Raw genomic sequence first — 55508 nt, 5'->3', positions numbered from 1 at the left:
GCGGCCGAGGCTGCGGCATCGGTTTCGGCAGGTGTGTTGATCACGCCCGGATAGCCTCTCATGTAGCGCAGATCGATCCTTGCGCCATGGGTTTGTGCCACGCCGGTGCAGACCTGCTTCATGGCGGCCTCGACCTGATCCTGTATCCCGGCGTCCAGCGTTCTGACCGTGCCGCGCAATGTGACGATTTCAGGTACCACGTTCCAGGTGTCGCCGCCATGGATCTGGGTGACGCTCACGACGGCGGCGTCCATTGCGCCGATACGGCGGCTCACGATGCCTTGCAGCGCCGAGACGAGATCGGCCGACACCAGGATCGAGTCGATGCCCTTCTCCGGTGTCGCGGCATGGCATCCGCTCCCGGTCACGACGATCTCGAACGTATCGAGGAAGGCAGTCGCAATGCCGGTCCGGATCGCAAATTTTCCTCGCGGGATATTCGGAATATTGTGCATCCCGTAGACCGCATCGGCCGGAAACAACTTGAACAGCCCTTCCTCGACCATCTTCTTGCCGCCGCCTTCATTCTCCTCGGCGGGCTGGAAAACGAAATGGACGGTGCCGCGGAACGGCCGGTGACGGGCGAGCTGGACTGCAGCTCCGAGCAGCATTGTGGTGTGGCCATCATGGCCACAGCCGTGCATCTTGCCGGTACGGGTTGACTTGTGCGCGCGGTCTCCGAGTTCCTGAAGATCAAGCGCGTCCATGTCGGCGCGCAGCGCGATCGTCGGACCTTCGCCGTTCTTCAGCGTTCCAACCACCCCAGTGCCGCCGAGGCCGCGATGGACCGGAATCTGCATCTCCATCAGCGCATCTGCCACGAGCCGGGCGGTGCGGTGCTCCTGAAACGCGGTCTCGGGGTTGGCGTGGATGTCATGACGCCAATCCAGCATCCGGGCACAGATATCGTCGGCGATTCCAAACTTCTCTGACATGCGTTGGTCCACCTGTTCGTTGGTTAGCGATGGAAGAATTCGGCGATCATCGTCGCGCCGAGGAACGTGCCTGCGGCGGCCGTCAGCGAGACCACCACGATACGCCAGCTCAGCCTCCTGAAGATCGGAAGATCCTTGGCAACCGAGAAGCCGGCGAGCGTCAGCACGGGGGTCGTGAAGGCGAGGAAGTTCAACTTGTCGACCGAGCCGATCATGGCGTTGGAGAACGGCAGCAGGCCGGGAATGCCAAGCACAGTGGTGACCGCGACCAGGATCAGGATGTGTGGCACTTTCGGCAGCAGACGGGCAAGCACGTCGACCAGCAGCACGACTGCGAGCACGATCAGCAGACCCGCCCCCGATTGCAGCAGCGGCACCCTGTAGGTAAGCGAATTGCCGATCAGGACACCGCCCGCGATGGTGATCCAGGCGAGCAGCGAGTCAGAGAAGCCGAACGTGCCATGCTTTGTCTCGCCGGCACTGGCGATGGAGGGTCCGAGGTCTCCCGACGAGAAGGTCGAGAACCGACCGAGCACGGGTTCCAGCCTGTCATACAGCCAGGAGCACACTGGCAGCGAGAAGAGCAGGGCGAAATAGAAGCCGAGGACGGCGGTCATCAGGTTCGCCGCCGAGGCAATCGCAATCAGTTCCTTCGCCATCTCGGGCGGGTTGTGGCCGTTGATGGTGCCGATCGCGGCCGCCATCATGCTGCCCGAGCCGACGCCCGCCCCCATCGCGAGCGACCGCGGATCGAAGATGTGCAGGCTAGCGACGAAGCCGGCCAGCAGCGCGATGAACAGCGCACCGAGCACGGTGCCGGTGATGTACTCGGCCAGCACGCCGCGCCCCTCGGCGGAGTTCATGCCGTATTTCTCGCCGATGATCACCATGTTGCCTTCACGGCCGATCGAGAAGGTCGCGCCGACCGCTTCGCGCTTGACGCCGAGCAGGAGCGCGATCGGCAGGCCGAGCATCAGCGTGCCGAAGGTGTGCCCGAGCTCCTGGAAGATCAACGCCCAGCCGGCCTTCTGCACCTCCGGCAGCGCGCCGCCGACCGTGAAAGCCATCTTGATCACGAAGAGCAGCAGGCCTGCGTTGAGCAGCTGTCCCGCGTAGGTCTGCAGGCCGGGCCCGATCCGCATGGCAGCAGGCAGAAAACGCGCCGCGAGGCCCCACGCGGCCGCGATCAGCAGCGCCCATACCATCGGCTGAAGCAGCACCTTGCCCGGACCGATCTGGAACTGGACGATCCCGATCGTCTCGGCGACGGCAACGATGATGAGGACGGCGACGAATAGCGCAAGCCTGCCGTGAGCCGCAGGATCGACCGCCTGGGCAGGAAGGTCTGCGGAAGGAGAAGAGGTCGACGTCATAGTGCTGGACACCTCCAGAAGATGATTGCGAGGCAATGCGGTGAACCAACTTGCCCGCGCAGCATCGGCGAGAAGGCGCCTTGCATCAATGATCGTGGCATCCCATTTCCGTTGCATTTTTTGCAACACTGGCCGAACGAAAATCGGCCGGGCGAAAGCCGGTGTGACCACGATCGTTGCCGTCATGGATACGAGCGGCGCGAGGATGGCCAAGCCGTTCCTCGGGTAAGCCCCCGTGCTAGTCGATCGCTCCGGACGATCCGCCCGCTTCGAGCTTCTGCACATCCGCCACGTTGACGCCAAGCACGACGATGTCGTGTGTCCCGCCCTTGAGGTCTTTCACCTGATCGCGCAGCAACGCCTCGGCACGGAAGCCGAGCGCTTCGAAAATCGCGATCGCGCGGGTCTGGTCGGATGTCATCTGCACGGTCAGGCGCTCGAGGCTCATCGACAGCGCGAGGTCAAATGCCTCATTGGACAGTGCCCGTCCGATGCCGCTGCCGCGCACATGCGAGGAGATCACGGTCCTGATCTCGCCGACATGGGCCGACCATGACATGAGGTCCCGCACGATCGTGCCGCATCCCACCACCAAGTCATCCTTGACCACCAGCAGGCTGACGATTGAGCCCCGCTCGATCTCCTTGATCCACGCCGAGAGCACCTTCGGCTCGCGGATATTCCGCGGCAGGAACAGCATGTCGTGCACGGCAAGCGCGTTGGCAAATTTCAGGACTGCGGCCTCGTCGGCAGGCCCCATCAGCCGAAACTCGACGTCCCCGCTCTCGAAGTTGACGCGACGCGGATAGGATCGCATCTTGGTATTCCTCATGCAGATCGCTCACTCAATCCGAAATCCAGACTTCACCGCAACCACCTGGCGGGGATCGCGGCGCTGTTCCCGCCTGTCCTGCACGCTGGAGCCAGATCAGGCAAGCCGAGTGTAGCAATGTCCTAATATAACTCCTGAAACGGCCCGTTTGCACCTTTCCGTCTCGATATGAGCACATAAGCCTGGCGGCAATGACCATGGGCGCTGCCAACGACGACCTCGAACGACCGCTGCATGAAATGCTGCGGAGACATGCCTGTGAGAGACCGGAGAAACCGGCCTGCATCTGGTATGGCCGCGCCATCACGTTCCTCGAGCTCGACCGCGCGAGTGATGCATTCGCGGCGCGCCTGCAACAGCTCGGCGTCGCCAAGGGCGAGCCGGTCGCACTGTTCATGAACAATTGTCCGCAATACCTGATGGCGCAATTCGGCATCCAGAAGATCGGCGCCGTTGCCTCGCCCTGCGGGGCGCTGAACAAGGGGCACGAACTCGCCTACCAGCTCGACGATCTCGGCGCGCGCGTGATCGTCGCGGCCGAACCGCTATTGCCGATCGTAGGTCAGGTCCGCGACAAGACGAAGCTCGAGCATGTCTTCGTGGTCCGCTACCCGGACCTGCTGCCCGAGCGGCCATCGATCGGCGTTCCCGATGAATTGTTCGCATCGGGCTCCGCGCCGATCGATGCGGCCGGCGAAACCGAGGACTTTCTCGCCGTCGCCGCCAGCGGCGCGTCGCCCCGCGATGTCGCGATCGACATGAACGATACCGCGCTGATGATCTACACGTCGGGCAGCACGGGTCGGCCCAAGGGCGCGATGCTGTCCTATCGCAACGTCATCTTCAAGACGGCCGCGACCGTGAACTGCAACGGGATCGGGACCGATGACATCCTGCTCTCGATCGCGCCGCTTTATCATATCGCCGGCATGGTGATGGGCGTGAATGCACCGGTCTACGCCGGCGCGACGTCTGTGTTGCTGTACCGGTTCGACCCGCTGGTGACGGCGCAGGCGATCGATCGCTATCAGGTGAGCTGGTGGTACAGCGTGGCTCCGATGAACGTCGCGATCACCCAGCTCCCGAACATTTCCGACTTCGCTCTGAGGAGCCTCCGCGTCAATCCCGTGACCAGTTTCGGCATCGACTGGACCGAAGCGCTTGCCAGGCAATGGCAGGCCATCGCGCCGAACTGCGAGAGCTTCGAAGCGGCGTACGGGTTGACCGAGACCCATACAGTCGACACCTTCATGCCGCGCACTTCGGTTCGCTGGGGTACCCATGGCAGGCCGGTACCCGGCAACGAGATCCGGATCGTCGATCCCGACTCCGGCGCAGACAAGCCAGCGGACGTTCCTGGCGAAATCGTGATCCGCGGCCCGGGCGTATTCAAAGGCTACCGCAATCGTCCCGATGCGACCGCCGAGGCGCTGCGCAATGGCTGGCTGCACACCGGCGACATGGGCCGCCTCGATGCCGATGGCTATCTGACCTTCATGGGACGCTTCAAGGAGATGATTAAGGTCTCCGGGTACAGTGTCTTCCCGGAAGAGGTCGAGTCGATACTGAACAAGCACCCCGACGTGACGGCGTCAGCCGTGATCGGCGTGCCCGACGCAACGAAAGGCGAGGTGGTCAAGGCCTTCGTCATCCTGGCTCCGCGCGCCGAACTGGACACAGCCCAGCTGGTGGCATGGGCGCGCCAGAACATGGCGCCCTACAAGGTGCCACGCGAAGTCAGCTTTGTTACCGAGTTGCCGCGCTCACCGGCCGGCAAGCTGTTGCGGCGGCTGCTCAAGGACTGACGCTGGAGCGAACCGCCCCCGACCGGCGGACCGCGCCAGCCAGAATTGTCGATCGGCCTTGTCCCAAAATCACTCCCTGGTCCGACAGCACCTTTTCAGGAATCGATGCCCATGTTGGACATCTCATTTTGATCCCGGCGATTCATCGATAAAGTGCAAATTGCAGCCTGCGACATGTTCAGTCACGACGACGAATGCTCGAGCATCAAGTACCAGCGACGCATGAAACGGATGATCGAAGCGCTCAGAGGAGAACTGACGCTGCAAGGCATTATCGGTCAGGGGACGACCACGGACCTGCGGGTCGACATTGTGAGCCTGGCCGAAACCGCACTTGTGGTGTGTGACTTCGATAAAGTCGCGGACTGACGCGTAATCTGGGCAGAATGAATGAGCCGATCCGGGAGGCATCGGCCTCGCGCTGGACGCTACGGGGAACGGGATGTTCGTGACGGATCTCGCCGGCTTGCTCTATGTCGCGGATCTCGATGGCGCCGGCAAGCGCACGATTCTTGCTGCCCAGGGCAATCTCACCGGCGTCGCCTACGCTGAACTCTAGAAATCGCATTGGAGAACGACATGACCAGCGACAAGACCATTCACCGTATTGCCATCATCGAAACCGGCGTGATCGGCGCGAGCTGGCCGCACAGTTCCTCGCCAAGGGACTTCAGGTCGTTGCGACGGACATTGCGCCCGACGCGGAGGTCGCGCTGAGGCAGTTCGTGAAGGCTGCGTGGCCGGCGCTCGAACGGCTTGGCCTCTCGCCCGGAGCATCGCAATCGAACCTCACATTGACCGCCGATCTCGCCCGAAGCGTTGACAGGCGTCGATCTTGTCCAGGAGAATGGGCCGGAACGGCTTGACTTCAAGCAGAAGCTATACAAGCAGCTCGACGAGCTGTTGCCGCCTGACGTGATCATCGCGTCGAGCTCGTCCGGACTCAAGATGAGCGACATCCAGTCGGCCGTCGCGTCGCATCCGGAGCGCTGCGTCATCGGCCACCCCTTCAATCCGCCGCAACTGATTCCGCTGGTTGAGGTGGTCGGCGGGGCGAAGACCTCGGAAGCGACAATCCAGCGCGCGATTACTTTCTACAAGTCGATCGGGAAGAAAGCGGTACGGCTCAACAAAGAGATGCCGGGCCATGTCGCCAACCGCCTGCAGGGCGCATTGGCGCGTGAGGTCTATTACCTTATCGCCGAAGATGTCCTGAGCGCTGCCGACGTCGACGACGCGCTCTCCTGGGGTCCAGGTCTGCGCTGGGGCATCATGGGCAACATGATGCTCAATCACCTCGGCGGAGGCCCCGGCGGCACCGAGCACTTCTTTCAGCAATTCGCTGGCCCGATGACCACTTCGTGGAAGAGCCTCGGCTCGCCGGTGCTCACACCGGAGCTCCAAACGAAGCTCGTCGACGGCGTCCATGCGGAGGTCGGATCGCGCACCATCGAGGAGCTCGAAGCCGAGAGGGACGAGATTTTGCTTGGTCTCCTTGAGCTGCGCGCCAAGCGTTCGGAGAGATCTCTCCCTACCAGGTCGAGACCGATTATCGAGCCCGGCGAGGACTTCAATAGCTCACAGGATTGCGACGACGTATTTGGCGCACCGCCTTCGCTTTGATGAAGGCAATCTAGACGTCTTCGCTGAGTGAAAGGCGACACTGTGTGGTGAAATGCCTCTGAGACTCCGGACGTGCCTCTATCCGGGTAGCGGCATGATGAGATTATCACGGAGGGCGTAAGGACAACTTCGAGGAGCTGACATACGTTAACATGTCAATGTCGATGAGCCGAACCGAAAACGTGCCGAAGCACGGGTGGTTAGACTTTATCGTTCGTCACCTCGGTCTGGCACTGCGTGGGGCCGGCGAAAAGTTTCGCAAAGCAGCTGATGCTGCCGACGAGAAGAGCGTGCTGCTGCCCAGTGTGGCACCGTCCCCCTTCCGCTACCGCCCCCTCAAGGGTATCGGCGTCTACGATAAGGACAAAAAAGAGCACTCCGGCGCGCCGCCTGAGCCGCGAAGGGATACGGCGTCCTCTTCGGCACGGCTCGAATGTGCGATGATTACATATTAGTTGCGGGTGATTTGAACCTGCGAAGCTAACTTATTGATATTGCTTGGAGGCAAGCTAAAGCCCCACATTCAGGCAACCTTCCCGCTCGAGCAGGCAGCCGAAGCGCTTGCGAGCGTCGAGCGCGGCCATACGGCCGGCAACGTCGTGCTAACTTGTGCCTAAACGGAGCAAGCGATGAATTTACCTGATCGACGCTCCGTGCTCGCCGCCGCAGCCGCGTTCGGTGCGACCACGGCGGCCTCAGCCCAAAGCAGCGAGCCTATCATCGGCAACAAGGGCGCGACCATTATGGTCGACTTGGCCCGGAGTTCCGCTGACCGACGGGGAGCAACGGAAATTTGGTACTGGCCGAAGCGGGCCACGCGCAGGAACAAAGCAGCTCACTAGCGATCAGGGAACTGGTGAATGCTCCGATCCTGCCAAGTCTCGTTTCATTCACCGAGCCAAAGTCCCAGTGCGGCCCCACCGGCAGCGCTGGGACCTTTGTTTGGGGAGAGGCATACTAGAATTCCTCATTCCGTCGACCTCAACTCCAGCGAAGCTGATCCAGGCGGATACCATGACGCTCGCCGATGCCCTGACCGGCGATAGCCGCTCGCTTGCCGGACCGGAACGCCTACATTAAAAAAGCCGGAGGAGCTGGAACTTAGCTGCATTGGGTTTGTTACCCGGCATCATCGGTGATGGCCTGTGGGCGCCGGTGGCTGAGAGACATCTCGTGCTCCCGCCTGCAAAGGGAGCATCTCATGCCGCACCGCAAGCTGATCGCGCGTTTGCTATCCGTTGTTGAGCTCTCGGAGCAGGATCAGGTCCGGCTCCGAGATATGCCTCATTTGATCAAGACATTCCGAGACGGCGACTTCGCTGCACGGCAAGGCGATTCTCCCGTGCATTGCGCAGTCGTGATGAGTGGCTTCCTGTCGCGTCAGAGGATCGTTTCCGATCGCAACCAAATTTCCGCCTTCTATATCCCCGGGGACGTGCCTGATCTCCACACTCTGCATCTGTCGGCAATGGATCATGATCTTTGCAGCGAGGGCGCCTCGACTGTGGCCTTCATACTCCATTCGCATCTCCGGCCAATACTAATGGCCTCTCCCGGGCTGACAAACGCGTTTTGGCGCGAAACCCTCATTCAAGGTGCGATCTACCGAGAATGGGTCGAAAATCTGGGCTCGAGGGCGGCGCTCCCGCGGGTCGCTCATCTGTTCTGCGAGCTCGCCACACGGCTTGAGATGGTAGGCTTGTTCCACAACGGCAGCTTCCATCTTCCCATCACACAACAAGACGTTGCAAACGCCTGCGGCCTCTCAACGGTCCATGTCAATCGCACAATTCAGGAGCTTCGAAAAATGGGCTTGCTCGAATGGCGCGAGCAGATCGTGTCCGTGCTCCGCCGCGACAAGCTCGAGAACGTGGCCGAATTCAGCGCCGAATATCTTCATGCGCTTGAGGCCCCGAAGCCGCACGAGACAATGAGGGCGGCCGAGTGAAGTCGAGCGGCTGGAGTCGTACGTTTTGACTGTTAAAGATGAGGCTGCGCCAGAGAGCCGGGGCTATTCGGCCAGCCGACCCGCTCGCCCCCGAACGACAAAGCCGTGTCCTCACAACACAAAGCCGTGTCCTCACAACCACGCCCTTTATTTGGAGTGATAACGGTTTCTGCTTTTGCAGCACTCCTTGACTCCAGGCTGCGATTTTCTAACTTTTCCCCGTCGGCCCCAGAGCGGGACGGCTACTGGGCGCCACAATCGGGCTCAGGCGAGACGGGCACCGTCGGATCCGGTGCCGCCGTTCATATCGATCTTGCTATGTGAGGATTTGATCAACCCGCGGCATGAGTTGAGGATCTGCAAAGGGCCGGGCACAACCAATTGGCCAGGCGTGGACGCTGTGAAGACGCCGATACGTGCAAAAGACCTGGAGCTGATCGCGCTGCGCGAAATTCGCAGCTTCCCCGGCGGGGAGTACGTCTGCTATCTGGAGGTCGAACCGACGAACGCGGATTGGGGACTTCACGTCACAGTCCGCGACGCACCGATCTGGACCGTGTCCAATACGCGATCCGAGCCACCCCCAACAGGCTAAAGCATCGGTATGAACTCAGAACCGATTGGTAGTCGCCTTGATCGTGGCGCGGTCGACGTAGCCGGTTGAAAAGCCGATAACCATCAGCAGCAGCGTGGTCGCGCCCCGGCCGGCGGCGAGTCGCTCCGAGGATCAAGAGCTCCACAAGATCGATTGCGACGGCTACATCGCATGCAGGAACAAACGTTCGGCCCGGATGATCGCGAGCCGAGCGGCGTAGCCGACATAGGAACCTTTGTAGGAGCCGGCGGTTCGGCCCGAGCAACCAAGCTCAACGAGCACCCATGCCTGCCTGGGTCCGATCCGGCCTTCTCCTCTCCGTCGCGCTGCCGCTCGTTGCTTGCACCGGCTCGCAATCGGCGCTTGACCCGCAAGGTCTCCAATCCGAGCAGATCCGTCACACATTCATGATGTTTCTTGCGGTGTCCGGCATCGTCTGGGCCTGCGTTACCGTCGTTCTCGGCATTGGCCTGTTGCCGCGAAAGCGCATCTCAGACGAGCCGCTCGAACTGCGGCGGCCTTTCGAGACACGAGCCGGGCGTATGATTCTCGGCCTTGGAGCAGCCACCGCGTTGATCGTGCTGGTCCTGTCGTTCGTGAGCTACGCTGGCCAGCGCACGCTGTTTGCCAAGGATCCGAACGCCCTGACGCTCAGGATCGTCGGCCATCAGTGGTGGTGGGAGGTTCATTACGCGGCCGACAGTCCACATAACAGCTTTGCCACGGCCAACGAAATCCGCATTCCCGTCGGCAAGCCGGTCAAGGTGGAGCTCGAATCTGCCGACGTCATCCACAGCTTCTGGGTTCCGAGCCTCACCGGCAAGATGGACCTGATCACCGGACAAACCAACGAGATCCAATTTACGGCGAAAAATCCCGGCATCTATCGCGGCCAATGCGCGGAGTTCTGCGGCTTGCAACACGCCCATATGGCATTCGCGGCAATCGCGCTGCGGCCCGAGGAGTTCGAGCGCTGGCGGGAGCACGAGAACCAGGGCGCAACCAGCCCGACCGACACTCTCGCCAAGCAGGGAGAGCAGCTGTTTCGCGGCCGCGGATGCGCACTGTGTCACACCATCCGTGGCACGCTGGCAGGCGGCCAGCTAGGCCCCGACCTCACCCATGTCGGAAGCCGAACGACGCTAGCGGCCGGGACACTGCCGCAAACGCCGGCAGCGCTGGGAGCCTGGATTGCCGATCCTCAGCACATCAAGCCCGGCAATCTGATGCCTCAAATGCCGCTGCAGTCGGGAGAGCTGATCGCAATCATTCGGTATCTGGAGCAGCTCGAGTGAGCATGGCCGCCGAGCAAAGAGAGATACGGGACGATGCCCTCGATGGGTCGCAACTTGCAGCGCGGTTGGAGAGCATCTGGCGGACGCCATCGGGACTGATCGGCACGCTGATGTCGGTCGATCACAAGATCATCGGCCGGCGCTACATCGTGACGGCATTCGCCTTCCTGTTTCTCGGCGGAATGCTCGCAATTCTGATGCGTATTCAGTTGGCCGGCGCCGAGCAGCGTCTGCTTTCGCCGGATCTCTATAATCAGGTCTTCACGATGCACGGCTCGACGATGATGTTCTTGTTTGCCGTGCCTGTCATGGAAGCCTTCGCGGTCTACCTGGTGCCGCTGATGGTCGGTACGCGCAACATTGCTTTCCCGCGCCTGAATGCCTTCAGCTACTGGATGTTCTTGTTCGGCGGCTGCTTTCTATGGATTTCCTTCGCGTTCAACGTAGGTCCTGACGTCGGTTGGTTCGCCTATACGCCCCTCTCCAGCTTGCAGTTCACACCATCCAAGCGCGCCGACGTCTGGGCCCAGATGATCACCTTTACGGAAGTCGCCGCGCTCGCGGTTGCCGTCGAGATCATCGTCACCGTCTTCAAGCAGCGCGCTCCCGGAATGACGCTTGACCGCATCCCGCTGTTTGTCTGGGCGATGTTGGTTACGGCTTTTCTGATCATGTTTGCGATGCCGTCGATCATGATCGCATCCACCTCTCTGATCCTTGATCGCCTGGTCAGCACCCGCTTCTACGACCCTTCGTCGGGAGGCAATGTGCTGCTGTGGCAGCATCTGTTCTGGTTCTTCGGACATCCGGAGGTCTACATCATCTTCATTCCTGCAACGGGCATGGCGTCAATGATTCTAGCCACCTTCGCACGCCGGCCAGTGATCGGTTATCCCGTGATCGTTCTCTCGCTGATCGCAACGGGATTTCTGTCGTTCGGACTTTGGGTTCACCACATGTTCGTGACGGGACTGCCCCAACTCGGGGCCGGTCTCTTCACGGCGTCAAGCATGTTGATCGCCGTACCGAGCGGCCTGCAGATATTCTGCTGGATCGCAACGCTATGGGACGGTCGCCCGGTATATCGGACGCCGCTGCTGTTCGTACTGGGATTCATCGTGATCTTCGTGATCGGCGGCCTGTCCGGCGTCATGGTGGCGTCGGTGCCGATCGACACCCAAGTCCATGACACCTATTTCGTCGTCGCTCACTTCCATTATGTTCTGATCGGCGGCGCCGTATTCCCGCTGATCGGAGCGGTCTACTACTGGTTTCCCAAGATCTGCGGCCGGATGTTGAGTGAGCGGCTCGGCCATTGGAACTTCTGGCTCGCCTTCTGCGGTTTCAACATTGCGTTTTTCCCAATGCACATCCTCGGCCTGATGGGGATGCCCCGTCGGGTCTACACTTACACGCCCGAGATGGGCTGGGATCGACTGAATCTGCTGTCCAGCGTCGGCGCCGCGATCTTCGCCCTCAGCTTCGCGGTTCTGCTCGCGAATGCGATCTACAGCCTCCGCAAGGGAACGCTGGCCCACGACAACCCATGGGGTGCGTCCACTCTGGAGTGGGCGACGGCATCTCCCCCGCCACCCCAGAATTTCGATCGTATTCCTGCCGTCACTCATCGCGATCCACTATGGGCGGACTCCAACACGTTGCCGGTCATTGCAGGCCTCAGTGCGGAGCGCCGCGAAGTGTTGCTAACTTCGCTGGCCGAGGCCGAGCCGCAGATCCGCGAAGCGTCGCCCGAACCCAGCATCTGGCCGTTGCTCACCGCCATCGCGACGACGATCTTCTTCATCGGTTCGATCTTCACGCCGTGGGCCGTGATGTGGGGAACGCCGCCGATGGCGATTACCCTGATCGGCTGGTTCTGGCCGACCGGCAGCAAAGAGGACGAGGAATGAAGCAGAGCGTCGTGCGCAACGTCGGAGAGCTGCCGACCTTTGGCTTCGGCCCGCAAAGCGGACCCTGGTGGGGGGCGATGAGCTTCATGGCGCTGGAAGGCATGGGCTTCGCCATCGCGATCGGCGCCTATCTCTATCTCTATGCCGTCAACCCGACTTGGCCGATCGGGGCTTTGCCGCCTGATCTCTGGCCCGGAACGGCGGAGACCATCATCTTCCTGCTCAGCATCATCCCCAACCAGTATACCAATCGCGTCGCGCATCGGCAGGATCTTCACAAGGTGCGTGTCTGGCTCGTTGTCATGTCACTTATCGGCATCGTGCTGCTGATCTTGCGCGGCTTCGAGTTCGCCCACCTCAACACCCGCTGGGACAACTCTGCTTATGGTTCAGTTGTCTGGCTGATCCTTGGTCTCCACACCACGCATCTTGCGACCGATCTCGGCGACACGATCGTGCTTGCCGTCCTGATGTTCACAGCACATGCCAAGCCGCGCCGCTTCAGTGACGTGACCGACAACGTGTTCTACTGGAACTTTGTCGTGATCGCGTGGCTGCCGCTCTATGTGTTGCTCGATTGGGTGCCACGGCTATGACCATCAATGAAAGCAATGCCAGATTGACCTATTGGGCAGGCGTAGCGCTCGGACCCGCCGCCTGGGCCGCCAACCTACAGGGCGTCTACGCCATCACCCATCTGGCGTGCGAGAAGGCGAAGTGGGGCGGCATCGCCTTGAGCACCCTTCTGGTACTCGGTGCGCTGGCCGGCGCCGTGATTTCGGCGCGCGCGATTCGCCGCCGTGCCGGGATCGAATGGAACGACACCGCAGGCGGTGGTCCCAGAGCTTTCTTGGCCTGGCTCGGGGTGGGTACCGGCGTGCTGTTCGCGCTTGTGATCGCCGATCAACTCCTTGCCGCGGTCGTGATCAGCCCATGTTTGCGTTGAGTCTGCTGCTGCCGCTTCTCGCACTGCTGCCTGCGTCGGCTTCAGCGCATGGTCTGGCAAACGTGTCGGATCCGACTGCGCTGTGGAGCTACGATCCCTGGCTGCTGGTGCCGCTCTACCTGGCAGGTATTGCATTTTATGTCGGGACACAGCGGCTTTGGCGGAGCGCCGGCGGCGGACGCGGCGTCACATACCGGAAGGTGGCGGCATTCTGGTCAGGATGGCTGGTCATCGCGCTCGCCTTGACTTCTCCGCTTCATTGGCTCGGCGAGCGCCTGTTCACGGCGCACATGATCGAGCACGAACTTTTGATGCTGGTTGCCGCTCCGCTGATCGCCTACGCCCGGACCAACGGTCCGCTGCTGTGGAGCCTACCGTCATCTTTTCGGCCTGCCGGCCGTCTGATGACCACGGCGCCGCTGGCGACGTTATGGGCGTTTCTCAGTCATCCGGTGAGCGCGACCACCTTGCACGGGCTGGCTCTATGGATTTGGCACGCGCCGCCACTTTATGCGCTCGCGCTCGAGAATATTGCAATCCACCGCCTGCAGCACCTCAGCTTCTTTGCAACCGCCCTGCTGTTCTGGTGGGTGTTGCTCTACGGACGCGGGAGAGGACGCGGCGAACGAATGCGTGACGGCATCGGCATTGCCTGTCTCTTCATCACCGTTCTGCATTCCGGCGTGCTGGGTGCCCTCCTGACCCTGTCGACACATGTCTGGATACCGAGCCAGAGCGCACTCGCGGGCGACCTCGGTCTGTCGCCACTTGAGGATCAGCAACTCGCCGGAATTCTAATGTGGGTGCCGATGGGCATTCTCTATACCGGCGCAGCCTTGTTTTTCGCCTATCGCTGGCTGACCGAGTGCCAATCGGCCACCGGCGCCAGCATACTCCGCGATGTGCGCCCGGCCGGTTAGGAACCGCAGCTTTACTTCGAACGTTCGCGGTCGATAGTCCCCACAACGTCTTCTCTCGCGGAGGATACGTGAACAAGCTCTGGACAGGGGCATTGGCCCTATCGATCGCCGGTCTTCAGCTCTCGAGACCGTCCGCCGCCCAAGACCCCTCCCAAGGGTCCAGCGCATCCTGCCCTGTCGATCACGACCATCTGGCCGATATCCTGAAGAAAAGCGTCAAGCCTTCGGGCGGACCGAGCAATGGCGGGCTCGACAATCATGAATGGGCCGCGGTGGTCAACCGGCAGGGTGTCGTCTGCGCCGTCGCATTCAGCGGTACCAAGGCTGACGATCAATGGCCGGGCAGCCGCGCGATCGCTGCGGAGAAGGCCAACACCGCGAATGCATTCAGCCTGAAGAACAAGGCGATGGCGACCGCAAATCTCTACACCGGAGCACAACCCGGGGGCTTTCTGTTCGGCGCAGCGTCGAGTAACCCGCCGATTCCGGACACGATCTACGGGGGCCAAAGCCAGGATTTCGGGACGCAGCATGATCCGATGGTCGGCAAGCAGGTCGGCGGTGTCATCGTCTTCGGTGGCGGATTGGCGCTCTACGACGGCAATGGCATTGGCGGCGCGATTGGCGTCAGCGGCGACAGTTCGTGTGCGGACCATAATGTCGCCTGGCGCGTGCGCCACCTTCTCGGCCTCGATCACGTGCCAGCCGGCGTCAGTCCCAATATGAAGGACGCGATCATCTACGATATCGGACCGGACGGGAAGAGCCCCTCCGGTTTCGGTCACCCGAAGTGCGACGGCAAGGAAGACCAGATCGCAGTCGATCTCGGCGCGGGCGTGTCAGGGAGCGTCGTGCGCTAGCGGGCGGACAAGCCTTTTGGAACCAAGCCAAAGCGCAACGTTTGTACGTCGGTGACCGGCAACGCGACGCGGCACCGGCCGCCGTGGAGACTTTCACCTATGTTAAACCGGAACTACCGCCGCGCGTTGGTCGCAACGGCGAGCATGGCCTGTGCCGCCTGGACCTCCTTTGCCTTCGCGCAGAGTGACCTGCAGAGCCGGATGAAAGATCCCGGACAGTGGCCGATGGCGGCGCGCGACTACGCCAACACGCGCTTCAGCGATCTCGATCAGATCAACGCGAGCAACGCATCTCGCCTGCAGCTTGCCTGGACGTTCTCAGTCGGAGCTGATCGCGGCCAGGAGGCAGCTCCGCTTGTCATCGATAATACCATGTATGTGGTCGGTCCCTACGCGGGCCCCTATCCCAATCGCGTCTTCGCGTTGGATGCGACCACTGGAGAGCTGAAGTGGTCCTATGCACCGAAGCCTGAGCCGGCGGCGGCCGGTGTCGCCTGCTGCGACGTGGTCAACCGCGGCCTTGCCTACGACGATGGCAAGATTTTTCTCAACACGCTCGACAACCATACCGTCGCCATCGATGCCAAGACCGGCAAGGAGCTTTGGCATACGAAGCTCGGCGAAATCAACAAGGGCGAGACCATCACCATGGCGCCGATTGTCGCCAAGGGGAAGATTCTGGTCGGCAATAGCGGCGGCGAAATGGGCGTGCGTGGCTGGCTCACTGCGCTCGACGAGAGCACAGGCGCGATCTTCTGGCGCGCCTACTCCACCGGCCCGGACAAGGACGTGCTAATCGGCGACGACTTCAAACCGTTCTACGCCAATCTCAAGGACAAGGACCTCGGCGTGAAGAGCTGGCCGGCGGACCGCTGGCAGGTCGGCGGCGGCACGGTGTGGGGTTGGGTCTCCTACGACCCGGAACTCAACCTCGTCTACTATGGAACCGCGAACCCGAGCCCCTGGAACGCTAACCAGCGCAGCGGCGATAATCTCTGGAGCAGCACGATCTTCGCGCGCGATGCGGACACCGGTCACGCCAAATGGGCTTACCAACTCAATCCCCATGATCTGTTCGATCACGACGAGATCAACGAGAACGTCCTGGTTGACCTCGTTCTTGATGGGCAAGCGCGCAAGGTACTCATTCACCCCGGCCGCAACGGCTATATGTACGTTATCGACCGCAGCACGGGTGAGGTGATTTCCGCCAACGCCTATGAGTTCATCAACGCCTACAAGGGCGTCGACCTCAAGTCGGGAAGGATCATACCGAACGAAGAGAAGACGCCGCTCCTCGGCAAAACCATTGAGGACATTTGCCCCGCCTCGCCCGGCGCCAAGGATTGGCAACCCACCGCTTGGTCGCCACGAACCAAGCTCCTCTACGTTCCGCATCAGCATCTCTGCATGAACTTCAAGGCGTCGCAGGTCGGTTATATCGCCGGGACTCCCTATGTCGGCGCCGACGTCGACATGTATGCCGGCCCCGGCGGATATCGCGGAGAGTTCATGGCGTGGGATCCTGTTGCGCGGAAGAAGGTCTGGGAGATTCATGAGCGCCTCCCGGTGTGGAGCGGCGCGCTCGTCACCGCTGGCGATGTCGCCTTCTACGGCACCATGGACCGGCTCTTCAAAGGAGTGGATGCGAAGGACGGCCATCTGCTCTGGCAGTTCCGCGCCGGCTCCGGCTTCATCGGTCAGCCGATCTCGTATCGCGGCGCCGACGGACAGCAATATATCGCAATCCTGTCCGGTGTCGGCGGCTGGCCCGGCGTCGTCGCGAATGCAGAAGTCGATCCGAGAGTCCGCAACAGCGCGTTGGGCTTCACGGGGGCGACGCAGGATTTGCCGTTCTACACCGCTGGCGGCAGCGAATTGCTCGTCTTCAAGCTTGGCGGCACAAGTGGTCAGGACAAAGATCATGCGCCGGCTCATTGAGTGTGCCGCCATTTTCCTCGCCATAACGCTCGGCACAGCCGCCGCGGCTTCGGAGCAGAGCGGCGAGCTTCGCGTGTGCGCCGATCCGAACAACATGCCATTCTCCAACCGGCCGGAACAGGGGTTCGAGAACAGCCTCGCCGCCATGATGGCCGAGCAATTCGGGATGCAGCTCTCCTACACCTGGTGGGCGCAGCGCCGCGGCTTTATCCGCAATACGCTCAACGCCGGAAAATGCGACGTCGTGATCGGCGTTCCAGACCAATTCGAAATGACGGAGACGACGAAGCCCTATTATCGCTCTACTTATATTTTCGTGACGCGGCAGGACCGCCATCTCGACTTCACGTCGCTGCTCGATCCGAAACTGCGCCAGTTGAGAATCGGGGTCCACCTGATCGGCGACGATGGAAGCAACGCGCCTCCAGCGGAGGCACTCGGCGAACAGGGCATCGTGGACAATGTGCGAGGCTACTCGATCTATGGCGACTATCGCCAAGCCAATCCGCCGGCGCGTCTGATCGAAGCAGTCGAAAGCGGCGAGATCGACGTCGCCGCGGTGTGGGGTCCGCTCGGCGGATACTTCGCCAAGCGATCGCCGATCAAGCTCGTGGTCGCTCCGGTCCAGGACGGCGAACAATTTGCACCCCAGCGGTTCCAGTTTTCGATCTCGATGGGTGTACGCAAGGGCGATCATGCATTGCGCGATCGCCTCAATGACTTCATCGACGGGCATCGACCGGAAATCGCCTCGCTGCTGCGCAGCTACGGCATACCCTTGGTCGAAACGCCAACGTCCGCTGGAGGAGGTTAGCTCATGCGGACTATCCTCGCACTTGGTGCATTCCTGCTGCTCGCCGGTAGCCCGCCCGCAGTCGGCCAACAGAGCCTGCCGCAATCTCAGGAAGCGCAAACGCCCGTGGTGTCTCCGCGCCCGGATTTCGGACGAAGCGTCGGCAACGGCCGCCCTGGCGTGTTCATGCAGGTCCCCGTCAGCCATCTCTTTCCGGGCGCCCAGCCCAGCAACCCGGCGATCAAGAATCCCGTGCAGGGCGATCCGAAAGCGGAGCAGCGCGGCATGACGTATTTTGTCAGTTTCAATTGCGTCGGCTGCCATGCCGCGAATGGCGGCGGTGGCATGGGCCCGTCACTGAGCAACAACATCTTCATTTACGGCTCGCAGCCCGAGAACATCTATCTCTCCATTTACCAGGGGCGGCCGAACGGCATGCCGGCGTGGGGCGCTGTCTTGCCGGATGCGGTGATCTGGGACCTCGTGACCTATATCGGCAAGATCAGCAACGAACCGAACCGCCATTGGGGCCGCACATTCTCCGCCGAGCCGTTGTCACCTGATATCGAGCAGGTTCCGACTGAACAGGTCTCGACCAGCGATCCCTGGTCCAACACCAAGAAATTCGGTTCGGGTCAGAAGCCGTGAGCATGCGATCGCAGCGTCGGATGGGCGACAAGACGGCAATATTGATGCGCCGCTTGCTCGTTTTGCTTTGCCTTGGATCGGTCTTGACCGGGTACGACAACACTGCCGCGTCGGGTGCCCAGGATTTCGACGGCAATTCGCGGCGCGGTGCAGATTTGGTGAAGCAGTACGGATGCGGCGGCTGCCACGAAATTCCCGGTATTGCCAACGCCGACGGAAATGTCGGGCCTTCCTTGCGACGGATTGCTACTCGGACCTACATTGCCGGGTTCATCCAGAATACGCCGGATAATATGACGTTCTGGATCGAGGATCCGCAAAGGATGCTGCCGGGCAACGCCATGCCAAGCTCCGGCATTTCACAGGATGATGCGCGCGACATCAGCGCATTCTTGTATACGTTGAAATAACTGGCCAGAGATGGTCGATCCAGGCGTCGCGGCGGGCAGATCAGTAGCTCATCGTCCATCGGGGCCGACTTCGTCCCGATGGAGCGTCAATACGTAACCGGGGCAAGGAAGTAGATCCGGGCCCTATATGAACGGCTTCCCGCCGGTGACGGCAACTGTCGTACCCGATGTGTAGCTCGACAAGGGGTCGGCGAGCATGACGTACGCCGTTGCGAGCTCGGCGGGCTGCCCTGGGCGCTTCATCGGCACTTGCTGCCCGAACGTCTTGACTGCCTCTTCCGGCATCGTGGACGGGATAAGCGGCGTCCAGATCGGACCGGGCGCGACCGCGTTGACCCGGATCCCCTTGGCCGCCAGCATTTGCGCAAGTCCGCCGGTGAAATTCTGAATGGCCCCCTTCGTGGTCGCATAAGCCAGAAGCATCGGGTTTGGCATATCGGAATTGACGGAAGCCGTATTGATGATCGCGGCTCCAGGCTTCATGTGGGGTACCGCGGCCTTGCTCAGGTAGAACATGGCGTGAATGTTGGTTTCGAACGTTCGTTGCCACTCCTCGTCGCTGATGTCGCCGATATCCTTGAATGTCGCCTGGTGCGCAGCATTGTTGACGAGAATGTCGATTCCGCCCAATTCGTCGACGGCGCGGCGGATGATGCCGCGGCAGTGCTCAGCGTTGCGAACATCGCCGGGAATCAGAACGGCCTTGCGTCCTTCTCTTTCGATCAAGCTCTTGACCTCGGCTGCGTCTTCATCTTCTTCCAGATAGGCCAGCACCAGGTCCGCTCCCTCGCGCGCATAGGCAATCGCGACCGCACGTCCAATCCCGCTATCGCTACCCGTGATGATCGCCTTCAGGCCGGCGAGCCGGCCGGATCCCCGGTAGCTCTCTTCCCCATGGTCGGGTCTTGGATCCATCTTGCGAGTCAGCCCCGGCATCGGCTGCTTCTGAGCGGGAAATGGCGGTTTGGGAAAATCGGTCATGGCAGGCTCCAACGTAATCGTTGGCTAACCGCTGGCTTCCCTTGGTCGTTCCTACGCCGGGGGCGCCGGCCGAGCGGCGTCTGAGGCAAACCCGATCCACGCCGCATTGGAACGGCCTCGGAGGATCTACGTTGCCGCAGAATGTCTTTTGCATCGGCTAGAGGCTGGCTTACCACGCTGGGCACAGCGACGGCACGGCCCGCCGCGTTCGCGATCTTCCTTCTGTACGGGATCGCCTGGATTGTCTTTGGCAACGGGCTCGAATGGCATTCATTTGCGACGCTGGCGACATGGGGCATGACGCTGCTCATCCAACGAGCGGAGCATCGCGATACACAAGCCATTCACGCCAAGCTGGACGAACTATTGAAGGCGAGCGGACATCCACACTTGATGGAAGTCGACGACAAGGATGCGGAGGAAGTCGAACAGCAGCGCGAGTGCGTCCAGCGCGGACATTAAAGGTTCGAGCGACCATTCTTTCGAAGCCACGCGGAGCGTCAGCCTTTCGTTCGACTTCGCGGTGAACACAGAGCGGGACTCCGGCATTTCTGGGAGCCGTGAGGGGAGCCGTCTGTCCCGGAAGGCGCTTGTGAATCTCGGGAGAAACCAGTTACCCTGATCGTAATTATCCCAGATGCAACCCGCCCAGGAAATCCATCTGGTTCGTGTTACGACCGACGACGGTGTGGTGCAGATCTGGCTCGCGGGCAAGCTCACCGGGGGAAGCGCTTGACGAGGTTCTCGATGTGATCCCTGAAGGATGGACGGTCCAACTCGTCCGACGGCTCGACGCCGATCAAGCCGCGGCATTGAACATGACGACCGGAGAAATCCGCCGATACCGGCCGCTCTGAACACCGCTTGGTATCCTGACAGGGCAGCCGATCGATAATGCAAGAGGCCCCGAGCCTCCTCTACACCGACCCGGGGCCTGGCTCGCTCAGCGTCCCCTGCGCTCCTTCGTATCATTCATGGTTGCCCCGGGGTTTGCCGAGCGCGGGCTGCTCGAGGCGCCCTGACCAGTTGCTGCAGCCGGAGAGTCTCCGCCGCCTGCGCCGCTCCCGGCGCCTCCCGCACCAGCGCCTCCCGCTCCCGCCCCCCCTCCGGCACCTGCGCCAGCCCCACCTCCACCTCCACCTCCGCCCCCACCGCCGCCACCACCGCCACCACCACCTTGAGCGGTTGCTGCTGCAATTGACCCGAAGATGAATGCGGCTGCCAGAACGATCTTTACGACTTTCATTTGAACGCTTCCTCTGTGTTGGACCAGAGCGAGCAACATCGCTTGGCTACCGACGTTCCTAAGAGCGGCCACATTCAGCGCGACTCTGTGCACTAGCGGCGATGCGTCGCGGCAATCTCCCGCTAGCTCAGCGATGGTGATGCCGCGCGCGATCGACTTTGTTAAGCGAGGAACGCCTCGGCATACCAATTGTTTGGTTTACATCATCGGCAACGATCATTTTGATGCCGGTGTTGAGAGTGTCGCACTCCCGTCGACGCGGCCACCAGGGCGCATTTCACTGCAATTGTTCCGTTTCTCTCAAACGCGTGGAGAAAGCCGGTGGCTTCAAACCTCGCATCCGCCCTAATCACGAAATTGACCGCTTCCAACATTCTGGATGGCGCGGATGTTCAGGCTCTCCAGCAACTCCCCATCAAGCAGAGGCGGCTTGCGGCACAGCAAATCATTGTTGCCGACGGCAGCCAGCCACAGGAATGCTGCCTCCTCGAAGAGGGGTTCGCCTTCCGCGCCAAGATGACGCCCGACGGGCATCGCCAGGTGCTGTCGCTGCACATCCCAGGCGAGATACCCGATCTGCAGAGCCTGCACCTCAATGTCATGGACCATGACCTTCTCACGCTGACGCCCTGCTCGCTCGGCTTCATACCGCACGCAGCGTTGCGCAACCTGAACAGGCAGCGCCCGAAGGTTGCTGACGCCTTGTGGCGCGAGACGCTGATCGACGCAGCGATGTTCAGAGAATGGATTGTCAATATCGGGCGCCGCTCTGCGACCGAGCGCATGGCTCATCTTTTTGTCGAGGTGCATAGCAGATTGCGAGCCATTGGACGCACCACCGACGGAGACTTTTCCTTTCCTATCACGCAGGGCGATCTCGCGGACTGCCTCGGCCTTTCGGTTGTGCACGTCAACCGCGTGTTACAAAGTTTCCGAAAGCAGGGACTCATCCGAGCCGAGCGGTCGGAATACCGGATTGTCGATCATAGCAAACTTCAGGAAGTCGCCGGATTCGATCCGACCTACCTTCACGCCCACCCGGGCGCCTAGCTCGGCTCGGATCCGAGACGCTTGGCACTCACGTCGATTCTGAAAATCGGGGTATCCTCCCGCGTCACCGAAACCGACCATTGGCTGGATTGGTCGAGATTCAGGTTTGATTCGATATCTCGAACCGTCATGACGGCAACCTCCCAGGCTGCTTCGTCGTTAGGCAGCTCCTCGCCTTCCGGATCGTCAAATGGGTGGCCGTTGGAGATGTGAAAGTAATACTTGCTCATCAGCATGAAACCGTGTGCGGATTGTCCGCTCCCGCCGTGAGCGACAAACTCACGCGTGACGCTGCTCGTCCCAAGTGGTACCGCTCCAACCTGAAGCCGAGGCGGCACGACACTGAGGCTTGCTGCGCTTCACATAGTATAAGGCGGGAACCGACTTCCGGTTGCTATAGTTGAGCAAGTGGACCGCGCAGGCGTCTCGCCTAAAAGCCGCCATGGCTTTACCATCTAAGAGCCGGGGCGATCTTCAGGAATTCTGTATTGAGCCAGAAGGGCCCACTTGTCATCGTCAATGTCGTGAACCCTGACGCCTTTGCGGGGAAGGGCAGCATCATCGTGCTCGAATATGCCAGCGCTGACACGGCGATGAAGGTGGCAACGAAGATCGCGCAGGAGACCGGACGCCATGTCATCGTGCGCGATGACGAAATGAACGTGATCGGCAGAGTCTCGTCGCAGGCGGTCCATTGAAGCGCCGGCATCACTGACAGCGCGTTCCCGCCCTCGCTCATCTCTTCCGGTTGGCCAATTTTGTTGATGGCCCGTCGGCTGGCTTTTGAGGAGAGTCGGCAGCCATCTCGGGAGGCTTCTCTTCTGAAAGCTCATGGCCCCGGAACGGATCCGCCGCTTCATCGTATCCACTCCTGCTGCTGAAGAACATGAGTGCCATGAGCCCACAGCCAATAATGAGAGAGAAGAAGATGCCGAAGCCCATCGCCAGCCAACCGGCGCGGGTCATGTCGGCTGAGCCTGCAGAATTCCAGCCCGAAACCGCAAGTATGACGGCCATCACGAGCAACCCAAGCAGCACCGCCAGGATGGCGAACTGTCCTCGGCCAATGCGAGACAAGGCGACCTCCTTTACTGCGAGGTGAATGCGACTGTACCGCAGTTCATCGTTGCCGCGGCGCTTTCCCAACGCTCAGCGGCAGAGACTTCGAGCAGCGCATGATCGCCCTCGGAAGCCAGATCGAAGCCAAAGGCGAAGCCGAGCCACCGAGACCGGAACATCAATGCCGATTTCGATAGCGTGGTCGCTGCTCACCGAACGCCGCACGCGGATTGACCCCGCATGTCACGTTCCTTCCGGACGCAGACGCAAGACATTGGCCGCGCGTCTGGTACATGCAGTCGCCGGGGTATCCGACACCCCTTCCTTGCACGCACCATGGATAGTCACGCGCATCAGCGGCCGTGACGTTTGTGAGTCCCGCAATTGCAAGCGCCAAGACTGTGGTGAACAGATAGAGACGCATACTTGGCTCCTTCGAAGCGATGCACGACCAACGAAGCCCGAGGGTTCACGTTCCAGCGGTTCGGCGGCCGAACTCAGCGAACGACGGCTTGCAGCACCTAACATTGCGTCGCCGAATTCCTTTAGGACTAGGAAGAGAACGGCCCAAATCTCCACTGCGTGGGCGGCGGATATCCAGGCGTCGTGATCCAGTTGTCCACGCTTGCCGCAAGCTCTGCAGAACGAAGCTTTCTCGTCACTTCGTCACGCTGGTCACCTTGCAGGCGAGATGCCTGACGGAGAACATCTTTCTTGAACGCAGAAATCCTATCTTGAAGGCTTGTCGTTTGCTTGACCCTTCGTCGAGTTTTCCTCATGACGCGCTCTTGTCTGAAGCGGGAGCGTCAGCGCTCGCCAGTCCGGCCATGGTATGCAGTCACGAAGACCGTCGCCACAACCTAGGTTACGCTCAGAACAAGCTTGGTGAGAATTGCATGGATGGCACCCAGCTGGCCGTGCTTGGTGAAAGGTGGCGGCGAGCCTGCCTCCGATCTCGGCGGTCGCTGCGGCTTTCCGCGCTTCGGACACCCCTTCGGAACCGACCAACGCCGCTTGCAACGCGTGGTGATCAGCAGGATGTAAAGCCCGTTCCTGCGACAACAAATAAAAAGTGCCGCGAACTGCTTATTGCCCATGCCGCCCCGAAGGCGAAGATATGGACGCCTGCTCAACGCCGCTTGTGTGGAGCAGCGCGCAGAGCCGCATTGCCGGCGCTCCGGAGCTCGTCGAGAGACGACCTCCCATCGCGCACGGCTTGCAGCAACCCGGAAGCCACGCTGGTCCGCCGCGTCGTATCGGACCGCGGCACATCTCCGCAGACCTCGTCGAGCACTGCACGAAGCACCGCCGCCGTTTCACCATCGAGCATCGCCGCCTCCCTGCCCTCGAGCACCAAACTTTATCGTACCGCGATGAGGCCCGATACGTTTTCAAGTATGTTAAGATGCGGGCTGAATTCCAATCTTCGTAGCTGAGCTTTGATTTCGGTCAGCACCACAAGGAACTTCGAGGCACCGCATGCGCTGATCCTGATGAGCCTGCCGAAGGTGGGCGGTCGACATCCGGCTATTCCGATTTGACCGACAACAGCAACAAACCCCACCCAGGTTGGCACCGCACCCTGGGACTCGGCGTCGTGGCGGGCGCCGCCGACGACGATTGCTCTGCGATCGGCACCTATGCCAGTGCCGGCGCGCAATTCGGGCTCACGCTGCTCTGGATGGCGCCGGTCACGTTTCCGATGATGTTCTCGGTCGTCTATCTCTCCTCCAAACTAGGGCAGGTGACAGGCAAAGGGCTTTTTCAGGTCATCCGGGAACACTATCCGAAATGGCTGCTATGGCCGGTTCTGATCGGCGTGCTTGTCGGAAACACCATTGAGGCGGCCGCAGATATTGCTGGCATGGCGGCTTGCCTGAACATCTTCGTCCCGATTCCGCCGCTTCTGATCGCCATTGCCATTGCCGTCATCATCTTGCTGCTTCAGATGTTCGGCTCCTACAGCCTCATCCGCAACGTGTTCCGATGGTTGGCGCTCTCGCTGTTTGCTTATGTCGGATCAGCGGCCCTGACGAGGCCCGCCCCCGCCGAGATCCTGCGCGGTACCTTCCTGCCCCACATCGAGCTGACCAAGGATTATCTTTCGATCCTCGTCGCCATCATCGGCACGACGCTCTCGGCCTACCTCTATACCTGGCAGTCAAACGTCGAGGTCGAGGAGAAGATCGCCGCCGGCAAGACCAGCACGGCCGAGCGGCGGGGCGCGAGCGATGCCGATCTCGCACGCTCACAGCGCGATATCGTCGTCGGAATGGCATTCTCGAACATCATCATGTACTTCATCATTCTGTCGACGGGCGCCACACTGCATCAGGTCGGACACAACAACATCGAGAATGCAGCCCAGGCGGCGGAGGCCCTTCGTCCGCTAGCCGGCGGCGGCGCAGCAGTGCTGTTCGCCACCGGTGTGATTGCCGTCGGCTTCCTGGCCGTTCCCGTGATGACGACCGGGGCCGCCTACGATCTCACCCAAGCGATCGGCTGGAAGAGCAGCCTTCACGCCAAGCCACGCGAAGCCAAGGCATTCTATGGCCTAATCGCTGGCTTCACCGCGATTGCGACCGTGCTGAATGGTCTCGGCTTCAATCCGATGAAGGCGCTGGTCTATGCCGGCATCGTGCAGGGCTTTTCAACGCCACCGCTGCTCCTGCTCATCGTGCTGCTCACCAACGATCGAGACCTGATGGGAGACAAAACCAACGGTTTCTGGCTCAATCTCCTGAGCTGGGTCGCAGTGGCCGTCATCTTCGCGGCCAGTATCGGCCTTGTTGGATCCTGGTTGCTATAGAGGAACCGTATCACCGATCAAAAACAGACTGGCTGGTTCGCGCCGGGCTTCGATTGGAGGCTTACTTTTTGGCAGTGCCAGGCTCCGCCATCCTGCGATGCTGCCTGGCGAGAAGTGCGGCCGGCGTGACGTTGGCGACCGCCGACTGCAGCTTGTTCTTCAGGCCCGTGACGATGTCCCCCTCGCCTTTCATCATCGCATCGAACCCAGCTTTGGCGACATCAGCAGCAGCATCCTTCTTCGCGGTACCGATGCTGGTATCCATCATGTCGGCACGGCGGAAAAACTCGGTCTCGGTGGCGCCGGGCATCAGGCAGGTCACGGTGACGCGGGTATCACGCAATTCCTCCCGGAGCGCAAAGGAGAATGAATCGAGAAATGCCTTGGAGCCGTTATAGACAGCCTGAAAGCTGCCGGGAGTGAAGCCGGCGATTGAGCCCGTGATCAGGATGCGGCCGGAATCCCGGCGGCGCATCTCGTTGCCGACGCAATGAAGAAGATAGACCGTTCCGGTGATATTGGTATCGATGACCCGCCGGATGCGGTTGAAATCCTGGTCGAGGAAAGCGCGGCCGAGACCGACGCCGGCGTTCGCCAGCAGAGCATCGACCGGACGACCCTGTGTCGCGGCGCAGAGGCGATCGACCCCTTCCGTCGTCGAGAGATCCGCCAACACCGCATGCACCTGTCCCCCGAGGCCCCGCAGTTCAGCAGCTTTCGCTTCGATCGCGTTCTCGTCGGCGGCGATCAGGAGATCGAAGCCTGCCTGCGCGCAGCATCTGGCAAGTTCCAGGCCGATACCGGTGGATGCGCCGGTGACGATGGCGAATTGACGTTGGGCTGACATGAGCAATCCTCGACCAATGAGTTGTTCGCTCAAATCGCCCGCCTGCCGGCTTGTTCCTATCCGCCCGTATGGCCGGCGTTGCAAAACTTCTCCCAGCGCTAGCAACCAACTTTGTCGGTTCGACTTGGAATTCATTATTCGAAGCCGGAGGCAGAGATGAAGGCGCTGGTTTGGCACGGCAAGGAAGACATTCGCTGCGACGAAGTCACCGATCCGCAAATTGAGGATCCGCGCGACGCCATCATCAAGGTCACCAGCTGCGCCATCTGCGGCTCTGACCTGCACCTGTTCCATAACTTCATCCCCGGTATGCTGCCCGGCGACATCATGGGCCACGAGACGATGGGTGAAGTCGTGGAGACCGGTGACGGGATGGACGGCAAGCTGAAGAAGGGCGACCGCATCGTGGTGCCCTTCACCATCATCTGCGGCCAATGCGAACAGTGCAAACGGGGCAATTTCTCCGTATGCGAGACGACCAATCGCAAGCGTCATTTGGCAGAAAAGGTCTTCGGCCACACCACAGCGGGACTGTTCGGTTACACGCATCTGACCGGCGGCTATCCGGGCGGCCAGGCGGAATACCTCCGCGTTCCCTTCGCCGACACCACACATATCAAGATCCCGGAGGGGCTGTCCGACGAACAGGTACTGTTTCTCAGCGACATATTCCCGACCGGCTGGCAAGCCGCCGCGCAATGCGACATAGAGCCGACCGATACTGTTGCCATATGGGGCTGCGGTCCGGTTGGGCAGATGGCGATCCGGAGTGCGATCCTGCTTGGTGCCAACCAGGTGATCGCGATCGATTGCCTGCCCGAGCGGCTTAGCATGGCCGAGGCAGGCGGCGCGACCGTCATCGACTTCAAGACGGAAAGCGTGATGGATCGGTTGCAGGAGCTGACCGACGGGCGCGGCCCTGAAAAGTGCATCGATGCGACAGGCATGGAATCCCATGTGATGCCGTCGCAGCCGGACACGATACTCGATCGGGCCAAGCAGATGCTGATGCTGGAAAGTGATCGCCCGCATGTGTTGCGCGAGATGATCTATCTCTGCCGCCCGGGCGGCGTGATCTCAATACCCGGTGTGTACAGCGGCTTCTCGGACAAGATTCCGATGGGCGCACTGATGAACAAAGGGCTTACGGTTCGCACCGGCCAGACACATGTCAACCGCTGGACGGACGATCTGCTGCGCCGCATCGCGGACGGCGAAATCGACCCATCCTTCGTCATTACCCACACCGTCGACCTCGAGCACGGCCCCGAGATGTACAGACTGTTCCGCGATAAGCAGGACAGCTGCGTCAAGGTGGTGCTGAAGCCCTGAACCGAAAGTGAGAGCTGACACTATGTATTATGTTGCCAACATCATGCGCTCAAAAGGCGATCCGAAGATCGTGCGCAGTGGACCGCGCCATGTTCCTCCGGCGAACCGTCTGGCCCGCTCACTGGGCTGGTTCAGCATCGGGCTCGGCGCCCTCGAGCTGTTCGCCCCTCGCCGCATCACCCGGACGCTCGGCATGCAGGGAAATGAAACCTTGGTGCGTGCGTTCGGGCTACGGGAGATTTTCAGCGGGATCATGTCGCTGTCGGTTGACCGCAATGCCGGCCTGTGGAGCCGGGTCGCTGGAGATGGACTCGACGCCGCTGCATTGATGTCTGCGATGACACGACACAATCCGAAGAAACACAACGTCGCGCTCGCCTTGCTGATGATCGGCGGCATCGCGATGCTGGACTACCGCGGCGCACAGGAAACGGCACGGCGGCCGCAAAACGGGCGCCGTCGACTCTATCCGGACCGCAGCGGCTTTCCCAAGGGGCTGGCGGCGGCAAGGGACGCGGCCCGGAAGGTGCTGTCGCACACCAAGGCCTCAGTATCCTGAGAGCGTGGGCCGCAGACGCCAGAACCGAGCATACTCTATGGTCGCGCCAGCCGAGGCTGATCGCACCGCGGCGACCACGGACCACAAATCGCGCTGGCTCGCCGCCGCTGAGCTCGGCGCGATTAGCAGCAGCTTCTCCACCATCGTCAGCCAGCTGGCCGCCGCGCGGATCGGCCGCGATGCCGCTGTCGATTGGATGACGGTCGCCGCAATCCCGGCACGCGACTCGGTGCTCGGCTTGGAGCCGTCATGGAGCGCGGTTCTTGTCGGCGTTGCCTTCCACCAATGGGCCGACTTCTCCTGGGCGCTCGTGTTCTTTGGCCTGTTCGGCCGTTGGACCGTGCATCTGACGCCGATGCAGATCCTGCTCGCCGCTCTGCCATGGGCGGTCCTGTCGTCCGCCATGGAATGGTTCTTTCTGGTTCCGTTATTCCCGTTCTTCCAGCCGCTGTTCACGCTGCAACAGCCCTACTGGATCGGACTGCTTGTCCACGCCTCCTCGGCTGTGATGTACCCGCTGTTCGTCTGGCTACGCTGGCCCTCCGGACACGTGCCGGCTCGCGATGCGCGATTCGCCCGCAGCTGGGCCATAGCTGCCGTCATCGTCATCACTACACTTTCCGCCGCGGCGTTCGCCAGCGCAACCGGCCGCGAGTTTCCATGGGCCGGCGGCGATCTGGATACGGATCAGCTCTATATCCGCCACATGGCGACCCATCATGCCCAGGGGATCGAGCTCGCCCGGCTCGGTGCCGAACGCGCCCGCGATCCCCATCTTCGGGCCCTGGCTGGACTGATGGTCGCGAGCCAGGCCGGCGAGAACCGCATATTCGAACGCTGGTGGCAAAGCTGGTTCGAGACTTTGATGCCGGATTGCACGGACGACGAACGCAGCCGAATGCCGGGCTTTCTGACCATCCAACAGCTACAAGAGGTTCGCGACGCCTCATCCGAGGCATTCGACGGAGCGTTCGTGCGAATGATGACGCTGCATCACAAGGGAGCCGTCAAGATGGCCGACCAGGAATGGCGCAGCCGCGGCGACCTGCGGCTCCGCATCATGGCGCACGCCATCCGTCACGAGCAGCAAGGCGAAATCGACATGATGCATGGCGTGAGCGGAGCCGCCGCCGTCGCTGCCGCCTATCGCCATATGTTTTCTGACAATGTCGACCAGGCTCCGCGCGGCAAGCGGCGTTCAGTCGGCAGCCAAGGGATACACAGCGCACCTTGATGGCGTATGCGTGGCATCGCAGCCGAACGATCAACTTTCCTTGAGAGACGCGCTCGTCTTTTGTCCAGCTTGCACGGTCCGCAATGTCCGCCGCCCTATGTCGGCAGCGTCAATCGGAGCGCGGCCGCTTCCTCGACATTCCCCAGCCTCGCTCTGTCCCACCACATGTCTTAAGTTAATGACGCGTCGGCTATGCTCGCTAATATGCGATTGTCGTTTTCCAGGCGCCCTCATGCAAGCAGGATTTCCGTTCTCAAGGTTTGCCGATCGCTTGGCGACACAGGGCGCCCTGTCATCCGATAGTCTCGATCTCTTGGCCAAGATGCCGAGCAGCATCAGCCACTACGGCTCTCGCCATCATCTTATGCAGCGAGGTGAGCTTCCAACGCATTGTCATTTGCTGCTGCAGGGATATCTGTGCTGGCAGGATCCCGATGGCCGCGATGGCCGGATCATCTCGATCCATGTACCGGGCGACGTTCCGGACCTCTATACGGTCCATGACCTTCAAGTTGATTATGATCTCGTAACGGTTGGTCCCGCGGTTGTCGCATCGGTTCCTCACCGCTTCTTCCGGGAGTTGGCCGAGCTATCGCCTACGCTCTGGCGTTCGCTATTGCGGCTCATTCTGATCGACGCTGCGACCTCAAGAAACTGGATCCTGAACGTGAGCAGCCGCGACGCGCTCGAACGCGTCGCGCATCTCATATGCGAACTCGCAACACGGCTACGCGCCGTCGGTCTGGCGAGAGACCTCCGCGTTCCCTCCCCCTTCACGCAATCCGAGCTCGCGGCGGCCTGCAGCATATCGGCCGTCCACGCCAACCGGACCATCCAGGAGCTTCGTCGCAGCAGCCTGCTGCAGTGGCATTCAAAGACCATTACGATCACAAACTGGTATGGTTTGGTCCGTCTGGCCGGCTTCAATCCGGCCTATCTGCGGTTACCCGCAATCGACGAGGTTGAGGCAGCCGAGCCGCCGACGGCAAGATCAACCGAAGCAGCCGTTATCGCAGATTCGCTGCGATGACTGAGTGCATTTTCGACTTGTTCAATGACGGGGCTCCAATCGCCCGGCTTTCTCTGGCGAAATAGCCGGGCCGTCGGGTACCAAATAGAGCGTTCACCGGATGCGGGCCAACGCCAGTCGCAGTCAGCATGCAGAAGAATCCACACGTCGAGCCCCAGCGCGCCGGCAAGATGCGCGACCATCGTATCCACGCAGATGACGAGATCCAGTTGAGCCATTCGTTGGCCCAACAAGCAAATATCCACTGTGCTGATATCCCGCGCGCCGATCGTTGGCGCCATTGCGGCTCCCGGCCCACGCTGCAAGGAGTACAAGTCGATGTTGGCCCCGCCCAGACGTTGCAGCTCGGCAACCGGAATTTCTCTCCGCTTGTCCCAGGCACCCACCTCCCAAACCAGGCCTACTGCCGTTTGCCCGCCAATGCGCTCCCGAAATCGCACGGTGGTCGGCGACAGGCTGAGATACGGCCTCTGCAATGCAATATGGTCTCGATTCGCCCTGATGGCGTGCGGCACCTCCATGATCTCGATATCGACGTCGAATTCGACGTCAGGCACACCATTGTGAAGCGGAATAGCGCGATCGACACCGTCGGCTCGACTAATCAGGGCAAGCAACGGCGGCTGGCACCAGACGGTTACGCCACGCGCAATTGCCCGCAGTGCGGGCATGAAGCGGATGAACTGGATTGTATCGCCGAGGCCGTGGTAGCAACGAACCAGGACACTCCTGCCCCGCAACTCCTCGCCGCGCCAGATCCGCTGCAGATGACGAGGTCCAAGGTGTTTATCTCCCCCCGGTGCCCACAGTCGCGCCAGATCGCGGTCACTGATGGCCCATGCGCGGTCGAACTCGCCGGCGCGCATGGCATCAATCCAGTCCTGCCCAGCGCCGGCCGATCGATCAGTCGAGGCAGCAACGGCCGGTCCGATCATTTGGCACTGGATCGCCGAACGAACTTGTGGAAACGGCTGGTCTTTCCGTCCTTGGTGCGATCCTGGTAGAGAAACGCAAGGTCGGCCTCGTCGAACTTGCGGAAGAATTCGTCCCAACCGATGTGGTCAAGCCCCTCATCAGGGGGATCGAAGTCGATCCGCAGGATACCTGCATGACCATCTTCTTCGGTTGCTTCAACAGTTGCCGGACGACCGTGCCGGGACTCGGCCCAATGCCGGATTGAGTTGTGGTCGGTGGTGGTGTGGGCTTCGGTTTCATCCACCTTGCTGTGGCTTTGCGTCATCAACTTATCTCGCGCGCTATCGGGTTCTGATCTAGGTGAGCCAGTCTGGCTCTCCGGGCGAAACGCCGCTTGGCGCAAATAGTTCTTAGCGAGTTGTCGCGACGGTTGTCCCCGATCTGACCGGAGCATCATGTTCTTCATCTTCATCCAGGATGAAGGTCGTTCCGTAGAACTGCAGCCCGACGCTATCCTGAGTTAAGAAATTTCGATTTTCGCGACATGAACCGGGATGCTGGCGTTTCCGACTGGCTCTACTCAGGAACGAACATACCCTGCGGTACGTTCGCCGCCGTACTTACATTCGTGCACAACTCCAGAGGACCACAGCAGATGCATTCACGCCTTCAGGACCGCCGGCGCGTACGCGTCGGCATCGTCGGAGTTGGCAATTGCGCGAGCTCACTCGTGCAGGGCCTCGCCTATTACAGGTGCGCCAAATCGAACGAGCCGGTGCCGGGCCTGATGAACGCGAATCTGGGTGGGTACCACATCAGCGACATCGAAATCAGCTCCGCCTTCGACGTCAATGTCAGCAAAGTCGGTCTCGACGTGGCCGATGCGATCGGGGCGACACCAAACAACACGCACCGGTTCTGTGATGTCAAACAGACTGGCGTGGCCGTACAGAAAGGGCCGGTGCTCGACGGAGTCGGCCGCTACCTCGAAGGCGATATCCCGGTTGACGATACGCCGCCCGTCGATGTCGCCGATGTCTTGATGAAATCCCGAACCGATGTGCTGGTGTCGTATCTGCCGGTCGGCTCGCAGCGTGCCGGTGAGTGGTACGCTGAACAGGCAATCGCAGCGGGCTGCGGATTCGTCAACTGCATTCCCGTGTTCATTGCGTCCAACCCGTCCTGGAGACGTCGCTTTGAGGAGGCCGGCCTTCCATTGATCGGCGATGACATCAAAAGTCAGGTCGGCGCCACCATCGTGCACCGTGTCCTTGCCAATCTGCTTCGTGAACGAGGCGTCCGACTCGACCGGACGTACCAGCTGAATGTCGGCGGCAATGCCGATTTCAAGAATATGTTGGAGCGTGATCGTCTCGCATCCAAGAAAGTCTCGAAGACGCAGGCGATCACCAGTCAATTCGACGTACCGATGGATGCCGACAATGTTCATGTCGGTCCCAGCGATCACGTTCCGTGGCTGACTGACCGCAAGCTCGCCTTCATCCGCCTGGAAGGAACCACTTTTGGCGGAGTCCCGCTGTCGGCCGAAGTCAAGCTCGAGGTTTGGGATTCACCAAACTCTGCGGGAATCGTGATCGATGCCGTCCGCTGCGCCAAGCTTGCAATCGATCGCGGGGTCGGCGGCGCCCTGACCGGCCCGTCTAGCTACTTCATGAAATCACCTCCACAGCAGTTCACCGATGACGAAGCCCGTCGGCGCACGCGCGACTTCATCGACGACGGACGTGACTGATGGCCAAGGCCATTCACCTGATCCGGCATGGCCATCACCCGCTGCTCGGGCAATGTCTGAGCGGCAGGATGTCGGATGTATCGCTCGACACATTGGGACTGCAGCAGATGGCTCGTTGTGCCGGGCTGCTGCATCCGCGACCGCACATCATCCGGTCGAGCCCACAGCGTCGCACCCGGCAATCAGCCGATATTCTGGGAAATGCGCTTGGCTTGCCGGTGCAGATTGCCTCCGAGATCGACGAAATCGACTATGGCGAATGGACCGGCCGACGGCTTGCGGATCTGCAGGGCGATCCGATCTGGTCGCGATGGAATGCGCAACGTGGCATTAGCCGCCCGCCGGGTGGCGAGAGCATGAGCGCGCTGCAGGAGAGAGTGATCGCGTATCTTGAACGATTGCATCGCGATCCAACCACGATGGTCGTCGCCCTGATCAGTCACGCGGAGCCAATCCGGGCGGCGTTGCTCCACTACAAGGGCATGTCGCTGAACGATTTCCTTTCTATCGTGGTCGATCCGGCCAGCATTCACACATTGTGGTTCGACGAAGCCGGCGTTCAAGTCACATACGGAAACGACGAGGTGGCAACGTGAAGATCGTGATCTTCGGCCTGACAATCTCATCATCATGGGGCAATGGTCATGCCACCCTGTGGCGGGGTCTCTGCAAGTATCTCGCCCGTCTCGGTCATAGTGTCGTGTTCTATGAGCGCGACGTGTCCTACTACGCAGCAGCCAGGGACATGTTCGAGCTTCCCGGCGGCCGCCTGCAGCTATTCTCGTCCTGGTCTGAAATCGAGGATCGCGCGCGTGCTGATGTGGCGGATGCCGATGCCGCGGTCGTCACCTCCTATTGTCCGGACGCCATCGCGGCCACCGACCTGATTCTTCAATGCGGGCACGCGCTTCCAGTCTTTTATGATCTGGATACTCCGATCACCATGGCCAAGCTCAAGGCAGGCCAGCCAGTTCCCTACATCGGGGCGTCAGGCCTGCGGGATTTCAAGCTCGTGTTGAGCTTCACCGGCGGACCGCAGATAGCAGATGAATTTCGACAGAGATTGGGGGCTGAAAACGTTCGCCCGCTTTACGGCCACGTTGACGGCGACGCGCATTACCCAGCCGCTTCCCAGCCGCACTATCGCGCCGCTCTATCGTATCTCGGAACATATTCCGAAGATCGCCAACGCGCGCTGGAGGCTTTGTTCGTCGCTCCTGCCCACAAAAGACAGGATCTGCGTTTCCTGATCGGTGGCGCGCAATATCCCGATAGCTTCCCGTGGTCGCCGAATGTCTTCTTCGTTCGCCATCTTCCCCCCGCGGAGCATCCACCATTCTTCGCATCCTCGCGCCTCACGCTCAACGTCACGCGCCCAGCGATGTCGGAGATGGGCTGGTGTCCATCCGGGCGACTGTTTGAAGCTGCCGCCTGCGGCGTGCCCCTCATCAGCGACGCTTGGATGGGCATCGAGGAATTTCTGACGCCGGGCGACGAAATATTGTTGGGGCATGACGCGCAGGACGTACTCGAAGCGCTCGACATGAGTGATTCCGAATTGCAGCAAATGGCGCAGCGCGCCCGGGAACGCATCCTGGTCGAACATTCCTCGGAGCGGCGTGCGCGCGAGCTGGACATTTTGCTGGAACAGGCGGCGCGACGCGACATTGATCAACCCCTGACAGCGGAGGCCTGACATGTGGGGCATCGTGCCGGCCGCTGGCCGCGGCAGCCGTATCCAGCCGCTGGCGTTTTCCAAGGAGTTGTTGCCGGTCGGGAGTCGGCGTGACAACGGAACGGATCGTCCCTGCGCAGTAGCGGAGTATCTCGTTGAACGGCTGATCATCGGCGGCGCCGACAAGATCTGCTTCGTCATTTCGCCTGGCAAGTCCGACATCCTCGAATATTTCGGTGACCATTATCGCACCGCGCAGCTGGCCTATGTCGTCCAGCCCGACGCATTGGGTCTGTGTGACGCTGTCTTCCGGGCAAGCGCCGTAGTCGGCGAACGCGACGACGTCGTGGTAGGCCTGCCCGACACGATCTGGTTTCCGAAGACCGCCCTGCGCGAGCTGCCCGAGGCCGATCTGTCGTTCCTCCTGTTTCCTGTCGAACATCCTGAGTTCTTCGATGCTGTGGTCCTCGCGGGCGAGCAAGTTCAGGAAATCCAGGTCAAGCGGCCTGACGCGACGACCGACTGGATCTGGGGCGCTTTCCGAATGTCGGCGACCGGCTTTCACGACCTGCGCCAATTGTGGCGACTGCGCAATCCTCGTGACGAATATTTCGGAACGTTGGTGAACGCCTATCTCGCGGCCGGCGGCCGCGGCGTCGGGGTGAAAGCTGGCGACACTTATGTCGACGTTGGGACCGTCAATGGCTACCGCACGGCGATGGCGCTGCTTTCCGACGAGGCTGTCGATGTCACGGACCATGGCCTGCCACCTCTCCACCTCTAGGACCAACAAACGAGGAAACGCATGACGGGTGCCACGCTCTCCACAGAAGAAATTCGACAGCGGATCGACGCACTTGGACCATGGTTCCATAACCTCGACCTCAACGGGATCAGCACCGCTCCATCGCATTTCCTTGGAGACTATCCGCGTGTGAAGTGGCGTCACTTCGCCGAAGTGGTCCCCGCCAACCTTGAGGGCAAGACCGTCCTCGACATAGGCTGCAATGCCGGCTTCTACGCGCTGGAAATGAAGCGCCGTGGCGCTGCGCGCGTGCTCGGCCTTGATACCGACGATGAATACCTGGCGCAGGCACGGTTTGCCGCTGATGTCACTGGCCTCGATATCGAATTCCGGAAGCTCTCGGCATATGATGTCGGACAGCTTCACGAACGATTCGATCTCGTGATCTTCATGGGAGTCTTGTATCATCTGAGGCACCCACTGCTCGCGCTCGACCTGATCCACGAGCACGTCGCAGCCGACCTGCTGTTGTTCCAGTCCATGCAACGTGGCGATAGCGGCGTCGACCACGTCGACAGCGACTACGACTTCTGGACGACCGACCAGTTCGACTCTCCCGGCTATCCCAGGCTGCACTTCATCGAGCACAAATACGCCGAAGATCCTACCAACTGGTGGGTGCCGAACCGCGCCTGTGTGGAGGCCATGCTGCGCAGCTCCGGCTTTTCGATCATCGCCCATCCCGAGGATGAGGTCTACCTCTGCAAGCGGCTGGCGCCGCGTGAGCCCGCGACATCTCTTCTCTCGGAAAAGGTAGCCGCTCGATGATCGAGGCAGCCAAGATTTGGAACGAACCGAACAACAAATCGCATTGGGACATATGGCTCGATCCGGATTGGACAAGATTTGCCGAGCTTGTGATCACCGCGGGCAAGGCCATTCGAAGCGCGCACCCCACGTTGCCGAGGGTCCTCGGCGGCATCTCGCCAATCGATCCCGGCTTCATGCGCACCATGCAGACGCGCGGCGCGCTGGATCACGTCGACGCGGTGGCAGTGCACGGCTTCCCGCTGGACTGGAATCTCTGGCAGATCGACCAATGGCCGAACAAGCTCTCCGAAATCCAGGCTGAAGTCGCGCTTCCCGTTTGGGTGACGGAAGTTGGCGTATCGTCGTTCGGCGCCGAGCAGGTTCAGGCATGGGGCCTCGAGCGCACCGCCGATCTGCTGATAGGACGTGCACCGCGCATTCATTGGTACAGCCTGTACGATCTGCCATCGAGCTGGGAAGCGACCACCCGCCACAGGGAAGCGGAAGGTTCGTCCTACTACAGGCACTTCCATATGGGCCTGCTGCGCGAGGACGGATCGCCCAAGCAGGCGCTCAAGCTCTATGAGCGATACGCGCCGTACATGGGCCTGTGTCAGTGGTTCCATTTCGAGGACCACCGTCTGTTGGACGCAGCAGGCTGGATGCGTCGGCTCGGCATGAGACATCTGCGAACCGGCCTATCATGGGCAGATAGTTTCCGCCCCAATGCGCTCGCCTGGTTCGACCGTCAGATGGACGCACTCGCCGAATTCGAGGTTACCCTGACATTCTGCTTCACGCCGCAACATCGCGGCATCGCACCGCACCACACCAGTCCACCATTGGATGCAAACGAGTTCGCCGATTTCTGCGCACAGATGGTCAAGCGCTACTGCGCGCGGACCGGCGCCGCGCCGTCGCTGCCGAGCACTGAACCGGAAAGTAAGCCTGTATGCGCGCTTTGATTCTCGTGATGGATTCGGTCGGCATCGGTGGAGGGCCCGATGCCGCGCTCTACGGTGATCACGGCGCCGACACCCTGGGCCACATCGCGGAAGCTTGCGCCCATGGCGCGGCCGACAATGATATCCGCAACGGGCCGCTTGCGATACCGCACCTCGTCGCCTTGGGCATCGGTCAGGCTTGCCGCCTCGCCACGGGCCGCACTCCACCGGCACTCGACGGGCCGGTCCATTCGTACGCCATGTTCGGCTGTGCCAGCGAGCGTTCGAAGGGAAAGGATACCCCCTCCGGGCATTGGGAGATCGCCGGCGTGCCGGTCCCGTTTGACTGGGGCTACTTTCCGAAGACCAGGCCATGCTTCCCGAAAGGCCTTGTCGAGCGGCTCTGCGATGATGCTGGCGTCCCCGGCATCATCGGGAACTGTCACGCCTCCGGCACTGAGATCATCCGCGAACTAGGCGAACGCCATATGCAAAGCGGAGAACTGATCTGCTACACCTCTGCCGATAGTGTATTCCAGATCGCAGCGCATGAAGGAACATTCGGGCTGGAGCGGCTCTACGCCATATGCGCACTCGCCCGTCGCCTGGTCGATCCACTCAACATCGGACGGGTCATTGCCAGGCCCTTCGTCGGTTCGGCAGCCGCAAACTTCAAGCGAACCGCACACCGTCGCGATTTTTCTGTCCCGCCTCCCGGCCAGACGATCCTCGATCGTGCCGCCGATGACGGCCGCGACATCGTTTCGATCGGCAAGATCGACGACATTTTCGCCCATCGCGGTACCGGCCGTAACAAGCGCGGCGACGGCAACGACGCCCTGTTCGACTGTACCCTGGAGGCGATTGACGATCTGGCAGACGGCGGGCTGCTGTTTGCAAATTTCATCGACTTTGACACCCTCTACGGTCATCGGCGAGATATCGCCGGATACGCGGCCGCGCTCGAGCAGTTCGACCGCCGTCTCCCGGAATTGCTGTCGCGTCTGGAATCCGACGACCTGCTGATCTTGACGGCCGACCACGGCTGTGACCCGACTTGGGATGGAACGGACCATACCCGCGAACAGGTGCCGATCCTGGCGCGGACGAGCAATCGAACACGGGACATTGGCAAGCGGACGGGCTTTTCAGATATCGCAGCAACCGTCGCGCGCCATCTTGGTCTCCCTCCCGTCGCGCATGGCTCGGCGTTTTAGGTCGCATGCCATTGCGATTCACTCAGGTTATTGATCCAGATTAGCGAAATTATCGTTTGTACATTTCGCAGGAACGAACATTCCTCCGCACGCGTCTTTCTTTCAATGTGATTGGCGCGCGGTCGATCGACCAACTTCGTAGCGCGCTTCCACTCTCATCTCCCGGCCAGACACCGGTCTGGCCTCATCTCGGACAGGGAGCAGCGGCGAATGACTCGTGTTTTGATTACTGGCGGCGCCGGATTTATCGGCTCACATGCTGCCGACACGTTGCTTGCCGCAGGCTACGAGGTCCGATTGCTGGACAATCTGTCTTTGCAGGTCCATGGCCCGGACGGCAAGCGCCCGTCCTATTTGAACAAGGACGCAGACCTCATGGTCGGCGACATCACGGATGAGCTTGCCATTGAGCGCGCGCTGCGGGGCGTAGACAAAGTGCTGCATCTGGCCTCGTCGGTTGGCGTGGGTCAGAGCATGTACGACATCGCGTCCTATGTCAGGACCAACGAGCTTGGCACCGCGCAGCTGCTCCAGGCTCTGTCGCGGCACCCTGTCGAACGACTCGTTGTCGCATCCTCAATGAGCGTCTACGGCGAGGGATTGTATCGAGGCATCGATCATGTCGCGTACGCCGCCGGCGACCGTTCGATCGATCAGCTCCGCGACGGCGACTGGGAGTTGCACGACAGCGTCGGGCGAAACCTGGAGCCGGTGCCGACTCCCGAATCCAAGCTACCATGCCTCAGCTCAATCTATGCGCTGAACAAATATGCGCAGGAACGCATGTGCCTGATCACTGGAAAGGCTTACGGTATCCGGACCGTCGCACTCCGCTTTTTCAATGTGTTCGGTCCGCGCCAGGCGCTGTCAAATCCCTACACGGGCGTCTTGGCGATCTTCGCCGCGAGGCTGCTGAACAGCAGGTCGCCCCTGGTGTTCGAGGACGGTCTGCAGCGCCGCGACTTCGTCCACGTCAGCGATGTAGCGCGAGCCTGCCATCTAGCGCTGGAGTCGCGCCACGCTTCGGAGGTCTTCAACATCGGTTCAGGTCAGAGCCGGACGATCCTGTCCGTCGCGCAGAGCCTCGCCGAGGTCATGGGCCGAACCGACATCGCGCCCGAGATTACCGGAAAGTACCGTGTCGGCGACATCCGCCATTGCTTCGCCGATATCAGCAAGGCATCTGCCGAGCTGGATTTTGCGCCGAATGTCGCCTTTGAGGACGGTCTTGACGAGCTGTCCGGTTACCTAGCCGATCAGATCGCCGATGACCATGTCGAGCGGGCTGCCGAGGAACTGTCACGCCGGGGACTGGTGGCATGATGGACGCAGGCCAGAACAGACCCGTGCTGGTGACCGGCGGCTGCGGCTTCATCGGCTGCAACCTCGCAGACCGGCTTGCGGCCCGCGGCGACTCAGTCGTGGTCTTCGATAGTCTCGCCCGCACCGGCGTTCGCGAAAATGCGCACTGGCTCAAGTCGAGACATGGCGGACGGGTCGAGATCGTCGTCGCTGATATTCGCGATCCTATTCCCGTCATCGATGCCGTTAAGGACGCTCGCGCCGTGCTGCACCTCGCGGCCCAGGTAGCCGTTACCGACAGCCTGTCCGACCCCGCAGGCGATTTCGAGACCAACGCGCACGGGACTCTCAACGTGCTGGAGGCCGTCCGCCTGCACAATCCATCGGCGCCTGTCCTGTTTGCGTCCACGAACAAGGTCTATGGCCGGCTGGGTGACCAGACCGGCGTTACCCGCGTAGACCGGCGCTACGTGCCGGTTGCCGACGGCGTTGCTCGAGGCGTCTCCGAGGACACGCCGCTCGATTTTTATAGCCCGTATGGCTGCTCCAAGGGCACGGCCGATCAGTATGTCCATGACTATGCCCGGGTGTTCGGGTTGCAAACTGTCGTGATGCGAATGAGCTGCATCTACGGGCCTCGGCAGTTCGGCACGGAAGATCAGGGCTGGATCGCACATTTCCTCAGGAGCGCGATCGAGAACCGAGCCCTGACAATCTACGGCGATGGATATCAGGTGCGCGATGCGCTGCATGTCAATGATGCCGCCGAGGTCTGGCTGTCGGCGCTCGACCAAATCGGACTCAGCCGTGGCCGCGTGTTCAACCTTGGTGGCGGCTCCTCCAATGCGGTGAGCCTGCTCGAGCTGATCGACGAGATCGCGCAGCTGACCGGCCGCGAGGTGCAATACGGGTTCGCCGACTGGCGGCCTGGCGACCAGCCCTGGTACGTCACGGACACCAGCGCGCTCACCAAATTGTTGGGTTGGACGCCGAAGGTCCCGCTGCGCGAGGGCTTGCAGTCGCTGCATGCCTGGCTCGACGGCCGGTTCGGGCCATCCGTCGTACACAAGGGAGCCTCGGCATGACCCGCGTTGCTCTGATCAATCCGAATTGGAATTTCGACGGCAGCATCTATTTCGGTTGTCGCCAAACACACTTGCCGATCGAGTTCGGCATCTCCGCGCATTATCTGCGTCAAGCCGGTCACCCGACGCTACTGCTCGATGCCCATATGTTCGACCTCTCGCATTGCGAAATCGAGGCCGAGCTCCGCGCCTTCAGGCCTGATCTGATCGCGGTCACCACTGCGCCGACCTATTTGTTCTGGCGCTGCGCACCGCCCGAGCTGCGTATCCCACAGGAACTGCTGCTCTCGCTGTTCGGTCTGGCACCAACCCTGGTCGCCGTCGGTCCGCACGGATCGACGACGCCGAGAACGGCGCTGCGCAAGCTCGGCGCAGATATCGTGGTGATGGGCGAGTGCGAGCGCGCGTTGGTGCGCCTTGCCAATGGCGATCGCGATTTCGCCGGACTCTGCTTCCTCGATGGCAGAACCGTTCGGGTCAACGGCGGACCGCAGGCCGTCGCCTTCAAGGACCAGCCCGCGCTGCAATGGCCGGCCGAGATGATCCGTAGTCATCATCACCATCATCACCGCTTCGAGGCGGAACCGACCGGCGCCGGCGCCGAGGTCGAAGCCTCGCGGGGGTGCCCCTATAACTGCACGTTCTGCGCCAAGGAGAATTTCCGCAACGCCTATCGCCGGCGTCCCGCAGCGGCGGTCCTCGACGAGATCGACGGCCTGCGGCGTCACGACACCGAGTACCTCTACTTCATCGACGAGATCTTCCTGCCGAATGCCGAACTTCTGCACGGACTGACCGCACGCGGCATCAAGTTCGGCATCCAGACCCGGATCGACCTCTGGAAGCCCGACATGCTGGCGCTGCTCGGCCGCGCCGGCTGTGTATCGATCGAGGCTGGCGTGGAAAGCCTGACGCCGGAGGGCCGCGTAGCGCTGGCCAAGAACTGCAAGATGACGACGGACCAGCTGGCGGACCGGCTGATCGAGGCCCGCCGGCACGTTCCCTTCGTCCAAGCCAACCTGATCGAGATGCCCGAAGACGACGATCCGGTCGTCCAGCGTTGGCGACGCCAGATGCAGGATGCCGGCGTCTGGGCCAACGATCCGGTCCCGATCTATCCGTATCCGGGCTCGCCGGACTATCGAAAGCTCTGGGGCGAGCCGGACGACTTCGCCTGGGAGCGAGCACACCAGCACTACCTCGCGATATTCGACCAGTTCAGCGATGTCCAGGAAGGACGTCCAGTCCCGCTCGCCGAACTCGAGCTGCAGGTTACGCCATGACTGCGACGTCACGCCTCACCGTGATGATGACAACCGATGCGATCGGCGGCGTCTGGAACTTCTCGTGCTTGCTCGCCACGGCGCTGGTCGGCATGGGCGCGGATGTTCATCTCGTCGTGATGGGGCCGGCTCCGAGCTCCGAGCAACGCGGCATGCTGCGTGATTTCCGCGTCCAACTGATCGAGACCAATCTCGCGCTGGAGTGGCAAGACCCGGACGGAGCCGATCTGCCCAACGCCAGACGTGTGCTTGCCGGCCTCGAATCACGGATCCGTCCCGACGTCATCCATCTCAACAGCTACCGCGAGGCCTCATTCAATTGGATGGCCCCGACAATCGTCGTTGCGCACTCCTGCGTGAACTCCTGGGCGCGTGCTTGCAACGATACGGCATGGCTCGACCAGCCGGCGTGGCAACACTACACCAGCTCGGTCCGGGAAGGCCTCAATGCGGCGTATAACTGGGTCAGTCCCAGCCGGAAACTACAGCATGCTATTCACGAGATTTATTGCCCGAACACGCCCGGCACCGTGATCTGGAATGGCGCGCTGCCGGTTTCGCTGCCGACGCCCAAACGTGCCTTTCTGCTGGCGGCAGGCCGGCTTTGGGACCCCGCTAAGAACCTCTCTGCCACCGCCGAGCTTGCGCAAGGACTGGATTGGCCGGTGCTGATGGCCGGCCCGACATCGGGCCGTATCCCGGCCGGCCCCATCTGGCTCGGGTCGCTCGATCATGATTCGCTGCTAGCCCGCATGAAGCAGGCAGCGATCTTTGTCAGCCTGGCGCTCTATGAGCCGTTCGGCCTTGCTGTGCTCGAAGCTGCATCGGCCGGCTGCGCGCTGGTTCTCTCGGATATTCCGACGTTTCGCGAACTGTGGGACGACGCCGCCCTGTTCGTGGATCCTGCCGACAAGCGTGAGCTCAACCGCGCGGTGAACAGACTCTGCGCCGATTACGACTGGCGCGTACAGCTTCAGCACGCCGCCCAGGAGCGGTCGCGGCGCTACTCGTTGGCGCAAATGGCCGGTACGTATCATGATCTCTATGCCGCCTTGCCAGCGGCTCGTGCGACCCAATCGCCCGCACCCGCTTTGGAGATTACGGCATGAAATGCGTTCTGTTCTGTCATGCGTTCACCTCGTGCTGGAACAATGGCAATGCCCATTTTCTCCGCGGCGTCGCGCGCGAGCTCGATGCGCTCGGGCACGACGTGGTCATCTACGAACCAGCCGATGGCTGGAGCCGGCTCAACGCGCTTCGTGATGGCGGCGAACAGGCGCTGCGGGAAGCCGACGCTCTGCTGCCCGGGATCGATATCAGGCAGTATCAGCCCGGCCTCAATCTCGAAGACGCCCTGGACGACGCGGGACTCGTGATCGTCCATGAGTGGAATCGTCCTGACCTGCTCAAGGCAATCGGTCGACATCGTATCCTGTCAGGTGACTACACGCTGCTGTTTCACGATACCCATCACCGCGCGGTGACTTCCCCCCAGGAACTAGCGCGCTTTGACCTATCCGGATTCGATGGCGTGCTCGCCTTCGGCGAGATCCTGCGGGAGATCTATCTCGAGCTCGGCTGGACTAATCGTGCTTACACCTGGCACGAAGCCGCGGACACCGGTCTTTATCACCCGATGCCGCACATTCCGCGACGGAACGACGTGGTCTGGATCGGAAATTGGGGCGATGGAGAGCGCGCAGCCGAACTCATCGAGTTCCTGATCTCCCCTGCGTCACAGCTGGGATTGCGCGGCGAAATTCACGGCGTGCGCTACTCGGAGGCCGCATTGCGTGTGATCGAGGCGGCGGGCATGGATTATTGCGGCTGGTTGCCGGCACATCGTGCGCCTGCGGCGTTCGCGGCCGCACGTGCAACGGTCCATGTGCCACGCGGCCCCTATGTGCAGGCGCTCCCTGGGATACCGACCATCCGGATGTTCGAGGCGCTTGCCTGCGGCATTCCGATCGTCTCCGCACCGTGGAGCGACGTCGAGCGCTTGTTTCCGGAAAACGCCTATCTGCGAGCCCGCAATGGCGATCAGATGCGGACGGCACTTAAGACGCTGCTGCACGATCCGCAGCTTGCATGCGCAACGGTGAAGTCGGGCCTTGACGCGATTGCGGAGCGACATACCTGTCGCCACCGCGTCATTCAGCTGCTCGACATTGTCGCGCAAATCCGAGGGCCCCGGCGGCAAACGGCACAATCTCGGCGGGAAGGAGCGCTCGCATGAAGATCTGCTTCTTCGGCTCCAGCCTCGTCTCCTCCTATTGGAACGGCGCCGCGACTTACTACCGCGGCATGCTCAAGGAGCTCGCAGCCCTTGGCCACGATATTAGCTTCTTCGAGCCCGACGCCTTCCAGCGCCAGCAGTATCGCGATATCGCAGATCCGCCCTGGGCCAAGGTTCTGGTCTATCCGGCGACAACTGAAGGATGGCAGAGTTCACTTGAGATTGCCGCCCGGTCCGCCGACCTCCTGATCAAGGCGAGCGGCGTCGGCGTTTTCGATCAGGAGCTTGAGAACGCAGTGGTCGAGATCCCCTCGCGCGCCGTCCGCATCTACTGGGATGTTGACGCGCCGGCGACGCTAGACGCGATGTCGCAGCACCCCCACCATCATCTGCGCAGGGCGATCCCGCGCTACGACCTGGTTTTGACCTATGGCGGCGGCGAGCCCGTTATAGCTGCCTACCGATCCGTCGGTGCGCCCGACTGCATTCCGATCTACAACGCGCTGGACACGTCGACGCATTTCCCTGCCCCGGCGAGCCCGAGGTTCGGCTGCGATCTCGGCCTGCTGGCGAACCGCTTGCCCGACCGAGAGCAACGGATCGACAACTTCTTCCTCGAGGTCGCCCGCACCTTGCCGTCAAGACAGTTCGTGCTGGGCGGCTCGGGCTGGGACAACAAGGACACGCCCGCCAATGTCCGCCGTGTTGGCCACGTCGGCACCGGCGATCATAACGCGTTCTTCTGCTCCGGCCTCGCCACGCTGAACGTCAATCGCGAGAGCATGGCGCGCTATGGATTTTCGCCGCCGACACGCGTTTTCGAGGCTGCCGGCGCCGGGGCATGCCTGATTACCGACGACTGGAAGGGCATCGACGCCTTCCTGGAGCCGGGGCGCGAGGTACTGGTCGCATCGAGCGGCGGCGCCGTCGCCGAGCATCTGGATTCGCTGACGCGAGAGATCGCGCGCGCGATCTCGTTGCGCGCAAGAGCGCGAATCTTAGCGCATCACACCTACCGGCAGCGCGCGCGGCAGTTCAACACGCTGTTCGCGGAAAGAGCAGCGAGAATAGAGGCAGCGGAATGACCCTCAGCATTGTCGTCATTGGACTATCGGTTACCTCGTCTTGGGGGAACGGTCACGCGACCACCTATCGCGCTCTGATCGAGGCCCTGGCGCAGCGCGACCATCGCGTGACATTCCTGGAGCGGGACATGCCGTGGTATCGCGAACATCGCGACCTCGCCAAGCCATCAACCTGGTCGGTTGAACTCTATCAATCGCTCCCGGACCTTGCGTTTAGATTCGGCAAGACCATCAGCATCGCCGATGTCGTGATCGTCGGTTCATACGTTCCCGATGGCATCGCGGTTGCGGATTGGGTAACCACCAACGCGCGGGGCATAACGGCCTTCTACGATATTGATACGCCCGTCACGCTTGCCGGTCTCGATCGAGGTCTGCCATATCTTTCCGCGGCGCTGATCCCGCGATTTGATCTTTATTTGTCATTCACGGCAGGAGACGTGCCAAAGGTCGTCGAGACCGAATATGGTAGCCCGCTCGCACGCGTACTCCATTGCAGCGCCGATATTGACGTCTACCGGGGCCAGCAGAGCGAGCCGAAATGGCAGCTCGGTTATCTCGGAACCTACAGCCCTGACCGTCAAGACTCGGTCGAGCGGTTATTGGTCGCTCCAGCGCGAGCCGCGCCGGACCTGCAGTTTGTCGTCGCCGGCTCGCAGTATCCTGCCATAGAGTGGCCGGAGAATGTCGCGCGGATCGATCATCTCGCTCCGTCCCGGCACGCAGCTTTCTACTCAGAGCAACGTTTCACACTGAACATTACGCGTGCGGATATGCGCGCTCTCGGCTTTTCGCCCAGTGTGCGACTGTTCGAGGCAGCCGCATGCGGAACGCCTATCATTTCGGATCGCTGGCCGGGCATCGAGACAATCCTGGAGCCCGGGGCCGAGATACTGCTCGTTGACGATTCGGGCGATGTCGTCGAGATCCTGCGCAACATGCCGGACGAACGTCGGCAGTCGATCGGCGCAAGAGCCCGTCGGCGCATTCTGGCCGACCACACGCCAGCACATCGGGCACGTCAGCTGGAATTCTATCTACAGGAAGCGACCGCCCAGCGCCGATCGAAATCGGTTAACCGACCGAGCGTACGCAGCAAGCAAGCTGCAGAGATCTGAGGAGGGTCTATGACATATCAAGCGCGGATCACCGGCACTCGACCTGCACGCACCGTGTTGATCACGGGCGGCGCTGGCTTTATCGGATCGCATCTTTGTGACGCATTGTTACGTCGGGGCGAACGCGTGATCTGTGTCGACAATCTCTTCACCGGCACGCTTGACAACATCAGGCCGCTTCTCAATCATCCGCGATTCGAATTCATCCAACACGACGTCCGCGACCCATTGAGCATCTCCGTGGAAGTCGACCAGATCTACAGTCTGGCCTGTCCGGCCTCGCCACGGCACTACCAGCGGGATCCGATCGGCACGATGAAGACGTGCGTCATCGGCACCATGAATGTGCTTGAGTTGGCTCGACAGAAAGCCGCGCGCGTCCTGCAAGCCTCGACCAGCGAAGTCTATGGCGATCCCGAAGTTCATCCGCAGCCCGAGACCTATGTCGGTCATGTCAACATGATCGGGCCCCGCGCCTGTTACGACGAGGGCAAACGCGCGGCGGAGACTTTGATGTTCGACTACCAGCGGACGCATGGTGTGGAAGTGAAGGTCGCCCGCATCTTCAACACTTATGGGCCCCGCATGCTGGAGAATGACGGGCGTGTCGTCTCCAATTTCATTGTCCAGGCGCTGCGCGGCGAACCGATCACAATCTATGGTGAGGGTAGCCAGACGAGAAGCTTCTGCTTTATCGACGATCTCGTCAGGGGCCTCGAATTGCTGATGGAGAGTCCGTCAACGGTGACGGGGCCTTGCAACCTCGGCAATCCCCAGGAGATCACCATCGAGGCCATCGCGCGAACGGTTCTTGCATGTACGCGATCGGCGTCGCCGCTGCGGTTCGAGTCACTCCCAGAGGATGATCCCAAACGCCGGAAGCCCGTCATTGAAACCGCGGAACGATTACTGGGCTGGCGTCCTCGGGTGGCGTTGCAGGACGGTCTACAGGCGACAATCGCCTACTTCTCGCTCCGCGTGGCAACTCCAGCTCCCGCTCTGGTCAGCGCGCGACCGTCGGCCTCATCGGCGCGACGCAGGCGGGCGCAGCTGACCCTGGCCGGCCAGCAATGACACTGCCAAACCTAGTCGGCGGCGATCGTGAACCGCGATCGATCACTGTGTCTCCTCCACAGCCGATCGGTCGCGGCTACCGCAATTATCATCGTTTCGCCGTGGCGGACCGGCAAGGGACCGAAGTGGGCGCGACCTATGAACGCGACGTGCTGCGCTCCGGGCGCGTCGTTGGCGTGCTGGCAATCGACCTCGAGCGCGATGAAGTCGTTCTGACCCGCCAATTCCGGATCGGCGGTCATCTCGCGACGGGACGCGGCGAGATGATCGAGATCGTGGCCGGCGGGGTCGATCCCGGCGAGACATCCGAAGCGGCGGCGCGACGCGAGTGCGTCGAAGAGATCGGGCTCATGCCGCTATCCATGAAGCGGCTGTTCGACTTCCTGCCGGCGCCAGCGCTCACTGACGAGATCATGACGCTTTTCTTGGCACGTGTCGATGCTGCTGCAGCGCCCGTGCGCGCGGGCGCGCCGAACGACGGCGAAGATATCGCGGTTATCCGCTACCGGATAGGACGCGCCATCGAGCTGGTAAATGGAAACGAGATCCAAAGCGCTCCGACAATTCTCGCCCTGCAATGGCTGCAACTCTCGTTCTCTTCAGTCGACAGCTCCATCGTATAGCCCGCGACCGACGACCCCCTTGGTCTCCTTGACGGTCTCGTAGAGACGTTCGAGGTCATCCTGATTCCAGCCAGGTTATTGATGGTGGTCGTTCGCTCCGCCATCCGGATGCCAGCCGATAAGCTTAAGTCCAGAGGCACAACCAAATACCGACATTCCAGTCAGGTGGCGATCTGACCGCCCCCCAGCCAGGCCGTGGCAGATCGGGCAATTTGAGTTGATCACAGCGTGTCCGGCGTCCGCAGCGGTGAGGACTTGTCCTCGTTGATCAGCTCCTGTTCGGCCAAGTGCCAGAACTCCGCATCGCGGCCTTCAGGCTTTCCAGCCTTTTCCCACAGCTCATAAGCCCGGGCTGCGACAGCCTCGTCAATCCGTCCGTTCATGCGGCCTTCTGTCTGTTCTTTCGGTAAGCTTCGATCGCGCGGTTGGCGAGCATGATTTTTCGCCGCTCCCCCGTCAGCGTCATCTTTCCGATTTCCTTCACGAGGAGGCGGCTGGTCTCATAGCCATCGACAATTTCGCCTGACGCTTCGAGGAAATCCCAGGCGATCTGGACAGCACTCTCGACAAGGAGGTGTACGCTCTCACTCATAAGCAGAAAATGTCCGGGGATGCAGGTAGGTTCCTAAGCGAAGGGCCCCCGCCGGATACGAGAGCCCTTCAAGAGCCTAGGGGAGGAGAACCCCAAGCCCCTATGTCGGGGATTGAAGGCCCGGTGAACTCATCCACTCATCGAGATGGGCGGCGGTCTCCGCCTGACGGGCTTTCTTGACAAGCTGTTCACGCTCGGCGCCCGCAGGCATTTGCTTGGCTTGTTCACGGCTCTGCGCCGCGAACTTCCTGAGCCTCTCCTGCAGGGTTTCTGCTTGTCTGAAACGACGCCGTTTCTTCATGGCGCAGCTCCCTATTTGGGTAAGGTGGGCGCGCTGCGTTGCGCGTTTCATCACCGGTCGCCGTTGGCCGCACAGTGATCTGGCCCATGTAAGTACGAATCCGGGCGCCGCTCTACAACGTGTGTTACTTTCTGAAAATCCACCTGAACGAGCTCGCTCGCGGCAAGCCTTCGGACGTGATGTCGCGGTGTTCGATTTCAGCCAGCCGTAAAAGCCGGCACACCGTGCCTTGGGATTTTCTGAGTGGCTTACTCAATTTGCTCTTCTGACTAATGACGCTGTCCAGCGTAGAGCGCCGCCACGCCTGAAGGGTCTCTTTGATAAACCCGACAACCAAAAATTCATCGCGCTGGATGGTCTTCACCTTCAGCCAGCCATCGTTGCGGTCGGAGCGGTGCGGGGCATCCAAAATAATGCCCTCGTAATTGAGCTTCGCCGCGTATTTGAACAGCTCGTGCCCCTTGCCCTCGATATGCTCACGGAACGGCCCCGGCGCTTCGAGGCGGTAAGCGTCGAATAGTCATCGCAACATGGCTTTGCGCTCAATCTGCGACCGCCTACGCAGGGTCTTGGCCATCGAACCAGAGGAGATCGTCAAGCAATGCGCTTCCGCCGGGGAGCCCTTCATGGAGTGGAGGAGAAGCCCTATGTCGGCGACTGAAGCCGCGACCATGCGGCAGGCAAGTCGGCGAAGACCATCGCGTTCGCCCTCAACAAGGACAATGTCCCCGCCCCATCAGGCGGTGACTGGGGTTTCAGCACGATCAACGGCAACCCGAAGCGTGGCAACGGCATCCTCAATAACGAGATGTATGTCGGCAAGATCGTTTGGAATCGCCAGCGGTTTCTGAAGGACCCGGATACGGGCAAGCGCCAGGCGCGTCCCAATCCGGAATCCGAGTGGATCGTCCAGGAGGTTCCGGAGCTGCGTATTCTCAGCGATGAGTTGTGGCATGCCGCGAAGGTCAGGCAAGCGGAGAACACGATTGTTCGCGATGACGGCAGTGTCGACGTTGGCCTGATCAATCGCTGCCGGCGGCCCAAGTACCTCTTCTCTGGTTTGACGAAATGTGCCTGCTGTGGCGGCGGCTACTCGGCGATTTCGCAGACGCACATCGGTTGCTCAACAGCTCGCAACAAGGGGACCTGCGACAATCGGGTTAACATCCGAGGCGACGAGCTTGAGGCCCGCGTTCTGAACGCCTTGAAGACGCGCTTGGTCGATCCATCACTCTTCGCGCGGTTTTGCCAGACTTTTACACAAGAGATGAATCGCCTGCGCATGGAAGGGCGGGGAATATTGCCGCCGCTGAGGCCGAGATCAAAAGGATCGATCGGGAGTTGGAGACCCTGCTTAACCTGATCCTGAAGGGCGGCGCCGCGGACCGGATCAACGCCAAGATGGTGGGCCTCGAGCAGAGGAAGAAGGAGCTTGACGCATTCCTGTCTGAAGCCGATGCGCCGCCGCCCCTGCTCCATCCTGCGATGGCGGACCAATACCGCCTGAACGTGCAACAGCTCTAGGATGCCTTCCGGGATGAGGCGGAGGAGAAGCGCGGCGAGGCCGCGGACATCATCCGCTCCCTCATCGACGAGATCATCCTGACACCCGTGGGGGACAAGATCGAGATCGACGTTCGGGGCGACCTCCCCGGAATCCTTGCGATTTCCGTGCAAACGAAAAACCCGACCAGTGGGGCTGTGTCATCGCGCCAACAAAAAGGCCGCCCGGTGGGGGCGGCCGATCTGTCCGAACTTGCATCGCAAGTAAAGATGGTTGCGGGGATAGGATTTGAACCTATGACCTTCAGGTTATGAGCCTGACGAGCTACCGGGCTGCTCCACCCCGCGTTAAACCGTTGCATGCCCTACAGAAAGGGTGCCCGAACCTGTCGACCGACGCGTCTAACGGCGCCGATCGATCCGTCCGGATGCTTCCCGAGAAGGCAACCCGGGCCGAAGCCATCGGGTGCGAGGGGTATGTATCAACGTGAGTACGGTTTGGAAAGCCCCGGATGCGGGTTTTTGAGGATTTTGTGACGTCCAAATCACCGGTTTTCCTGACAAATTTTACCGCCGGGAACCGGGCCTTGCCAGATCGCGCGCAAAAGCGGAGCTTGGCGCCAACAAAATCCGTCAAGGAAACGCCATCCGAGGGGAAACGCCATGGACCGGCCATTGAAGAGCCCGGGACTGCATGCGCTTGAGGAGGTCTTTCACCGCCAATTCGAGCTGTCGCGCGGCGAACCGGCGCCGACATTGCAGGCGCGGCTCGACCGCCTGCGCCGCCTGCGCGCCGCGCTGACCGAGAACGAAGCGCGATTCGAGGCGGCGATCTCGGCCGATTTCGGCCACCGCTCCACCGTCGAGACTGCGATCGCCGAGACCATGCTGGTGCTCGGCGAGATCAAGCATGCGGCCAGGCACCTCAAAGGCTGGATGGCGCCCGAGCGGATCCCGACCACGGTGCAGTTCGCGCCGGCCAGGAATCGGCTGATCCCGCAGCCGCTCGGCGTGGTCGGGATCATCGCGCCATGGAATTATCCGCTGCAGCTGACCCTGGCGCCCGCGGTCGCCGCGATCGCGGCCGGCAACCGCGCCATCATCAAGCCGAGCGAGCTGGTGCCGCGCTTCGCCGAGCTGCTTGCGGAGGTGATCGAGAAGAAATTCGACCCTACCGAGCTCGCGGTCACCGATATCGACGACGACGTCGCAACGGCCTTTGCCGCGCTGCCGTTCGATCATCTGATCTTCACCGGCTCAACCCGCGTGGGCCGGCTGGTCGCGGAGGCGGCCGGCCGCAACCTGACACCGGTGACGCTCGAGCTCGGCGGCAAATCGCCCGCGATCGTCGACGGCTCCGCCGACCTCGACGAGGCCGCGCAGCGCATCGCCTACGGCAAGCTGCTCAATGCCGGCCAGACCTGCATCGCGCCCGATTACGTGCTGGTGCCGCAAGCCTCGGTGCAGCCGTTCGCGCTGCGGCTGCAGGGCCACATGCAGCACATGTTCGGCGCCGATCCGAAAAACCCCGACTACACCTCGATCGTCTCGGACCGGCACTATGCAAGGCTCGAGGGCCTCGTCGCCGACGCCGCCGCGAAGGGCGCGACGATCATGCAGCCGGCCGCACCGAACGATCCCGAATGGAAGGGAGTGCGGAAATTTCCGCCAACCGTCATCGTCGATGCGACGCCGGAGATGACCGTGATGCAGGAGGAGATCTTCGGACCGCTGCTGCCGGTCATGGGCACCCGCGACGCAACCGAGGCGATCGCCTTCATCAACCGGCGCGACCGCCCGCTGGCGCTGTACTGGTTCGGCACCGACAATGCCGCCCGCGATGAGGTGCTGGCGCGCACGGTGTCGGGCGGCGTCACAATCAATGACTGCCTGTTCCATTTCGCGCAGGCCTATCAGCCGATGGGCGGCGTCGGCGCGTCCGGTACCGGCGCCTATCACGGCGAATGGGGATTCAAGACGCTGACCAAGCTGAAGCCGGTGTTCTACCGCTCGCGCTTCAACCGGCTCGCCGATCTCTATCCGCCCTACGGCGCGAAGATCGCGCGGCTGGAGAAAGTGATGCGGATGTTGTCGTGACTGTCATTCCGGGGCGATGCGAAGCATCGAGCCCGGAATCCATCGCGCCGCAGTGACGCGGATAAATGGATTCCGGGCTCGCGCTGCGCGCGCCCCGGAATGACAAAGAAGAATAGCCAAGGGGGAAACGTACGTGACTGACACATTCGATTTCGTGGTGGTGGGCGCAGGCTCTGGCGGCTGCGCGGTGGCCGGGCGGCTGTCGGAGGATCCGGCGACCTCGGTGGCGGTGCTGGATGCCGGCGGCAAGAACGACAATTGGGTGGTGACCACGCCCGGCGCCATCATCCTGATGCTCTCGGGCAAGCTCAACAACTGGGCGTTCGACACGGTGCCGCAGAAGGGACTGAACGGCCGCATCGGCTATCAACCGCGCGGCAAGGGGCTCGGCGGCTCGAGCGCCATCAATGCCATGGTCTATATCCGCGGCCATCGTGCCGACTACGATCACTGGGCTTCGCTCGGCAATACCGGCTGGAGCTACGCCGACGTGCTGCCCTATTTCAAGCGCTCGGAGCACAACACCGAGCTCGACGGCGAATATCACGGCAAGGGCGGCCCGCTCAACGTCACCGGCCTGCAGTCCGACAATCCGGTCAAGGAGATGTTCCTGCAGGGCGCGCGCGAGGCCCAATTCCGGATCCGCGACGATTTCAACGGCGCCGAACAGGAAGGGCTCGGCATCTACCAGGTGACCCAGCGGAATGGCGAGCGCTGGAGCGCCGCGCGCGGCTACATCCATCCGCACATGGGCCGCCGGCCCAATCTGCGCGTCGAAACGCAGGCGCAGGCGACCCGCATCCTCTTCGAGGGCAAGCGTGCCGTCGGCGTCGAATACATGCAGGGCAAGGAGAAGAAGGTGCTGCGCGCGCGGCGCGAGGTCATCCTCTCGGCCGGCGCGTTCCAGTCGCCGCAATTGCTGATGCTGTCGGGCGTCGGCGACGCCGCGGCGCTCGGCAAGCACGGCATCGCCAGCGTGCATCAGCTGCCGGGTGTCGGACAGAACCTGCAGGATCATCCTGATTTCGTGTTCGGCTTCGCTTCCGACGCCCCCTATTTCTCGGGACTGTCGTGGGGCGGCATCGGGCGCATCATCAAGGGGATCGGGCAGTACCGGCGCCAGCGGCGCGGCCCGATGACCTCGAACGTCGCCGAATGCGGCGGCTTCCTGAAGACGCGGCCTGAGCTCGACGTCCCCGACATCCAGCTGCATTTCTGCATGGCCATGGTGGAAGACCACGGCCGCAAGCCGCGCTGGGGCACCGGCTTCTCCTGCCATGTCTGCCTGCTGCGCCCGGCCAGCCGCGGCAGCGTGTGGCTGAACAGCGCCGACCCGCTCGCGGCTCCTGCGATCGATCCGAATTTCTTCGGCGAGGACAGCGACGTCGAGACCATGGTCGCAGGCTTCAAGATGACGAAGCGGCTGCTCGACACGCCGGCGCTGCGCGCGCTGCAGCAGAAGGACATGTTCACATCGGATGTCCGCACCGACGACGACATCCGCAACGTCCTGCGGGCGCGCTCCGATACGGTCTATCACCCGGTCGGCACCTGCAGGATGGGCACCAATGATCCGCTCGCGGTGGTCGATCCGAAGCTGCGCGTCCACGGGCTCGAAGGCATGCGCGTGGTCGACGCCTCGATCATGCCGACCCTGATCGGCGGCAACACCAACGCGCCGACCATCATGATCGGCGAGAAGGCCGCCGACATGATCAAGGCCGAGATGCGGGCGGGGTAACCGCAGGGTGGGCAGGCCGCGAGAGTGCCCTTGCCCACCCTATGAGACCGCCGTCGCAGGGGCGCATTGCCAAAATATCGAAAACAACCCCATGCACAGTAGCCGGCAGCGGCTGCCGGCGGACACCGCGACTGTCCGTAGCGGGTGAAGATGTCGTGTTTTTGTAGCTCGTGATCTGTCGCCTTCGTTTGTGATTTTGCAGGGGAGCCGGAAGGCGTGGACGGCTTTCCCTGATTGATCATGCCACGGTTGTTGCGGCGGTTTTAGCGCTGGTTGTGTGTTTCTTTGTTCGACTTGAAGCCCGTTTCTCCGCCCCGACCCGCGCAATCTCGACGGCGGCGCGCGCAGGAGCGGTCAAGGACGCGCGCTTGCGCGCCCGCCAGGGCTTGTCCTTGACGGCTGCGAGCACGCTGCCAGGCTGGGGCGCG

60 protein-coding genes and 1 tRNA gene (1 of these 61 running past the window's edge) are annotated in these 55508 nt (G+C 61.6%); 45 read left to right on the top strand and 16 right to left on the bottom strand.

The window, feature by feature from the left end; genetic code table 11:
- The 3 genes from AKN83_RS34625 to AKN83_RS34615 form a co-directional block, all read right to left on the bottom strand.
- Positions 1-935 carry the 5' portion of a M20 aminoacylase family protein gene (locus tag AKN83_RS34625; protein WP_050400712.1) on the bottom strand. The gene continues 235 nt to the left of window position 1, outside the view, so the window shows 935 of its 1170 coding nt (coding positions 1-935); its start codon is at positions 933-935; its stop codon lies beyond the left edge, outside the window.
- A 23-nt stretch (positions 936-958) separates the two neighbouring features.
- Entirely contained in the window at positions 959-2308 is a 1350-nt protein-coding gene (locus tag AKN83_RS34620) for a DUF3100 domain-containing protein (RefSeq protein ID WP_050400713.1), read from the bottom strand.
- A 238-nt stretch (positions 2309-2546) separates the two neighbouring features.
- Positions 2547-3140, bottom strand: a complete 594-nt coding sequence (locus AKN83_RS34615; protein ID WP_050400714.1) for a GNAT family N-acetyltransferase — start codon at positions 3138-3140, stop codon at positions 2547-2549.
- Between the two features lie 197 nt (positions 3141-3337).
- Between AKN83_RS34615 and AKN83_RS34610 the strand changes: the two genes are divergently transcribed.
- From AKN83_RS34610 to AKN83_RS34545, 17 genes are all read left to right on the top strand, one after another.
- Positions 3338-4945, top strand: a complete 1608-nt coding sequence (locus tag AKN83_RS34610) for an AMP-binding protein (protein ID WP_050400715.1) — start codon at positions 3338-3340, stop codon at positions 4943-4945.
- A gap of 174 nt (positions 4946-5119) precedes the next feature.
- Positions 5120-5314 (top strand): hypothetical protein, encoded by a 195-nt coding sequence (locus AKN83_RS34605; RefSeq protein ID WP_050400716.1) that lies wholly within the window; start codon positions 5120-5122, stop codon positions 5312-5314.
- A gap of 210 nt (positions 5315-5524) precedes the next feature.
- Positions 5525-5662 carry a hypothetical protein gene (locus AKN83_RS41540; protein ID WP_244522203.1) on the top strand — a complete coding sequence of 46 codons (138 nt, stop codon included), beginning with the start codon at positions 5525-5527 and terminating at the stop codon, positions 5660-5662.
- 102 nt (positions 5663-5764) lie between these two features.
- Entirely contained in the window at positions 5765-6568 is an 804-nt protein-coding gene (locus AKN83_RS34600) for a 3-hydroxyacyl-CoA dehydrogenase NAD-binding domain-containing protein (RefSeq protein ID WP_244522202.1), read from the top strand.
- Between the two features lie 152 nt (positions 6569-6720).
- Positions 6721-7023 (top strand): hypothetical protein, encoded by a 303-nt coding sequence (locus AKN83_RS40200; RefSeq protein WP_157113704.1) that lies wholly within the window; start codon positions 6721-6723, stop codon positions 7021-7023.
- Between the two features lie 33 nt (positions 7024-7056).
- Positions 7057-7185 (top strand): zinc-binding dehydrogenase, encoded by a 129-nt coding sequence (locus AKN83_RS42165; protein ID WP_083992373.1) that lies wholly within the window; start codon positions 7057-7059, stop codon positions 7183-7185.
- A gap of 584 nt (positions 7186-7769) precedes the next feature.
- The gene (locus AKN83_RS34595) at positions 7770-8516 is read left to right on the top strand and encodes a Crp/Fnr family transcriptional regulator (RefSeq protein ID WP_050400772.1); all 747 of its coding nucleotides are present in this window, start codon (positions 7770-7772) and stop codon (positions 8514-8516) included.
- An 879-nt stretch (positions 8517-9395) separates the two neighbouring features.
- On the top strand, positions 9396-10406 hold the full coding sequence (gene coxB, locus AKN83_RS34590; RefSeq protein ID WP_050400719.1) for a cytochrome c oxidase subunit II: 1011 nt from the start codon (positions 9396-9398) through the stop codon (positions 10404-10406).
- Positions 10407-10408: 2 nt separating this feature from the next.
- Complete coding sequence (ctaD, locus tag AKN83_RS34585; protein ID WP_050400720.1) at positions 10409-12316, top strand: cytochrome c oxidase subunit I; 1908 nt, start codon at positions 10409-10411, stop codon at positions 12314-12316.
- Positions 12313-12912 (top strand): cytochrome c oxidase subunit 3, encoded by a 600-nt coding sequence (locus AKN83_RS34580; protein WP_050400721.1) that lies wholly within the window; start codon positions 12313-12315, stop codon positions 12910-12912. The genes ctaD and AKN83_RS34580 overlap by 4 nt, the downstream gene beginning before the upstream one ends.
- Positions 12909-13262 (top strand): Rossmann-fold NAD(P)-binding domain-containing protein, encoded by a 354-nt coding sequence (locus tag AKN83_RS34575; protein WP_050400722.1) that lies wholly within the window; start codon positions 12909-12911, stop codon positions 13260-13262. Before AKN83_RS34580 ends, AKN83_RS34575 begins: the two co-directional genes overlap by 4 nt.
- Positions 13250-14182 (top strand): cytochrome c oxidase assembly protein, encoded by a 933-nt coding sequence (locus tag AKN83_RS34570; RefSeq protein WP_050400723.1) that lies wholly within the window; start codon positions 13250-13252, stop codon positions 14180-14182. Before AKN83_RS34575 ends, AKN83_RS34570 begins: the two co-directional genes overlap by 13 nt.
- A 104-nt stretch (positions 14183-14286) precedes the next feature.
- Positions 14287-15042, top strand: a complete 756-nt coding sequence (locus AKN83_RS34565) for a heme-binding protein (RefSeq protein ID WP_050400773.1) — start codon at positions 14287-14289, stop codon at positions 15040-15042.
- 144 nt (positions 15043-15186) lie between these two features.
- Positions 15187-16983 (top strand): methanol/ethanol family PQQ-dependent dehydrogenase, encoded by a 1797-nt coding sequence (locus tag AKN83_RS34560; RefSeq protein WP_050400724.1) that lies wholly within the window; start codon positions 15187-15189, stop codon positions 16981-16983.
- Positions 16967-17797: a substrate-binding domain-containing protein gene (locus AKN83_RS34555; RefSeq protein ID WP_050400725.1), complete on the top strand. Its 831-nt coding sequence runs from the start codon at positions 16967-16969 to the stop codon at positions 17795-17797. The genes AKN83_RS34560 and AKN83_RS34555 overlap by 17 nt, the downstream gene beginning before the upstream one ends.
- 3 nt (positions 17798-17800) lie before the next feature.
- On the top strand, positions 17801-18424 hold the full coding sequence (locus tag AKN83_RS34550; RefSeq protein WP_050400726.1) for a c-type cytochrome: 624 nt from the start codon (positions 17801-17803) through the stop codon (positions 18422-18424).
- Between the two features lie 20 nt (positions 18425-18444).
- Positions 18445-18834: a c-type cytochrome gene (locus AKN83_RS34545; RefSeq protein WP_244522201.1), complete on the top strand. Its 390-nt coding sequence runs from the start codon at positions 18445-18447 to the stop codon at positions 18832-18834.
- A 123-nt stretch (positions 18835-18957) separates the two neighbouring features.
- Here the strand turns inward: AKN83_RS34545 and AKN83_RS34540 are convergent, their stop codons facing one another.
- On the bottom strand, positions 18958-19815 hold the full coding sequence (locus AKN83_RS34540; protein WP_050400727.1) for an SDR family oxidoreductase: 858 nt from the start codon (positions 19813-19815) through the stop codon (positions 18958-18960).
- A gap of 141 nt (positions 19816-19956) precedes the next feature.
- Here AKN83_RS34540 and AKN83_RS34535 point away from each other — a divergent pair, with 141 nt between their 5' ends.
- Positions 19957-20277: a low affinity iron permease family protein gene (locus AKN83_RS34535; protein ID WP_050400728.1), complete on the top strand. Its 321-nt coding sequence runs from the start codon at positions 19957-19959 to the stop codon at positions 20275-20277.
- A gap of 1105 nt (positions 20278-21382) precedes the next feature.
- Complete coding sequence (locus tag AKN83_RS34525; RefSeq protein ID WP_050400730.1) at positions 21383-22111, top strand: Crp/Fnr family transcriptional regulator; 729 nt, start codon at positions 21383-21385, stop codon at positions 22109-22111.
- Here the strand turns inward: AKN83_RS34525 and AKN83_RS34520 are convergent.
- A complete protein-coding gene (locus AKN83_RS34520; RefSeq protein WP_157113703.1) occupies positions 22108-22341 on the bottom strand; it encodes a DUF6894 family protein in 234 nt (77 codons plus the stop codon). The genes AKN83_RS34525 and AKN83_RS34520 overlap by 4 nt on opposite strands.
- 258 nt (positions 22342-22599) lie before the next feature.
- Between AKN83_RS34520 and AKN83_RS34515 the strand changes: the two genes are divergently transcribed.
- A complete protein-coding gene (locus AKN83_RS34515) occupies positions 22600-22809 on the top strand; it encodes a hypothetical protein (protein ID WP_050400732.1) in 210 nt (69 codons plus the stop codon).
- Between the two features lie 37 nt (positions 22810-22846).
- On the opposite strand, the gene AKN83_RS41535 is transcribed toward AKN83_RS34515, so the two are convergent.
- On the bottom strand, positions 22847-23188 hold the full coding sequence (locus AKN83_RS41535; protein ID WP_063695667.1) for a hypothetical protein: 342 nt from the start codon (positions 23186-23188) through the stop codon (positions 22847-22849).
- 160 nt (positions 23189-23348) lie between these two features.
- Positions 23349-23594 carry a DUF3551 domain-containing protein gene (locus AKN83_RS38970; protein ID WP_083992369.1) on the bottom strand — a complete coding sequence of 82 codons (246 nt, stop codon included), beginning with the start codon at positions 23592-23594 and terminating at the stop codon, positions 23349-23351.
- Between the two features lie 1113 nt (positions 23595-24707).
- On the opposite strand from AKN83_RS38970, the gene AKN83_RS34500 reads away from it, so the two are divergent.
- Positions 24708-25979, top strand: a complete 1272-nt coding sequence (locus AKN83_RS34500) for an Nramp family divalent metal transporter (RefSeq protein ID WP_050400733.1) — start codon at positions 24708-24710, stop codon at positions 25977-25979.
- A gap of 61 nt (positions 25980-26040) precedes the next feature.
- Here AKN83_RS34500 and AKN83_RS34495 read toward each other — a convergent pair whose 3' ends face one another.
- Positions 26041-26826, bottom strand: a complete 786-nt coding sequence (locus tag AKN83_RS34495; RefSeq protein WP_050400734.1) for an SDR family NAD(P)-dependent oxidoreductase — start codon at positions 26824-26826, stop codon at positions 26041-26043.
- A 156-nt stretch (positions 26827-26982) separates the two neighbouring features.
- On the opposite strand from AKN83_RS34495, the gene AKN83_RS34490 reads away from it, so the two are divergent.
- The 4 genes from AKN83_RS34490 to AKN83_RS38960 all read left to right on the top strand — a co-directional run bounded on the left by AKN83_RS34490 (position 26983) and on the right by AKN83_RS38960 (position 30981).
- Positions 26983-28158: a zinc-dependent alcohol dehydrogenase gene (locus tag AKN83_RS34490; RefSeq protein ID WP_050400735.1), complete on the top strand. Its 1176-nt coding sequence runs from the start codon at positions 26983-26985 to the stop codon at positions 28156-28158.
- Positions 28159-28180: 22 nt separating this feature from the next.
- Complete coding sequence (locus AKN83_RS34485; protein WP_050400736.1) at positions 28181-28717, top strand: hypothetical protein; 537 nt, start codon at positions 28181-28183, stop codon at positions 28715-28717.
- Between the two features lie 37 nt (positions 28718-28754).
- Positions 28755-29951 carry a DUF305 domain-containing protein gene (locus AKN83_RS34480; protein WP_050400737.1) on the top strand — a complete coding sequence of 399 codons (1197 nt, stop codon included), beginning with the start codon at positions 28755-28757 and terminating at the stop codon, positions 29949-29951.
- A 232-nt stretch (positions 29952-30183) separates the two neighbouring features.
- Positions 30184-30981, top strand: coding sequence for a Crp/Fnr family transcriptional regulator (locus AKN83_RS38960; RefSeq protein WP_083992368.1), 798 nt, complete (start codon positions 30184-30186; stop codon positions 30979-30981).
- On the opposite strand, the gene AKN83_RS34465 is transcribed toward AKN83_RS38960, so the two are convergent.
- Together AKN83_RS34465 and AKN83_RS34460 are read right to left on the bottom strand one after the other, a co-directional pair.
- The gene (locus tag AKN83_RS34465) at positions 30885-31916 is read right to left on the bottom strand and encodes a glycosyltransferase family protein (protein ID WP_050400740.1); all 1032 of its coding nucleotides are present in this window, start codon (positions 31914-31916) and stop codon (positions 30885-30887) included. The two genes, AKN83_RS38960 and AKN83_RS34465, sit on opposite strands and share 97 nt — an antisense overlap.
- Complete coding sequence (locus AKN83_RS34460) at positions 31913-32221, bottom strand: hypothetical protein (protein ID WP_050400741.1); 309 nt, start codon at positions 32219-32221, stop codon at positions 31913-31915. Before AKN83_RS34460 ends, AKN83_RS34465 begins: the two co-directional genes overlap by 4 nt.
- A 330-nt stretch (positions 32222-32551) precedes the next feature.
- Here AKN83_RS34460 and AKN83_RS34455 point away from each other — a divergent pair, with 330 nt between their 5' ends.
- The 16 genes from AKN83_RS34455 (at position 32552) to AKN83_RS34380 (ending at position 48846) form a co-directional block, all read left to right on the top strand.
- Entirely contained in the window at positions 32552-33649 is a 1098-nt protein-coding gene (locus AKN83_RS34455; RefSeq protein WP_050400742.1) for an inositol-3-phosphate synthase, read from the top strand.
- Entirely contained in the window at positions 33649-34245 is a 597-nt protein-coding gene (locus tag AKN83_RS34450) for a histidine phosphatase family protein (RefSeq protein ID WP_050400743.1), read from the top strand. The genes AKN83_RS34455 and AKN83_RS34450 overlap by 1 nt, the downstream gene beginning before the upstream one ends.
- The gene (locus AKN83_RS34445; RefSeq protein ID WP_050400744.1) at positions 34242-35345 is read left to right on the top strand and encodes a CgeB family protein; all 1104 of its coding nucleotides are present in this window, start codon (positions 34242-34244) and stop codon (positions 35343-35345) included. Before AKN83_RS34450 ends, AKN83_RS34445 begins: the two co-directional genes overlap by 4 nt.
- 1 nt (position 35346) lies before the next feature.
- Entirely contained in the window at positions 35347-36108 is a 762-nt protein-coding gene (locus AKN83_RS34440) for a sugar phosphate nucleotidyltransferase (protein ID WP_050400745.1), read from the top strand.
- A gap of 21 nt (positions 36109-36129) precedes the next feature.
- Positions 36130-36897, top strand: a complete 768-nt coding sequence (locus AKN83_RS34435; protein ID WP_050400746.1) for a TIGR04290 family methyltransferase — start codon at positions 36130-36132, stop codon at positions 36895-36897.
- Entirely contained in the window at positions 36894-37844 is a 951-nt protein-coding gene (locus AKN83_RS34430) for a glycoside hydrolase 5 family protein (protein WP_050400747.1), read from the top strand. The genes AKN83_RS34435 and AKN83_RS34430 overlap by 4 nt, the downstream gene beginning before the upstream one ends.
- Positions 37832-39040, top strand: coding sequence for a phosphopentomutase (locus tag AKN83_RS34425; RefSeq protein ID WP_050400748.1), 1209 nt, complete (start codon positions 37832-37834; stop codon positions 39038-39040). Before AKN83_RS34430 ends, AKN83_RS34425 begins: the two co-directional genes overlap by 13 nt.
- A gap of 210 nt (positions 39041-39250) precedes the next feature.
- Positions 39251-40363, top strand: a complete 1113-nt coding sequence (locus tag AKN83_RS34420; protein ID WP_050400749.1) for an NAD-dependent epimerase/dehydratase family protein — start codon at positions 39251-39253, stop codon at positions 40361-40363.
- Positions 40360-41427 (top strand): NAD-dependent epimerase/dehydratase family protein, encoded by a 1068-nt coding sequence (locus AKN83_RS34415; RefSeq protein WP_157113702.1) that lies wholly within the window; start codon positions 40360-40362, stop codon positions 41425-41427. Before AKN83_RS34420 ends, AKN83_RS34415 begins: the two co-directional genes overlap by 4 nt.
- Entirely contained in the window at positions 41424-42710 is a 1287-nt protein-coding gene (locus AKN83_RS34410; RefSeq protein ID WP_050400751.1) for a TIGR04295 family B12-binding domain-containing radical SAM protein, read from the top strand. The genes AKN83_RS34415 and AKN83_RS34410 overlap by 4 nt, the downstream gene beginning before the upstream one ends.
- Positions 42707-43819: a glycosyltransferase family 4 protein gene (locus AKN83_RS34405; protein WP_050400752.1), complete on the top strand. Its 1113-nt coding sequence runs from the start codon at positions 42707-42709 to the stop codon at positions 43817-43819. Before AKN83_RS34410 ends, AKN83_RS34405 begins: the two co-directional genes overlap by 4 nt.
- Complete coding sequence (locus AKN83_RS34400; RefSeq protein ID WP_050400753.1) at positions 43816-44946, top strand: CgeB family protein; 1131 nt, start codon at positions 43816-43818, stop codon at positions 44944-44946. Before AKN83_RS34405 ends, AKN83_RS34400 begins: the two co-directional genes overlap by 4 nt.
- Positions 44943-46031 carry a CgeB family protein gene (locus tag AKN83_RS34395; protein WP_050400754.1) on the top strand — a complete coding sequence of 363 codons (1089 nt, stop codon included), beginning with the start codon at positions 44943-44945 and terminating at the stop codon, positions 46029-46031. Before AKN83_RS34400 ends, AKN83_RS34395 begins: the two co-directional genes overlap by 4 nt.
- Positions 46028-47149, top strand: coding sequence for a CgeB family protein (locus AKN83_RS34390; protein ID WP_050400755.1), 1122 nt, complete (start codon positions 46028-46030; stop codon positions 47147-47149). The genes AKN83_RS34395 and AKN83_RS34390 overlap by 4 nt, the downstream gene beginning before the upstream one ends.
- Positions 47150-47158: 9 nt before the next feature.
- A complete protein-coding gene (locus AKN83_RS34385; protein WP_050400756.1) occupies positions 47159-48223 on the top strand; it encodes a UDP-glucuronic acid decarboxylase family protein in 1065 nt (354 codons plus the stop codon).
- On the top strand, positions 48220-48846 hold the full coding sequence (locus tag AKN83_RS34380; RefSeq protein ID WP_063695665.1) for an NUDIX domain-containing protein: 627 nt from the start codon (positions 48220-48222) through the stop codon (positions 48844-48846). Before AKN83_RS34385 ends, AKN83_RS34380 begins: the two co-directional genes overlap by 4 nt.
- 221 nt (positions 48847-49067) lie before the next feature.
- On the opposite strand, the gene AKN83_RS38955 is transcribed toward AKN83_RS34380, so the two are convergent.
- The 4 genes from AKN83_RS38955 to AKN83_RS40195 form a co-directional block, all read right to left on the bottom strand.
- The gene (locus AKN83_RS38955; RefSeq protein ID WP_083992367.1) at positions 49068-49229 is read right to left on the bottom strand and encodes a DUF2934 domain-containing protein; all 162 of its coding nucleotides are present in this window, start codon (positions 49227-49229) and stop codon (positions 49068-49070) included.
- Positions 49226-49438, bottom strand: a complete 213-nt coding sequence (locus AKN83_RS34375) for a hypothetical protein (protein ID WP_050400758.1) — start codon at positions 49436-49438, stop codon at positions 49226-49228. Before AKN83_RS34375 ends, AKN83_RS38955 begins: the two co-directional genes overlap by 4 nt.
- 100 nt (positions 49439-49538) lie before the next feature.
- Positions 49539-49739, bottom strand: a complete 201-nt coding sequence (locus AKN83_RS34370) for a hypothetical protein (RefSeq protein ID WP_050400776.1) — start codon at positions 49737-49739, stop codon at positions 49539-49541.
- 124 nt (positions 49740-49863) lie between these two features.
- Positions 49864-50148 carry a hypothetical protein gene (locus tag AKN83_RS40195; RefSeq protein WP_050400759.1) on the bottom strand — a complete coding sequence of 95 codons (285 nt, stop codon included), beginning with the start codon at positions 50146-50148 and terminating at the stop codon, positions 49864-49866.
- 288 nt (positions 50149-50436) lie between these two features.
- Here AKN83_RS40195 and AKN83_RS41525 point away from each other — a divergent pair, with 288 nt between their 5' ends.
- Both AKN83_RS41525 and AKN83_RS41520 read left to right on the top strand, forming a co-directional pair.
- Positions 50437-51102, top strand: coding sequence for a recombinase family protein (locus AKN83_RS41525; protein ID WP_244522211.1), 666 nt, complete (start codon positions 50437-50439; stop codon positions 51100-51102).
- Positions 51081-51263: a hypothetical protein gene (locus tag AKN83_RS41520; RefSeq protein ID WP_244522200.1), complete on the top strand. Its 183-nt coding sequence runs from the start codon at positions 51081-51083 to the stop codon at positions 51261-51263. Before AKN83_RS41525 ends, AKN83_RS41520 begins: the two co-directional genes overlap by 22 nt.
- Before the next feature lie 250 nt (positions 51264-51513).
- Here the strand turns inward: AKN83_RS41520 and AKN83_RS34350 are convergent.
- Positions 51514-51590, bottom strand: a tRNA-Met gene (locus AKN83_RS34350).
- 315 nt (positions 51591-51905) lie between these two features.
- Here AKN83_RS34350 and AKN83_RS34345 point away from each other — a divergent pair.
- Both AKN83_RS34345 and AKN83_RS34340 read left to right on the top strand, forming a co-directional pair.
- Complete coding sequence (locus AKN83_RS34345; protein WP_050400762.1) at positions 51906-53339, top strand: coniferyl aldehyde dehydrogenase; 1434 nt, start codon at positions 51906-51908, stop codon at positions 53337-53339.
- 133 nt (positions 53340-53472) lie between these two features.
- Positions 53473-55080 carry a GMC family oxidoreductase gene (locus AKN83_RS34340; RefSeq protein WP_050400763.1) on the top strand — a complete coding sequence of 536 codons (1608 nt, stop codon included), beginning with the start codon at positions 53473-53475 and terminating at the stop codon, positions 55078-55080.
- Between the two features lie 238 nt (positions 55081-55318).
- Here AKN83_RS34340 and AKN83_RS40965 read toward each other — a convergent pair.
- A partial coding sequence (locus tag AKN83_RS40965) for a hypothetical protein (protein WP_206600803.1) occupies positions 55319-55508 on the bottom strand: 190 nt, incomplete at its 5' end.

The sequence above is a fragment of the Bradyrhizobium embrapense genome, assembly GCF_001189235.2.
GTDB classification, from domain to species: domain Bacteria; phylum Pseudomonadota; class Alphaproteobacteria; order Rhizobiales; family Xanthobacteraceae; genus Bradyrhizobium; species Bradyrhizobium embrapense.
Note: the sequence above shows the minus strand (reverse complement) of the source record. Positions and strands in the feature narration are given on the sequence as shown.

What these genes read in the sequence shown, in the direction of transcription:
- AKN83_RS34455 (WP_050400742.1), top strand. Translation starts at nt 32,552, where the DNA reads ATGCATTCACGCCTTCAGGACCGCCGGCGCGTACGCGTCGGCATCGTC.
- AKN83_RS34560 (WP_050400724.1), top strand. Translation starts at nt 15,187, where the DNA reads ATGGCCTGTGCCGCCTGGACCTCCTTTGCCTTCGCGCAGAGTGACCTG.
- AKN83_RS34430 (WP_050400747.1), top strand. Translation starts at nt 36,894, where the DNA reads ATGATCGAGGCAGCCAAGATTTGGAACGAACCGAACAACAAATCGCAT.
- AKN83_RS34380 (WP_063695665.1), top strand. Translation starts at nt 48,220, where the DNA reads ATGACACTGCCAAACCTAGTCGGCGGCGATCGTGAACCGCGATCGATC.
- AKN83_RS34415 (WP_157113702.1), top strand. Translation starts at nt 40,360, where the DNA reads ATGATGGACGCAGGCCAGAACAGACCCGTGCTGGTGACCGGCGGCTGC.
- AKN83_RS34550 (WP_050400726.1), top strand. Translation starts at nt 17,801, where the DNA reads ATGCGGACTATCCTCGCACTTGGTGCATTCCTGCTGCTCGCCGGTAGC.
- AKN83_RS34490 (WP_050400735.1), top strand. Translation starts at nt 26,983, where the DNA reads ATGAAGGCGCTGGTTTGGCACGGCAAGGAAGACATTCGCTGCGACGAA.
- AKN83_RS40200 (WP_157113704.1), top strand. Translation starts at nt 6,721, where the DNA reads ATGTCAATGTCGATGAGCCGAACCGAAAACGTGCCGAAGCACGGGTGG.
- AKN83_RS34485 (WP_050400736.1), top strand. Translation starts at nt 28,181, where the DNA reads ATGTATTATGTTGCCAACATCATGCGCTCAAAAGGCGATCCGAAGATC.
- AKN83_RS34540 (WP_050400727.1), bottom strand. Translation starts at nt 19,815, where the DNA reads ATGACCGATTTTCCCAAACCGCCATTTCCCGCTCAGAAGCAGCCGATG.
- AKN83_RS34495 (WP_050400734.1), bottom strand. Translation starts at nt 26,826, where the DNA reads ATGTCAGCCCAACGTCAATTCGCCATCGTCACCGGCGCATCCACCGGT.
- AKN83_RS34580 (WP_050400721.1), top strand. Translation starts at nt 12,313, where the DNA reads ATGAAGCAGAGCGTCGTGCGCAACGTCGGAGAGCTGCCGACCTTTGGC.
- AKN83_RS34425 (WP_050400748.1), top strand. Translation starts at nt 37,832, where the DNA reads ATGCGCGCTTTGATTCTCGTGATGGATTCGGTCGGCATCGGTGGAGGG.
- ctaD (WP_050400720.1), top strand. Translation starts at nt 10,409, where the DNA reads ATGGCCGCCGAGCAAAGAGAGATACGGGACGATGCCCTCGATGGGTCG.
- AKN83_RS34400 (WP_050400753.1), top strand. Translation starts at nt 43,816, where the DNA reads ATGAAATGCGTTCTGTTCTGTCATGCGTTCACCTCGTGCTGGAACAAT.
- AKN83_RS34410 (WP_050400751.1), top strand. Translation starts at nt 41,424, where the DNA reads ATGACCCGCGTTGCTCTGATCAATCCGAATTGGAATTTCGACGGCAGC.
- AKN83_RS34620 (WP_050400713.1), bottom strand. Translation starts at nt 2,308, where the DNA reads ATGACGTCGACCTCTTCTCCTTCCGCAGACCTTCCTGCCCAGGCGGTC.
- AKN83_RS34370 (WP_050400776.1), bottom strand. Translation starts at nt 49,739, where the DNA reads ATGAAGAAACGGCGTCGTTTCAGACAAGCAGAAACCCTGCAGGAGAGG.
- AKN83_RS34465 (WP_050400740.1), bottom strand. Translation starts at nt 31,916, where the DNA reads ATGATCGGACCGGCCGTTGCTGCCTCGACTGATCGATCGGCCGGCGCT.
- AKN83_RS34375 (WP_050400758.1), bottom strand. Translation starts at nt 49,438, where the DNA reads ATGAGTGAGAGCGTACACCTCCTTGTCGAGAGTGCTGTCCAGATCGCC.
- AKN83_RS38960 (WP_083992368.1), top strand. Translation starts at nt 30,184, where the DNA reads ATGCAAGCAGGATTTCCGTTCTCAAGGTTTGCCGATCGCTTGGCGACA.
- AKN83_RS34390 (WP_050400755.1), top strand. Translation starts at nt 46,028, where the DNA reads ATGACCCTCAGCATTGTCGTCATTGGACTATCGGTTACCTCGTCTTGG.
- AKN83_RS34435 (WP_050400746.1), top strand. Translation starts at nt 36,130, where the DNA reads ATGACGGGTGCCACGCTCTCCACAGAAGAAATTCGACAGCGGATCGAC.
- AKN83_RS38970 (WP_083992369.1), bottom strand. Translation starts at nt 23,594, where the DNA reads ATGCGTCTCTATCTGTTCACCACAGTCTTGGCGCTTGCAATTGCGGGA.
- AKN83_RS34520 (WP_157113703.1), bottom strand. Translation starts at nt 22,341, where the DNA reads ATGAGCAAGTATTACTTTCACATCTCCAACGGCCACCCATTTGACGAT.
- AKN83_RS34420 (WP_050400749.1), top strand. Translation starts at nt 39,251, where the DNA reads ATGACTCGTGTTTTGATTACTGGCGGCGCCGGATTTATCGGCTCACAT.
- AKN83_RS34460 (WP_050400741.1), bottom strand. Translation starts at nt 32,221, where the DNA reads ATGACGCAAAGCCACAGCAAGGTGGATGAAACCGAAGCCCACACCACC.
- AKN83_RS34570 (WP_050400723.1), top strand. Translation starts at nt 13,250, where the DNA reads ATGTTTGCGTTGAGTCTGCTGCTGCCGCTTCTCGCACTGCTGCCTGCG.
- AKN83_RS34395 (WP_050400754.1), top strand. Translation starts at nt 44,943, where the DNA reads ATGAAGATCTGCTTCTTCGGCTCCAGCCTCGTCTCCTCCTATTGGAAC.
- AKN83_RS34345 (WP_050400762.1), top strand. Translation starts at nt 51,906, where the DNA reads ATGGACCGGCCATTGAAGAGCCCGGGACTGCATGCGCTTGAGGAGGTC.
- AKN83_RS34450 (WP_050400743.1), top strand. Translation starts at nt 33,649, where the DNA reads ATGGCCAAGGCCATTCACCTGATCCGGCATGGCCATCACCCGCTGCTC.
- AKN83_RS34440 (WP_050400745.1), top strand. Translation starts at nt 35,347, where the DNA reads ATGTGGGGCATCGTGCCGGCCGCTGGCCGCGGCAGCCGTATCCAGCCG.
- AKN83_RS34555 (WP_050400725.1), top strand. Translation starts at nt 16,967, where the DNA reads ATGCGCCGGCTCATTGAGTGTGCCGCCATTTTCCTCGCCATAACGCTC.
- AKN83_RS34595 (WP_050400772.1), top strand. Translation starts at nt 7,770, where the DNA reads ATGCCGCACCGCAAGCTGATCGCGCGTTTGCTATCCGTTGTTGAGCTC.
- AKN83_RS34605 (WP_050400716.1), top strand. Translation starts at nt 5,120, where the DNA reads ATGTTCAGTCACGACGACGAATGCTCGAGCATCAAGTACCAGCGACGC.
- AKN83_RS34535 (WP_050400728.1), top strand. Translation starts at nt 19,957, where the DNA reads ATGTCTTTTGCATCGGCTAGAGGCTGGCTTACCACGCTGGGCACAGCG.
- AKN83_RS34480 (WP_050400737.1), top strand. Translation starts at nt 28,755, where the DNA reads ATGGTCGCGCCAGCCGAGGCTGATCGCACCGCGGCGACCACGGACCAC.
- AKN83_RS34545 (WP_244522201.1), top strand. Translation starts at nt 18,445, where the DNA reads ATGGGCGACAAGACGGCAATATTGATGCGCCGCTTGCTCGTTTTGCTT.
- AKN83_RS34405 (WP_050400752.1), top strand. Translation starts at nt 42,707, where the DNA reads ATGACTGCGACGTCACGCCTCACCGTGATGATGACAACCGATGCGATC.
- AKN83_RS38955 (WP_083992367.1), bottom strand. Translation starts at nt 49,229, where the DNA reads ATGAACGGACGGATTGACGAGGCTGTCGCAGCCCGGGCTTATGAGCTG.
- coxB (WP_050400719.1), top strand. Translation starts at nt 9,396, where the DNA reads ATGCCTGCCTGGGTCCGATCCGGCCTTCTCCTCTCCGTCGCGCTGCCG.
- AKN83_RS34615 (WP_050400714.1), bottom strand. Translation starts at nt 3,140, where the DNA reads ATGAGGAATACCAAGATGCGATCCTATCCGCGTCGCGTCAACTTCGAG.
- AKN83_RS34385 (WP_050400756.1), top strand. Translation starts at nt 47,159, where the DNA reads ATGACATATCAAGCGCGGATCACCGGCACTCGACCTGCACGCACCGTG.
- AKN83_RS34610 (WP_050400715.1), top strand. Translation starts at nt 3,338, where the DNA reads ATGGGCGCTGCCAACGACGACCTCGAACGACCGCTGCATGAAATGCTG.
- AKN83_RS34575 (WP_050400722.1), top strand. Translation starts at nt 12,909, where the DNA reads ATGACCATCAATGAAAGCAATGCCAGATTGACCTATTGGGCAGGCGTA.
- AKN83_RS41540 (WP_244522203.1), top strand. Translation starts at nt 5,525, where the DNA reads ATGACCAGCGACAAGACCATTCACCGTATTGCCATCATCGAAACCGGC.